At 68.9% G+C, this 57,671-nt stretch carries 44 protein-coding genes and 4 pseudogenes (2 of these 48 only partly in view); 26 read left to right on the forward strand and 22 right to left on the reverse strand.

What is annotated here, in order from left to right; genetic code table 11:
- On the forward strand, window positions 1-31 hold the end of the coding sequence (locus tag ABZV38_RS05365; RefSeq protein ID WP_356324765.1) for a MarR family transcriptional regulator. 425 nt of this gene lie to the left of the window's left edge; the window shows 31 of its 456 coding nt (coding positions 426-456); its start codon lies off the left edge, out of view; it ends in the stop codon at window positions 29-31.
- A 106-nt stretch (window positions 32-137) separates the two neighbouring features.
- Here ABZV38_RS05365 and ABZV38_RS05370 read toward each other — a convergent pair whose 3' ends face one another.
- The gene (locus tag ABZV38_RS05370) at window positions 138-1,370 is read right to left on the reverse strand and encodes an FAD-dependent oxidoreductase (RefSeq protein WP_356324767.1); all 1,233 of its coding nucleotides are present in this window, start codon (window positions 1,368-1,370) and stop codon (window positions 138-140) included.
- 107 nt (window positions 1,371-1,477) lie between these two features.
- Between ABZV38_RS05370 and ABZV38_RS05375 the strand changes: the two genes are divergently transcribed.
- The gene (locus ABZV38_RS05375; RefSeq protein WP_356324769.1) at window positions 1,478-2,704 is read left to right on the forward strand and encodes a cytochrome P450; all 1,227 of its coding nucleotides are present in this window, start codon (window positions 1,478-1,480) and stop codon (window positions 2,702-2,704) included.
- Window positions 2,705-2,889: 185 nt separating this feature from the next.
- Here the strand turns inward: ABZV38_RS05375 and ABZV38_RS05380 are convergent, their stop codons facing one another.
- Both ABZV38_RS05380 and ABZV38_RS05385 read right to left on the reverse strand, forming a co-directional pair.
- Window positions 2,890-3,156: an FxLYD domain-containing protein gene (locus tag ABZV38_RS05380; protein WP_356324771.1), complete on the reverse strand. Its 267-nt coding sequence runs from the start codon at window positions 3,154-3,156 to the stop codon at window positions 2,890-2,892.
- Between the two features lie 110 nt (window positions 3,157-3,266).
- Window positions 3,267-3,749 (reverse strand): annotated as a pseudogene (locus tag ABZV38_RS05385) (S8 family serine peptidase); the annotation flags it as partial.
- Between the two features lie 584 nt (window positions 3,750-4,333).
- Between ABZV38_RS05385 and ABZV38_RS05390 the strand changes: the two are divergent.
- Both ABZV38_RS05390 and ABZV38_RS05395 read left to right on the forward strand, forming a co-directional pair.
- Window positions 4,334-4,918, forward strand: a complete 585-nt coding sequence (locus ABZV38_RS05390) for a proprotein convertase P-domain-containing protein (RefSeq protein WP_356324773.1) — start codon at window positions 4,334-4,336, stop codon at window positions 4,916-4,918.
- 380 nt (window positions 4,919-5,298) lie between these two features.
- A complete protein-coding gene (locus ABZV38_RS05395) occupies window positions 5,299-6,132 on the forward strand; it encodes an NPP1 family protein (protein WP_356324775.1) in 834 nt (277 codons plus the stop codon).
- Window positions 6,133-6,222: 90 nt separating this feature from the next.
- Here ABZV38_RS05395 and ABZV38_RS05400 read toward each other — a convergent pair whose 3' ends face one another.
- Entirely contained in the window at window positions 6,223-6,795 is a 573-nt protein-coding gene (locus ABZV38_RS05400) for a HAMP domain-containing sensor histidine kinase (protein ID WP_356324777.1), read from the reverse strand.
- Between the two features lie 403 nt (window positions 6,796-7,198).
- Entirely contained in the window at window positions 7,199-9,280 is a 2,082-nt protein-coding gene (locus ABZV38_RS05405; protein ID WP_356324779.1) for a SpoIIE family protein phosphatase, read from the reverse strand.
- 272 nt (window positions 9,281-9,552) lie between these two features.
- On the opposite strand from ABZV38_RS05405, the gene ABZV38_RS05410 reads away from it, so the two are divergent.
- Window positions 9,553-12,207, forward strand: a complete 2,655-nt coding sequence (locus tag ABZV38_RS05410; RefSeq protein WP_356324781.1) for an amino acid permease — start codon at window positions 9,553-9,555, stop codon at window positions 12,205-12,207.
- 33 nt (window positions 12,208-12,240) lie between these two features.
- Here the strand turns inward: ABZV38_RS05410 and ABZV38_RS05415 are convergent, their stop codons facing one another.
- Window positions 12,241-13,521 carry a bifunctional GNAT family N-acetyltransferase/ATP-binding protein gene (locus tag ABZV38_RS05415; RefSeq protein ID WP_356324783.1) on the reverse strand — a complete coding sequence of 427 codons (1,281 nt, stop codon included), beginning with the start codon at window positions 13,519-13,521 and terminating at the stop codon, window positions 12,241-12,243.
- 378 nt (window positions 13,522-13,899) lie between these two features.
- Here ABZV38_RS05415 and ABZV38_RS05420 point away from each other — a divergent pair, with 378 nt between their 5' ends.
- From ABZV38_RS05420 to ABZV38_RS05470, 11 genes and pseudogenes are all read left to right on the forward strand, one after another.
- Window positions 13,900-14,172, forward strand: a complete 273-nt coding sequence (locus ABZV38_RS05420; protein ID WP_356324785.1) for a DUF6225 family protein — start codon at window positions 13,900-13,902, stop codon at window positions 14,170-14,172.
- Window positions 14,173-14,309: 137 nt separating this feature from the next.
- Window positions 14,310-14,786, forward strand: coding sequence for a helix-turn-helix transcriptional regulator (locus ABZV38_RS05425; RefSeq protein ID WP_356324787.1), 477 nt, complete (start codon window positions 14,310-14,312; stop codon window positions 14,784-14,786).
- A complete protein-coding gene (locus tag ABZV38_RS05430) occupies window positions 14,668-15,642 on the forward strand; it encodes an amidohydrolase family protein (RefSeq protein WP_356324790.1) in 975 nt (324 codons plus the stop codon). Before ABZV38_RS05425 ends, ABZV38_RS05430 begins: the two co-directional genes overlap by 119 nt.
- Window positions 15,643-15,961: 319 nt before the next feature.
- The gene (locus tag ABZV38_RS05435) at window positions 15,962-16,957 is read left to right on the forward strand and encodes an AfsA-related hotdog domain-containing protein (RefSeq protein ID WP_356324792.1); all 996 of its coding nucleotides are present in this window, start codon (window positions 15,962-15,964) and stop codon (window positions 16,955-16,957) included.
- Complete coding sequence (locus ABZV38_RS05440) at window positions 16,954-18,000, forward strand: beta-ketoacyl-ACP synthase III (protein ID WP_356324794.1); 1,047 nt, start codon at window positions 16,954-16,956, stop codon at window positions 17,998-18,000. Before ABZV38_RS05435 ends, ABZV38_RS05440 begins: the two co-directional genes overlap by 4 nt.
- A 10-nt stretch (window positions 18,001-18,010) precedes the next feature.
- On the forward strand, window positions 18,011-18,250 hold the full coding sequence (locus tag ABZV38_RS05445; RefSeq protein ID WP_356324796.1) for a phosphopantetheine-binding protein: 240 nt from the start codon (window positions 18,011-18,013) through the stop codon (window positions 18,248-18,250).
- Between the two features lie 32 nt (window positions 18,251-18,282).
- A pseudogene (locus ABZV38_RS05450) lies at window positions 18,283-19,480 on the forward strand (beta-ketoacyl-[acyl-carrier-protein] synthase family protein).
- Window positions 19,481-19,534: 54 nt separating this feature from the next.
- Window positions 19,535-20,497, forward strand: coding sequence for an aldo/keto reductase (locus tag ABZV38_RS05455; protein WP_356324798.1), 963 nt, complete (start codon window positions 19,535-19,537; stop codon window positions 20,495-20,497).
- 4 nt (window positions 20,498-20,501) lie between these two features.
- On the forward strand, window positions 20,502-21,197 hold the full coding sequence (locus ABZV38_RS05460) for an HAD-IB family hydrolase (protein ID WP_356324800.1): 696 nt from the start codon (window positions 20,502-20,504) through the stop codon (window positions 21,195-21,197).
- 60 nt (window positions 21,198-21,257) lie between these two features.
- Window positions 21,258-22,136, forward strand: coding sequence for an alpha/beta hydrolase (locus tag ABZV38_RS05465; protein ID WP_356324802.1), 879 nt, complete (start codon window positions 21,258-21,260; stop codon window positions 22,134-22,136).
- Complete coding sequence (locus tag ABZV38_RS05470) at window positions 22,136-22,375, forward strand: hypothetical protein (RefSeq protein ID WP_356324804.1); 240 nt, start codon at window positions 22,136-22,138, stop codon at window positions 22,373-22,375. The genes ABZV38_RS05465 and ABZV38_RS05470 overlap by 1 nt, the downstream gene beginning before the upstream one ends.
- Here the strand turns inward: ABZV38_RS05470 and ABZV38_RS05475 are convergent.
- Window positions 22,364-23,095: a 4'-phosphopantetheinyl transferase superfamily protein gene (locus ABZV38_RS05475; RefSeq protein ID WP_356324806.1), complete on the reverse strand. Its 732-nt coding sequence runs from the start codon at window positions 23,093-23,095 to the stop codon at window positions 22,364-22,366. The genes ABZV38_RS05470 and ABZV38_RS05475 overlap by 12 nt on opposite strands.
- Before the next feature lie 556 nt (window positions 23,096-23,651).
- Between ABZV38_RS05475 and ABZV38_RS05480 the strand changes: the two are divergent.
- A pseudogene (locus ABZV38_RS05480) lies at window positions 23,652-24,719 on the forward strand (BTAD domain-containing putative transcriptional regulator); the annotation flags it as partial.
- Window positions 24,720-24,960: 241 nt separating this feature from the next.
- Window positions 24,961-26,112: an MFS transporter gene (locus ABZV38_RS05485; protein ID WP_356324808.1), complete on the forward strand. Its 1,152-nt coding sequence runs from the start codon at window positions 24,961-24,963 to the stop codon at window positions 26,110-26,112.
- Window positions 26,113-26,193: 81 nt separating this feature from the next.
- Here the strand turns inward: ABZV38_RS05485 and ABZV38_RS05490 are convergent, their stop codons facing one another.
- From ABZV38_RS05490 to ABZV38_RS05500, 3 genes are all read right to left on the reverse strand, one after another.
- Window positions 26,194-27,270: a glycerophosphodiester phosphodiesterase family protein gene (locus ABZV38_RS05490; RefSeq protein ID WP_356324810.1), complete on the reverse strand. Its 1,077-nt coding sequence runs from the start codon at window positions 27,268-27,270 to the stop codon at window positions 26,194-26,196.
- Window positions 27,271-27,549: 279 nt separating this feature from the next.
- The gene (locus ABZV38_RS05495; RefSeq protein ID WP_356324812.1) at window positions 27,550-28,257 is read right to left on the reverse strand and encodes a response regulator; all 708 of its coding nucleotides are present in this window, start codon (window positions 28,255-28,257) and stop codon (window positions 27,550-27,552) included.
- Window positions 28,254-32,510 carry a HAMP domain-containing protein gene (locus ABZV38_RS05500; protein WP_356324813.1) on the reverse strand — a complete coding sequence of 1,419 codons (4,257 nt, stop codon included), beginning with the start codon at window positions 32,508-32,510 and terminating at the stop codon, window positions 28,254-28,256. Before ABZV38_RS05500 ends, ABZV38_RS05495 begins: the two co-directional genes overlap by 4 nt.
- Before the next feature lie 55 nt (window positions 32,511-32,565).
- Between ABZV38_RS05500 and ABZV38_RS05505 the strand changes: the two genes are divergently transcribed.
- The gene (locus ABZV38_RS05505; RefSeq protein ID WP_356324816.1) at window positions 32,566-34,473 is read left to right on the forward strand and encodes a SpoIIE family protein phosphatase; all 1,908 of its coding nucleotides are present in this window, start codon (window positions 32,566-32,568) and stop codon (window positions 34,471-34,473) included.
- Window positions 34,474-34,618: 145 nt separating this feature from the next.
- The gene (locus ABZV38_RS05510; protein ID WP_356324818.1) at window positions 34,619-35,335 is read left to right on the forward strand and encodes a hypothetical protein; all 717 of its coding nucleotides are present in this window, start codon (window positions 34,619-34,621) and stop codon (window positions 35,333-35,335) included.
- A gap of 51 nt (window positions 35,336-35,386) precedes the next feature.
- Here the strand turns inward: ABZV38_RS05510 and ABZV38_RS05515 are convergent, their stop codons facing one another.
- The 3 genes from ABZV38_RS05515 to ABZV38_RS05525 all read right to left on the reverse strand — a co-directional run bounded on the left by ABZV38_RS05515 (window position 35,387) and on the right by ABZV38_RS05525 (window position 40,212).
- Window positions 35,387-36,493: an AI-2E family transporter gene (locus ABZV38_RS05515; protein ID WP_356324819.1), complete on the reverse strand. Its 1,107-nt coding sequence runs from the start codon at window positions 36,491-36,493 to the stop codon at window positions 35,387-35,389.
- A gap of 457 nt (window positions 36,494-36,950) precedes the next feature.
- Window positions 36,951-38,780, reverse strand: a complete 1,830-nt coding sequence (locus tag ABZV38_RS05520) for a glycoside hydrolase family 15 protein (RefSeq protein ID WP_356324821.1) — start codon at window positions 38,778-38,780, stop codon at window positions 36,951-36,953.
- A 178-nt stretch (window positions 38,781-38,958) separates the two neighbouring features.
- Complete coding sequence (locus ABZV38_RS05525; RefSeq protein ID WP_356324823.1) at window positions 38,959-40,212, reverse strand: SpoIIE family protein phosphatase; 1,254 nt, start codon at window positions 40,210-40,212, stop codon at window positions 38,959-38,961.
- Window positions 40,213-40,580: 368 nt separating this feature from the next.
- Here ABZV38_RS05525 and ABZV38_RS05530 point away from each other — a divergent pair, with 368 nt between their 5' ends.
- A complete protein-coding gene (locus tag ABZV38_RS05530; protein ID WP_356324987.1) occupies window positions 40,581-41,243 on the forward strand; it encodes a response regulator transcription factor in 663 nt (220 codons plus the stop codon).
- Window positions 41,240-42,610 carry a HAMP domain-containing sensor histidine kinase gene (locus tag ABZV38_RS05535; protein WP_356324825.1) on the forward strand — a complete coding sequence of 457 codons (1,371 nt, stop codon included), beginning with the start codon at window positions 41,240-41,242 and terminating at the stop codon, window positions 42,608-42,610. Before ABZV38_RS05530 ends, ABZV38_RS05535 begins: the two co-directional genes overlap by 4 nt.
- Here the strand turns inward: ABZV38_RS05535 and ABZV38_RS05540 are convergent.
- A complete protein-coding gene (locus tag ABZV38_RS05540; protein ID WP_356324827.1) occupies window positions 42,591-43,400 on the reverse strand; it encodes a hypothetical protein in 810 nt (269 codons plus the stop codon). The two genes, ABZV38_RS05535 and ABZV38_RS05540, sit on opposite strands and share 20 nt — an antisense overlap.
- Window positions 43,401-43,527: 127 nt before the next feature.
- Between ABZV38_RS05540 and ABZV38_RS05545 the strand changes: the two genes are divergently transcribed.
- Window positions 43,528-43,683: a hypothetical protein gene (locus tag ABZV38_RS05545; protein WP_356324829.1), complete on the forward strand. Its 156-nt coding sequence runs from the start codon at window positions 43,528-43,530 to the stop codon at window positions 43,681-43,683.
- A 191-nt stretch (window positions 43,684-43,874) separates the two neighbouring features.
- Window positions 43,875-46,760 carry a SpoIIE family protein phosphatase gene (locus ABZV38_RS05550; protein WP_356324831.1) on the forward strand — a complete coding sequence of 962 codons (2,886 nt, stop codon included), beginning with the start codon at window positions 43,875-43,877 and terminating at the stop codon, window positions 46,758-46,760.
- A gap of 80 nt (window positions 46,761-46,840) precedes the next feature.
- Here ABZV38_RS05550 and ABZV38_RS05555 read toward each other — a convergent pair whose 3' ends face one another.
- The 4 genes from ABZV38_RS05555 to ABZV38_RS05570 all read right to left on the reverse strand — a co-directional run bounded on the left by ABZV38_RS05555 (window position 46,841) and on the right by ABZV38_RS05570 (window position 52,940).
- Window positions 46,841-48,685, reverse strand: coding sequence for a glycoside hydrolase family 15 protein (locus ABZV38_RS05555; RefSeq protein ID WP_356324833.1), 1,845 nt, complete (start codon window positions 48,683-48,685; stop codon window positions 46,841-46,843).
- A 187-nt stretch (window positions 48,686-48,872) separates the two neighbouring features.
- Complete coding sequence (locus tag ABZV38_RS05560) at window positions 48,873-49,931, reverse strand: NAD(+)/NADH kinase (protein ID WP_356324835.1); 1,059 nt, start codon at window positions 49,929-49,931, stop codon at window positions 48,873-48,875.
- 302 nt (window positions 49,932-50,233) lie between these two features.
- Window positions 50,234-52,144 carry a Na+/H+ antiporter NhaA gene (nhaA, locus tag ABZV38_RS05565; protein WP_356324837.1) on the reverse strand — a complete coding sequence of 637 codons (1,911 nt, stop codon included), beginning with the start codon at window positions 52,142-52,144 and terminating at the stop codon, window positions 50,234-50,236.
- 367 nt (window positions 52,145-52,511) lie between these two features.
- Window positions 52,512-52,940 (reverse strand): VOC family protein, encoded by a 429-nt coding sequence (locus ABZV38_RS05570; protein ID WP_356324839.1) that lies wholly within the window; start codon window positions 52,938-52,940, stop codon window positions 52,512-52,514.
- Between the two features lie 247 nt (window positions 52,941-53,187).
- Here ABZV38_RS05570 and ABZV38_RS05575 point away from each other — a divergent pair.
- A pseudogene (locus ABZV38_RS05575) lies at window positions 53,188-53,489 on the forward strand (SAM-dependent methyltransferase); the annotation flags it as partial.
- Between the two features lie 148 nt (window positions 53,490-53,637).
- Here ABZV38_RS05575 and ABZV38_RS05580 read toward each other — a convergent pair.
- Window positions 53,638-54,645, reverse strand: coding sequence for a PHP domain-containing protein (locus ABZV38_RS05580; RefSeq protein ID WP_356324841.1), 1,008 nt, complete (start codon window positions 54,643-54,645; stop codon window positions 53,638-53,640).
- Between the two features lie 179 nt (window positions 54,646-54,824).
- Window positions 54,825-55,271 (reverse strand): nitroreductase family deazaflavin-dependent oxidoreductase, encoded by a 447-nt coding sequence (locus tag ABZV38_RS05585; RefSeq protein WP_356324844.1) that lies wholly within the window; start codon window positions 55,269-55,271, stop codon window positions 54,825-54,827.
- A gap of 331 nt (window positions 55,272-55,602) precedes the next feature.
- Between ABZV38_RS05585 and ABZV38_RS05590 the strand changes: the two genes are divergently transcribed.
- Window positions 55,603-56,565, forward strand: a complete 963-nt coding sequence (locus ABZV38_RS05590; protein WP_356324845.1) for a DUF5996 family protein — start codon at window positions 55,603-55,605, stop codon at window positions 56,563-56,565.
- A 41-nt stretch (window positions 56,566-56,606) separates the two neighbouring features.
- Here the strand turns inward: ABZV38_RS05590 and ABZV38_RS05595 are convergent, their stop codons facing one another.
- Together ABZV38_RS05595 and ABZV38_RS05600 are read right to left on the reverse strand one after the other, a co-directional pair.
- Window positions 56,607-56,966 carry a UBP-type zinc finger domain-containing protein gene (locus ABZV38_RS05595; RefSeq protein WP_356324847.1) on the reverse strand — a complete coding sequence of 120 codons (360 nt, stop codon included), beginning with the start codon at window positions 56,964-56,966 and terminating at the stop codon, window positions 56,607-56,609.
- Window positions 56,967-57,095: 129 nt separating this feature from the next.
- A protein-coding gene (locus ABZV38_RS05600; protein ID WP_356324849.1) for an aromatic acid exporter family protein crosses the window boundary here: on the reverse strand, window positions 57,096-57,671 show its 3' portion. 654 nt of this gene lie beyond the right edge of the window; only the last 576 of its 1,230 coding nucleotides appear in the window; its start codon lies beyond the right edge, outside the window — the gene reads right to left on this strand; it ends in the stop codon at window positions 57,096-57,098.

Raw genomic sequence — 57,671 nt, forward strand, 5'->3', positions numbered from 1 at the left:
CCTGGACGGAAGGCCCTGGCCGCGGCCGTGAGACGGCAGCGCGGGTGCCCTCCGGGAACGCCCGCTCCGCCGGCCGGGCGGCGGGCGTGTTGAGGAGTCCTTCGGTCAGCGGCGAGGGCCGGGCCGGGAGCCGGGCCTCACCGCTTGGACGCGGTGGGCGGACGCTCGCGTACCGCGCCGTAGGCGATGAAGTACGCCGGCACTCGCTTGAGCCACCGCGAGGTGGTGAGCAGTTCGGTCATTCGCTGTGCCCGCTCGGGATTTCCGAAGGGCGGGCGTCCCGCCAGCACGGGCGCGATGACTCGCGCGTGAGCGAATCGCTGCAGCGCCTGCGTCGCGGCCGTGGTCGGCCACCGGCGGCGCTGTACGGCGCGTACGTCTCCCAGGCCGACCGCACCCCTGCGCAGCGGCCCGACGAGATACCGGGCGGTGGCGACAGCGTCTTCGACAGCAAGGTTGATGCCGATACCGAAGACCGGCGACATCGCGTGTGCCGCGTCACCGATGCACAGCAGTCCCGGACGGTGCCAGCGCCGGAGGCGGTCCAGCCGTACGTCGAGCATCTTCACCTCGTCCCACGACCGCAGCGCATGCGCCCGGTCCGCGAGCCAGGGGACGGCGGCCGAGAATTCGGCCATGAACCGCTCAAGACCGGCGGCACGGCGCGCGGCGTCGGTCCCCTTGGGGATCAGCGCCGCGCACTGCCAGTAGTCCCCGCGGTCGATCATCGCAGTGAGGAACCGGTCGCCGACTCCTCCCACGAGCCCGTGCGGATCGCCCTCCCGCCGCGGCAGCCGGAACCACCAGGCGTCCATGGGGCAGTCGAATCTGCGCAGTGCCAGTTCGGGCCGCGACCGGGCCAGTGAGCCCCGGCCGTCGCAGGCCACGGTGAGGGTGGCCCGCAGTTCACCGGCGCGGCCGTCGGGTGTGCGGTACCGCACCCCCGTGACCCGTCCGCCCTCCACCAGGAAGGAAGTCACCTCGGTGCTCATCCGTACGGAGAAGGACGGCTCGCGCCGGGCCTCGTCCGCGAGCAGGTCGAGCAGGTCCCACTGCGGCACCATCGCCACGTAGTTGTACGGGCCCCGCAGCGCGCCGATGTCTCCGACGGTGACCAGCGAACCGTCAGGGCCGAGCGGCAACTGGACCGTTGTCACCCGCCGCTGCGGCAGACGGGCGAACCGTTCGGCCAGGCCGAGGTCGTCCAGCAGCGCCAGGGTGGACGGATGCACCGTGTCGCCGCGGAAGTCGCGCAGGAAGTCGCCGTGCTTCTCCAGGACCGTGACCGCCACGCCGGCGCGGGCCAGCAGCAGGCCGAGAACCATTCCGGCGGGGCCGCCGCCCACCACACAGCACGTAGTCCGTTCCATGGCAGCCCCTGCCCTCGGTGAAATCCCGGGATCCATCACGCTGGGACATATACCATCAAAACCTGCAAATCTGCCGTGGAGATGCGCGGCTCCTTCTGGGAGGCACGATGAGCCAGCAACCGGTCCTTCTGCCCTACGCCGACCCGGCCTTCGTGGCGGACCCCTTCCCGCTCTACCGACAGCTGCGCGATGACGGCCCGGTACGGCGCGCCGTCATCGCCGGCGGTCTGGAAGTCTGGCTGGTCACGCGCTACGAAGACGGCATCGCGGCCCTGTCCGACCCACGGTTGAGCAGCGACGTCCGTGACGCTTCGGATCCGCGGCTCATGCAGCAGCTGCCCACTACGGAACGCGAGTCCGTGCTGCGCAACATGCTCCGCGCCGACCCGCCCGACCACACCCGCCTGCGCCGCCTGGTCTCCAAGGCGTTCACAGCGCGCAGGGTGGCCGAGCTGCGGCCTCGCGTCCAGGCGATCACCGACCGGCTGCTCGACGCGATCGTGCCGGTCGGCCGCGCCGACCTCGTCGAGGACTTCGCGCTGCCGGTTCCGGTCACGGTGATCAGCGAACTGCTCGGGGTGCCCGTGGCCGACCGGCACGACTTCCAGCGGTGGACCGACGACATGATCCTCCGTGGGGCGGAACCGCCGGATCCGGCTCGGGTGGACGCGGCGTGGCGGCAGATGCGCTCGTACCTGACCAGGCTTCTGGAGGCCAAACGAGCCCGGCCCGGAGACGACCTGCTCAGCGAGCTGATCACCACTCGGGACGAGGAGCACCGGCTGGACGAGGACGAGCTGATCGCCATGGCCTTCCTGCTGCTGGCGGCCGGCTACATCACCACGGTCAACCTGATCGGCAGTGGCATCGCCGCGCTGCTCGCCCACCCCGACCAGCTTCAGATGCTGCAGGAAGATCCGGCGCTTCTGCCGGGCGCAATCGAGGAGTTCCTCCGCTACGACGGACCGGTCAGCCCCGGGATCGCCCGGTTCGCGCGCGAGGACGTCTCCATCGCGGGCGTGGCCATCCCGCGCGGCGCGACCGTGCTGGTCGCCTCCGCCATCGCCGACCGCGACCCGGCACGGTTCTCCGAACCCGATCGCCTGGACGTCACCCGCCAGGACAACGCTCACCTCGCGTTCGGGCACGGCATCCACTACTGCCTGGGGGCGCCGCTGGCCCGGCTCGAGGGCCAGGTCGCCATCGGAACCGCCCTGCGCCGCCTTCCCCACCTCGCTCTGGCCGTGCCGCCCGGCGAGCTGCAGTGGCGGCCGGGCGGGCTGCGCGGCCCCGAGCGGCTGCCCGTCACCTTCACATCCGGCGGCCCGAACTGATCAAGTGAACCGCCGGCCTGGCGTGCCCAGGAACGCCGTGTACACCCTCGCCAGGAGCCGCCTCGGTGCTTGACCGCGGCTTCGAGGCCGGCGGGGAGGGCCGCAACTGCGAGTGACTGCAGGCTGGGCTCCGCCCTCGCAGTGCTTTCCTCCGCTCCTCCGGCAGAGCGGCTTCAGTCATGCCGTCAGCTCGCCGGGAACCGCGTCACCTTCGACACTTTGCACGTCACCTTGCCCGGCACCTTCACGAGTCCCTGCGCCTTCTCCCTGGCCTTCTGCCCCACGGCCAGGTTGCTGGTTGCGGCCATGCCCTCGCCGAGGCGCGTACCGGACCCGTCCACGAACTCCACGCTGACGATGCAATTCGCCTTGGAGTCGCTGTGGTTCACGATCTCCACATCAGCGGCCGGCCACGTCGTCAGCGAATCCACCACGCACTTGGTGAGCTTCACATCCGCCTCGGGGCTCTCGTCCTCAACGGCGGGTTCTTCGGTAGGTGCGTGAATCCCCGGTGGCTTGCCTTGCGGCGCGTCGGTCGTCGGCAGCGTCCGCGGCTTCGGTGCGAGGTTCCGCACAGCGTCTGGTAGCTGCCTTCGCCTTCGGGGGCGTACTGGGAGCGTGCCGCCAGCACGTCGACGCCGGGGGCGGTGATCTCCGGCTTGAGCCCGCCGTCGCCGACCCGCGGACCTTGGCTGGAGAACCAGGCGACGTCGTCGGTGGAGTCCACCGCTCCCACCGTGAGGGCGGTGTCGGCGGCGCCGGGGCCGCCGATGCTGTTCGCCGCCCCGGAGTCATCGGCGGCGACCACGAACAGCGCGCCCGTCTCGGCGCTCAGGCGGTCGACGGCCTCGCTCAGGGGGTCCGTGCCGTCCGACGGGGTTCCGGAGCCCAGGCTCATGCTGATGATCTTCGCGTGCTGGTCGACGGCGGCCCACTCCATTCCGGCCAGCACCCAGGAGTCCTGGCCGTAGCCGTCGTCGGAGAGCACCTTGCCGATGTGCAGGTCGGCACCCGGCGCGACGCCCTTCTCCGCTCCGCCGGACGCCCTCCCGCCCTCGCCGTGCTCAGCCGACCGTCACTTCAGGCCGAAGGCCCTGGTGATGTCCTGCGCGCAGGTTGACAAGAGATCGCCTTCCGAACGCTACGGAATGGCCCGCCTCGCAGACCACACGGCAGTGACGCATATGAGCCATGTCCCAACAGCGACAACCCACGGCCTCAGACGTGCAAGCCACAGCCGGGTGAAGGACGGAGCAGCAACAGCAAGCAGCGTGGCTGGAATTGATCGGCCTGGCCGAGATGCGTCGTGTTGCCGACGGGTAAACACGCACGTGATCGACTACGCGCACCAGCTGGTCGCCATGAACATTGCACCGACTTTCGGATAATGATCACCGCAGTAGTGACAGTGGAACGCTTCACTGACACGATCCCCCTCGTCACACGGCCACCACCGCATGCCGTGTCACCGAAGGCACTTCATTCCGGTCTTCCCTCTCCCGTCCCCGCCGCCCGTCAACAGACGTGTGGACAGAAGGAGTTCCCGAACGTGACGACGAACACCCCTTCCACCAGATCCGCTTCACCTCAGCCCCACCCGCCCGCCGCGCCCATTCCCCCCGTGGACGGGTGGCTGCCACTGCTGCCCTGGCCATGACCGCGCTCCTCGCGACGACGCTTCCCGCCTCCGGCGCCTCCTTCGATAACGTTGTCAGAGAGCAGTCCGGCCGGCAGATCACCGCGGAGCCCCGGTCCGGCGCCCGGTCCGTCACGCTCTCCACCGCGCAGCGCAGGAAGCTGCTCGAGGCCGCGACCGACGCACGCGCCACCACCGCCCGTTCGCTGAAGCTGAGCGATCGGGAGGAGCTGATACCCAAGGACGTCGTCAAGGACGCCGACGGCACCGTGCACACCCGCTACGAGCGCACCTACGCCGTTCTGCCCGTCGTCGGCGGCGACCTGGTGGTCCACGAGCAGGGCGCGGCCCGTACCGTCACCAAGGCCGTGGTCACCCTGGTCAGCGAGAACGGCACGGAGATCCCGGTCAAGAACTGGTACTGGGACATCGGCGAGGGAGAGCTGCACACCACCTACACGGTCGACGCGTCGGCGGTCCCCGCCAACGGCACCTGGAAGCTCCGGGTCCAGGACAACACCCCCGGCATCTTCACCGTCGACCCCGGCTACCTCGACAGCTGGAGCCTCACCTTCTGACAGTGAGGATGAACCAGAGCATCGCCCGCAGGTCCGGCTCTCCGCCTGACCGACAAGCCGGTTGCCCTCATGGGGAATCGTCGGCCTGCCGGGCGATGCCACTGGCGCATGACCGGTCGGGCGTCTATGAAGGAGCAATGCCGGCGCAACGGATCCGCACGGAAGTTCTCTGACGATCGAGGCCACTGATGACGCAGACCTCACCAGGCTTGGGGACTTGTGCGGACATGGATCCCCGTGACATCTCGTCAGTTGCGAGGTGTGCTCCACACCAGCGCGGAGAACTGCACCGATATTCAACCTCTCAGCCATCTTTCGCACGAAATCAACTCATGGAATGAGGACTTCAAAAAATGCGAAAAATGAGATGCCTGTCAGCAATGAAGTCGATCGCAAAGACGTCAAAGTCCGCGGCCGTTCCGGAAGGGAGAGGTGCATCCCTCTTCACGCACAGCCGCTCCCGCCTGGGGACCGTGCTCGGCGCGACCGCTCTGGCCGTGCTGCTCCCCACGTCAGCGGCTCACTCCGAGCCACCGGGTAACCTGCCCCAGAACGCCGGAGGGTGGGAGGCGTCCTTCTCACCGGCCTTCGACTACGACGGGGACGGCTGTTACGCCACCCCCGCCATAGGTCCGGACGGGACCCTCTCCCCCGGACTGAACACGACGGGTGCCGTCAACGGTAGTTGCCATGACCAGTGGGATCTTGACAACTCTCAAACCTACGCCCGCTCGAAGTGCAACAACGGCTGGTGTGCCGTCGTGTACGCCAGCTACTTCGAGAAGGACCAGGCCGTGAACGGCAGCGGCCTCGGTGGCCATCGTCACGACTTCGAGCACGTCATATCGTGGATCGACGTGGCGTCCAACCAGGTCGAGTACCTGACGACGACGCAACACAACTACCAGGTGACGTATCCGCGTTCACAAGTACGCTTCGACGGAACGCACCCCAAGGTCGTTTACCACAAGGACGGCGCCGGCACCCACTTCTTCCGGCTCGCCAACGGAAATGACGAGCCGCCGGAGAACCATTACCACAGCTGGCGCCAGCCCCCCATCGTCGACTGGAACGGCTGGCCCAGCACTTGGCTGCGTGACAGGCTGATGAACGCGGACTTCGGCTCCGCGACCATCAAGATCACGGACTCGCGGTTCGAGAACCTCCTCAACGCGTCCAAGCCCAGCGGTATCCCCTTCGACCCCTGGGCGTGACGGCACCCGTCATCACGCCCGTATCGCGCTCAAGGCCCGCGAGACGCTCCCGGACCGCAACGGTGCCGTGGCAACACCCTGCTCGGAGGTTCATGGGCGGGAAGCGGCAGGCAGTGTGAGTCGCGCGACGGCTCCGCCCTCCGGGGCGTTCGCGAAGTCCAGCCGGGCGCCGATCACCTGGGCCTGGCCCAGGGCGATGGTCAGCCCCAGCCCGTGGCCCTGGCCTCGCTCGGCGGCACCTGTACGGAATCGCTGCGGTCCGTGCGCGATCAGGTCCGACGGGAATCCAGGGCCATGATCGCGCACGGTCACGCTCGCGCCCGAGACATCGACGACGACCGGTGGCTGCCCGTGCCGGTGTGCGTTGACGATCAGATTGACCAGGATCCGGTCCAGGCGGCGCGGATCGGCCTCTGCCCAGTCGGCATCGGACGTGTGCACGCTCGCGGCAAGGCCGGCGCGCTGCACGGAGTCCTGTACCACCTCCCCCAGTGGCACGGGCATCGACTCGGCCCGCTCGGCACCCGCATCCAGTCGGGACACTTCCAGCAGGTCCTCCACCAGCCGGCGGAGGACCTGTACCCGGTCCTGGACCAGTTCCGTCGCCTCTCCCGGCGGCAGCAGCCCGGCTGACGTGACCAGCCCCATCAAGGGTGTCCGCAAAGCGCTGTTCGTTGACCAGCCGTTCGTGGAGCGATCCCGCCATCCGGGGGAATCCGGACGGCCGTCCAACTGCCGTGCGACTCTGCCGCGGCCATCCACGGGCGTACCGGCCGCCGGTTGTCGTACCAGGTCTGCGGACTGCCTCCCGCCGCACGGACCTTCTCGGCAAGGGGATCCGGCACGGCGTCCGGGTCGCGGAAGTAGCCGTCGTCCGCCGGTCCGTCCGGCGGCGGAGCCACGCTGAGCCCGGGAGCCGACCGGGCGGTGCTCGACGGGACGACCGCGCTCGCCCTGACCGGTGCTGGTCCGGCGACGTCGCAGGCTCAGCGGAACCGCCTGCTCGACGGGGTGAGGAAGCGGTGTTTCCCTCGGGGCGGTGCCGGTCACGGCGGTGGCGGAGGCTTCAGCGGGACCGTGTCCGAGGACGCGCGATGAGCAGAGCCACGTCATCGTGGTGCTCCGGGTCGCGCAGTGCGCTGAGGAGCCGGTCGCATGTCTCTTCCACGGGGCGCCGGGGGCCGTCCAGCAACTGGAGGAGTCTGTTCAGGCGCTCGTCGATGGGGTGTTCGCGGGTTTCGACCAGGCCGTCGGTATAGAGGACGAGCAGATCGCCCTGCCCCAATCCGATGGTGCCGGCTTCGAAGGTAACACCGCCGACGCCGAGCGGGACGCCGGTGGGCAGGTCGAGCAGTTCCGGGGGATGGCCGGTGCGTACGAGGACGGGAGGCATGTGTCCTGCTGTGGCGATGCGGCACTCCGCGCGGCGAGGGTCGTAGACGGCGTAGACGCAGGTTGCGATGTAGTGCTCCAGGCGTGTGGTGGTCTTGTCGAGCTGTCGGAGCACCTGTGCCGGATCCAGGTCGAGATCGGCCAGCGTGCACGTCGCGGTGCGCAGTCGGCCCATGGTCGCGGCGGCGTCGATGCCGCTGCCCATCACGTCGCCCACCACCAGGGCGGTCTTGCCGTCGTCCAGGGCGATGACGTCGAACCAGTCCCCGCCGACCTCACTGGCAGCTCCTGCGGGTTCATAGCGGGAGGCGACGTCCAGGCCCTCATGGTGCGGGGGGTGGTCCGGGAGCAAGCTGCGTTGGAGGGTGACCGCGATGTTGCGCACGCTCTGGAACCAACGCGCGTTGTCGATGCACACCGCGGCGCGGGCGGCGAGCTCACCGGCCAGGGTGGCGTCGTCCTCGTCGAAGGGCAGCGGGTTACGGGCACGTATGAGGTCCACGGCGCCGAGGACCTCGCCGCGGGCGATCAGGGGGACCGCAAGATACGAATGGACGCCGGCCTCGGCCAGCAGGGCGGCGGCCGCCGGGTCACGAGCGATGCGGGGCAGATCCTGCTCGGCCACGTGCGGCACCAGCACCGGGCGACCCGTGTGTACGCACTGCGTGACCAGGCGGTCAGCGCCATACGTGGCCAGGTCTCCGGGTCTGTCGGCGGCGCTGACGACCGCGGTGGGATAGGCGGCGAGGACGGCGAGGGCGCGGAAGAGTTCCGGGCCGGTCGCGGGCGCGGCCGAGCGGCGCAGGGCCAGGATGGAGTCGAGCACGTCCACCGCGACCACGTCGGCGAGGTCCGGCACCGCGGCCTCGGCCAGCTCCCGCGCGGTCCGGTCCACCTCCAGGGTGGTGCCGACGCGAGCGGAAGCGTTGGCGATGAGGGCAAGGCGCTGCCGAGCGCGTGCGGCCTGGGTGGCCGCACGGTGCCGCTCGGTGATGTCCACGACCGAGGCAGCCACGCCGAGCACCCGCCCGGCGCGGTCCTCCAGCCGGAAATACGAGGTGGACCACGCGTGCTCGGTCATGGGTTCGGCGGGGGTGCGGCCGACGACGTACCGGTCCAGGACTGGCTTGCCGGTGGCCAGCACCTGGCGCATCACGGACTCGATCGCTTTGGTGTCCAGGAAGGGCAGGGCTTCATGAACGTTCCGGCCGATGTGGTCGGCGGCGGGCAGGCCGTTGATGTGGGCCAAGGCCGGGTTGACGGTCACGTACCGCAGGTCGGTGTCCATGACTTTGAGCCCGATCGGGGACTGGGAGACCAGCCGCTCGGACAGCGCGAGCTCGGTCTCGAACTGCTGGAGGGTGGTGTGGTCGGTCGCGATGCCCAGGGCGTATACGTCGCCGAGGCCGTCCAGCAGCCGCATGTTGCGGAACTCGACCAGCCGGGTGCTGCCGTCCTTGTGCCGGATGGGGAAGGCACCGGCCCAGCTCTCGCCCGTTTCCATCACCTCGGCGAACAGGTTGATCACCAGTTCCAGGTGCTCCTCGTCGACCATCAGTTGCGCCGCGTACTGACCCAGAGCCTCCTGGGCGGTGTAGCCGAACAGCTCCTCGGCCTGCGGGCTCCAGAACACGACCCGTCCGTCGGTGTCCAGCACCACTGCGGCGACGGTCAGCAGATCCAGCAGCCCACCCGGGCGTGAACGCGTGGGGCGCAGTCGGCCGATGTCGGACCGGAAGGATTCGACGCTGTTCATGCAAGGCACTCCCTCCGCCTGCCAACCGACGCGGGACCTCCTGTCAGCCTTCGGTTGCGCCGGTCTCCTTGCAGCTCCGGATAACCCCATACTCCTCCCCGCCCCGTCGGTATCCCAGCGCAAGACGGTTCGCTGGCCGGAGCGGGCTCGCCCGACGGACGGCCGGTCCTGCTGACAGCGGCGTGGATCATCCAGCCGGTTTCCCGTGGCAGGCCTTCTCGCCTGCGGCGAAAATGGTGATCTGAAGGCAAATGAGGAGGTTGGCATCCGGTGTGAAGCTCTCCCGTACCCCCGCTGCGTCCGACGCGCGGCTCGCGCTCGGCTCAGGCGCGGGTAGGAAAGGGCTCAAATCCGGCGCCCTGGGACTGTGCTCCTCCGTTGCCATCGGCCTGGCGTCCACGGCCCCGGCGTACAGCCTCGCGGCTACGCTCGGACTCATCGTGGCGGGCGTCGGCCTGCAGGCCCCGGTCATCACGATGCTGGCCTTCATCCCGATGCTGCTGATCGCGTACGCCTACAAGGAACTCAACGCGAGCAACGCCGACTGCGGGACCACCTTCACCTGGGCGTCCCGTGCCTTCGGTCCGCGCACCGGCTGGATGGGCGGCTGGGGCATCATCGTCGCCGACGTCATCGTCATGGCGAACCTCGCCGAGATCGCCGGCGTCTACGGCTTCCGGCTCCTGGGCTATGACTCACTCACGGAGAACAGGGTGTGGACCACCCTCGCGGGCGTCGTCTGGATCATCGTGATGACCGCGATCTGCTACGTCGGCATCGAGATCTCGGCTGCCGTCCAGCGCTGGCTCCTGTTCATCGAAGTCGCCGTACTGGTGCTGTTCGCCGTCACCGCCCTGATCAAGGTCTATACCAGCAGCCCCGAGACGGCGATCCATGTCTCCGCCTCCTGGTTCAACCCCCTCCACGTGCCATCGGCCGAAGCGCTGACCTCGGGCATCCTCGCCGCCGTCTTCATCTACTGGGGCTGGGACACCGCCGTCACGGTCAACGAGGAGACCGTGGACAGCACGCGTATCCCCGGGCGCGCCGCCGTCATTTCCGTTGTGCTGCTGCTGGTCATCTACGCCCTGGTCACCACCTCGGCGCAGGCTTTCGCCGGAGTCGGCTCCGCCGGACTCGGGCTGGGCAACAGGGACAACGCGGACGACGTGCTCTCGGGCCTGGGCAACGCCGTCTTCGGCGACCACGGTCCGGGGCTCTTCCTCTCCAAGCTACTCATCCTCATGGTGCTGACCTCCGCGGTGGCCTCCACCCAGACCACCATCCTCCCTATGGCCCGGACCGTCTTCTCCATGGCCGCGCACAAGGCCGTCCCCTCCCGATTCGCCCGCGTGCACCGCAAATTCCTCACCCCGACCTGGTCGACCATCGGCTTGGGCCTGGTCTCCATCGGCTTCTTCGTCCTCCTGACGGCGATCAGCCGCAACGTCCTGGCCGACTCCATCGAGTCGGTCGGCCTCGCGATCGCGTTCTACTACGGCCTCACCGGCTTCGCCTGTGTCTGGTACTTCCGCAGGGTGCTCACCCGCAGCCGCAAAGACTTCCTGTTCAAGGGCCTGCTGCCAGGTCTGGGCGGGCTGACGATGCTCTTCCTCTTCTGCTACGCCGCTTTCGGCGTGTACGCCAACCCCGGCTACGGTGAGACCTCCATCGATCTGCCGTTCATCGGACGGACGGGCGGGGTGACCGTCGTGGGCCTCGGAGCCCTGCTGCTCGGCGTCGTGCTGATGCTGGTTGTCACGCGCGAGCACACCGCGGCCCTCAGGCTTCAGCGCAGCATGCTGCCTCACCGGCTGCCGCAGCAGACCGCTGTCGAGATGGCGAGCCGCTATGTGCCCGCCGACAGCCGGTCCGGGGTGGGTGGTGACTGGTTCGACGTCATCCCACTGTCGGGAACACGTGTCGGCCTTGTCGTCGGGGAGGTGACCGGCCACGGACTGCTGGCCGCCGCCACCATGGGGCGCCTGTGCACCGGCGTACGCGTCCTCGCCCGCCTGGACCTCGCCCCGGACGAGCTGCTCTCGCGCCTGGACGACCTGGTCGGGCTGACCGCCAAGGAAAGGGCGGGCTTTCAAGGTGCAGGCGGCTCCCGGCTCGGGGAGGACGAAGCCCTGGAGGTGACGTGCCTGTACGCGGTGTACGACCCGGTGTCGGGAAAGTGCAGCATGGTGCGTGCCGGCCATTCGCTGGCTGCGCTCGTCCTGCCGGACAGCGGCGCAACCACCTACCCGGAGCTCCCGCCGGGCCCTCCGCTGGGCATGGGCGGTCTGCCCTACGAGAGCAGGGAATTCCAGCTGCCGCAGGACAGCCTCGTCGCCCTCTTCACCGACGGCCTCGTCCAGACGGCCGCCGACGACCTCGACGTCGGACTCGGCCTGCTCGCCGAAACCCTCGCCCAGGACCGGCGTCCCCTGGAAGAACTCTGTGACCGCGCAGTCGCGACCCTGGTGCCGGGGCCGGCGAACGACGACGCGGTCCTGCTCCTCGTACGCACACGAATGCTCGGCGAGGACCAGGTGGCTGGGTGGGAACTGACCGCGGAGCCGGCGATGGTCGGCAAGGCCCGCGCCCTGGCCACGAAGCAACTCGAAGCGTGGGGACTGGACGAGCTGTCGTTCACCACCGAACTCATCGTCAGTGAGCTGGTCACCAATGCCATGCGCTACGCCGCCGGACCGATCCACGTCCGGCTCATCCGCGACCAGACCCTCACCTGCGAGGTCGCCGACACCGGGCACACCTCACCCCATCTGCGCCACGCCGCCACGGACGACGAGAGCGGCCGCGGCCTGTTCATCGTCGCCCAGGTCGCACAGCAGTGGGGCACGCGCTACACGCCCACCGGCAAGACCATCTGGGTGGAGCAGCCCCTCCCGACCGCCCCTGCCGTCGGTGAAGCGCCATGAAACGGCGTTCCGTCCTGGGGAGCGGTGCGCGGATCACATACGCACGTAGTGCTCGATGTCCTCGCTGAATTCGGTGAGGGCCTGATCGGTGAGTGTGGGACGCGTGTCGGCGATGGCGGCGAGGTAGTCCTCGGTGCTGGGCTGCGCGCCGTTGCGGTCGGCCACTTCGCGTTCGAACGCGGCGTGGGCGCCCTTGCGGGCCGCGAACTCGATGTCGGCCGGAGTGAACATCTCGCTGGCCTCGACCAGTGAGGACGGCTCGATGCTGTCGGCAGCGGGGCCGAGATAGCGCTGCCAGATGGCCGACCGGGCGACGGGGTCGGGGGGACCGACCGGAAGGACGTAGTCGAAGCGGCCGGGGCGCAGGAACGCCGGATCGATGGAGCGGATGGAGTTGGTCGCGCAGATCAGCAGGCGGTCGTCGTGGTCGCGGAAGCCGGGGATCAGCTTGAGCAGTTCGTTGGTGACTCCGTGGCCGGGGCCTGCGGCCGAGCCGGAGCGGACGCCGGCGATTTCCTCGACTTCGTCGAGGAACAGCACGACGGTCTCCAGATCGGCCAGCTCGGCGAACGTGTCCCGTAGCGCGGTGGCCAGGCCTCCGGGGCCTTCTGCGGCGAGCCGGGAGGGGAAGAGCTCCACGAAGGGCCACTCCAGCCGGGAGGCGACGGCTTTGGCGAAGCTGGTCTTGCCGGTACCCGGCGGGCCGAAGAGGATGACCGCCTTGGGCGGCGTCACTCCGTACCGGTCGGCCAGTACGGGCTCGGACAGGGGCAGCACGATGCGCCGCTCGATGGCGTCCTTTTCCTTCTCCATGCCCGCCAGGGCATCCCACAGTCCCGGCGGCAGCAGCCTGCCGCCGAGCTCCGCGAGCAGACCCGCATTGCTCGCGCCGAAATGCTCCACCTTCTCGTAAAGGATCAATCCGGTGCGCGTGCGGTAGCCAGAGTTTTCCAGGGCTGTGGATCCGGTGGCCCCCGGTGCGAGCAGCGCACTGATGCGGCGTACGCCCTGCGGCCGCAGGCGCCGCTCGAGTTCGGCGATCAGGGCGCTGCCGATCCCGCGGTTGCGCCACGCCCCGCCCAGGGCCACCAGCGTGATCCAGGCCCGATCGCCCTGGCACTGAGCCACGGCCATGCCCACCATGTCATCGCCGACCATGGCGACCACGGCAGGCTCACCCGTGCGGGCCGCGGCCATCACTTCGGAGACGGAGAACGCAGGGGGTGAATCGTCCGCCTGCCGGTCCTGGTCCCAGATCTGAATGGCACGGTCCAGATCGTCGTCGCGGAAGTCCCGCAATCGCCACGTCGGCATCGTCACCACCTTGCCGGCGGGTCACCACCGCCTCACCGACGCCCGGCCGCTCACTGCCGGGGCATCCTGTTCACTCATTCTCCGCGCCGATCCCACGCCCGTCGAACGGGCGCCGTTCACCTGAGTCAGCCTCGACGGCACCGGCCATGCCGGCCACACGGAGCGGGGCAGCATGATCCACCGCTACACCATCCGGCGATACAACCACACCGCCGATATGTGGTTACGCACCGTCGTCACTCGGGTCGACGTCGCCTCACACCTCACGAAGGCAGAGTGGTCCGGTCCTTGCCCCACCGTTGCACCGGATCAGCGCTTTAGCCGGGGAAGCAGCCGTGTCTCCGCCGGCAGGACAGCCCCTTCCGGCAACCTGTGCGCATGACCGACACCTTCGAGCACGCGCCTCACATCTGGAATGCCGCCCAGCTGCGCGACGCCCTCAAAGATCTGCCCGATGACGCACCCATCCATATCGGTGTGGCAAGTGACCCCGGTGACTTCGACGGGTACCGCGGCTTCGTCCTCGTGGACGCCCATCAGGTGGAGAACTGGTGGCCGGCCACGTCCACCACACCGGAACGCACCGAGACGGAGAAGGCGCTGACACTGTTCGCCGACTGGGAGCCCGACAGGTACGACCATCTCGACTGAACCGGGTCGGGCTCACGGGCGCCGACGCGATCGTCGCGCCCGGCACCGCCAACCCCGCCGCCCCGCTCACCCCCGCTGTCCGTGACGCGCTGCGCGCCGTGGCGTAGGACGCACCCGTATCGTCTCGATCTGCAGGGGTGCCTTCCCGCCGGCCGCCACCCACCTCGCACGGCTCCGCGCTCGAGGCCCTGCTCACCTGGCTCCAGGACAATCCGAGCCGCGATCTGACCCTCGCCGACATCGTCGCTCAGGCCGGAATCAGCATCCGGACCCTGATCCGGCGCTTCCGCGAACAGACCGAGGTCACCTCGCTCCAGCGGCTCCACCGGGCCCGTATCCGCCCGACCCGACCTTCAGCTGACTCGACCGCCTCGCAGGATCGGCGAAATCGTCCAACGGATAGGTTCGAGGGGACGGTTGCCGGTGGTACTGCAGGTGCGAGGTGTCGTGTTGCCGGAGCGGGAGGAGCGGTCCTTCTGGATCGATGGAGACCGTTTGCGCAGCGAACCGGTCCCGGGCGCGGAACTCGTCGTCGATGGGGGTTGGCTGCTGCCCGGCCTGGTCGACGTGCACACCCATCCGGGCACCGAAGACCTCGATGTCCCGTTCAGTGACGAGGTGCTCCGCCGGCACCTGACGGACCACCGCGACGCCGGCGTGTTGCTGGTCCGGACACCGGGGACTGCCGCGCCCATCCCGGGCTGGGTGGACGAGGATCCGGACCTGCCGCGGGTCCACTCGGCCGGACGCTGGCTGGCCACTCCCGGCCGCTTCTTTCCCGGGGTCGGGAGTGACGTCAGCGAGGGCGGTCTGGTGGATGCCGCTGTCGAGGAAGCCAAGGCGTCCTCGGGGTGGTGCAAAGTCATCGCCGACTGGAAGTACGACGCGCCGCCGTTGCCTCAGGAGATCCTCACCGCCGTCGTGCAGGCCGTGCACGCCATCGGCGGCCGGGTGGCCGCTCACTGCGAGACCGCTGACGGCAGTCGGAATGCCGTTCAAGCCGGTGTCGACAGCCTGGAGCACGGCCTGCACCTGGATCCAGGCCTGATCGACCTGATGGTCGCCCAAGGCACCGCATTCGTCCCGACACTGAGCGTCTTCGGCGCCGGGGCCGGTCGATGGCGCGCCGCAGAGCCGAGCGCCCGCCGGGACTGGTGGCTGGCCGGATGGGAAGGGTTGCTGCCCAACATCAGGGCCGCACACGAAGCCGGCGTCACCGTACTGGCAGGCACCGACAGCTTCCCGTGCGGCACAGTCACGTCAGAGGTCGAATGGCTGGTCCGCGCCGGGCTGTCGGCCGAAGCGGCTCTGGGCGCGGCTTCGTGGACGGCCCGATCCTGGCTCGGTCTGCCCGGACTGGTCGACGGAGGCCCCGCCGACCTCGTCGCCTATGACACCGACCCGACCCTCAACGCTTCAGTGCTGCCCCACCCCAGCCGCATCATCCTGCGCGGCCGTGTCGTCGCCTGACACTCCGCGCAGACTCGTCCTCAGCATCGGACGGTCTCCACGCGTGACCACGGCGACTGCTTCCTCGACCTGTGTCCCGGCCTTCGGGACAGCCCCGCAACGAGGTCCGTCCGTGCTCCCGTCGATGCTGGCCTTCGCGTCTCTCCGGGTCCGCCCAACCACTGACAGTGGCTTGCTCCTGCTGTCAGTGAGATGAAAGAACCCGTCGATAACTTCTCCTCCCGTCAGTCGCGAACGCTTCCGTACACCGGTGCACCACGAGAAATCCGTGAGCACCGGAGGGGAAGCACCGCGCATTTCGGAGAGGGGGAATCCGTCGATGACGGTGTCCACAAGTGCCATCGATCCCGGCGTACGGGAGCTCCAGTTCGTCCGGTCCGTCGACCGGCGTCTGGTCCACCGTCGGGCGCTGTCGGAAGTGTTTCTCACCGACACCGCCGCGGTGGGCGGGAAGAGCTTCAAGGCAGGGGCTCAGCTCCCCTCCTCGCACGCCTACTTCACGGATCACGTCGGACACACCGTGATCGACCCGATTCTGCTCCTGGAGTGTGCGCGGCAGGCCGAGACGTACGGCGCGCACGTCCACGTCGGCGTGGACGACGACACCAAGTTCGTCCTGCAGTCGTGGTCGATGCGGCTGCCCGGCCTGTTCGCCGCGCATGCCGGCGCGTCTGCCGAGCTGACCATGGAGATGACGACCGATCGGGCCTTCGGATCGTCGGCACCCGCCCGTTCCGTCGCGTACGACGTGGGTCTCCTGGTCGGCGGTGAGCCGGTCGGGGACATCCACATGGAGGTGGGCTACCTCTCCTCCGCGACGTATTCCTACATACGGTCGGCGCGGCGGGGCAGCGCGCCCATCTCATCGGACGATATGCCGGTCACGCCGGCGACCGTCGACCCGCGGAACGTCGGGAGGGCAAACGGCGTCAATGCCCTGCTGGTTGATCCTGCGCGCGACGAGAAGGGCATCACGGCCGGTGTCCGTGTCCCGAACGACAACGTGAGCATGTTCGACCACGCGCAGGACCATGTGCCCGGCATGGTCCTCACGGAGGCCGCTCGTCAGGTGTGCCTGCTGGCCGGGGCGGAGTTCCTCGGACGGACCGCGGCAGAGACCTCGGTGGTCGGCTTCGATCTCGGTTTCTCCAAGTTCGCCGAGCTCGACGCGCAGACGTCCGTGAGCGCTGTCCCCGAAGGCCGGAACGAGGGGATCCAGACCTTCAGGATCTCGGTTCGTCAGAACGGCGAGGAGATCGCCGCCGGAACCATGGACACCTCCGCGGCCCCGGCATCCCACCGGAGTGCGCGGTGACCGGACGGGCAGCGGTGGTGGCCGGGCTGGGGGGCTGGCTGCCGCCGGTCAGGGTGACCAATGACGACCTCGCCGTGCAGCTCGACACCACTGATGAGTGGATCACCACCCGGACGGGGATACGTCAGCGGTTCGTGGTCCCTCCCGGACTCTCCACCTCGGGCATCGCGGTCGAGGCCGGCGCGCGCGCCCTCGCTTCGGCGGGGAGGTCCTCGGTCGGTCTCCTGGTGCTCGCGACGAGCACCCCGGATCACCCGTGCCCGGCCACGGCGCCCGAAGTCGCCAGCCGACTGGGACTCGGTGAGATACCCGCGTTCGACGTGGCCGCCGTCTGCACCGGCTTCGTGTACGCGCTGGCCGGTGCGTCGAGCATGATCAGTGCGGGGATCGCCGACAGCGCACTGGTGATCGGCGCGGACACCTTCTCCACCATTCTGAACCCGGAAGACCGTACGACCAGGGCGATCTTCGGCGACGGGGCCGGGGCGGTGGCGCTGCGCGCGGGAACCGCCGATGAGCCGGGGGCGCTGCTCGGATTCGACCTGGGCAGCGACGGCTCCCAGGCCGACATGATCACCGTGCCGGGCGGTGGGTCCGAGCACCGCTCACGAGGCGTCGTCGAAGCTGATGACCTGTACTTCACCATGCAGGGCCGCTCGGTGTTCCGTAACGCGGTGACGCGGATGAGCGAGTCCTCCCGGAGGCTGGCCCACCGCATCGGCTGGCCCGTCGACACCGTCGACCGGCTCGTCGCCCACCAGGCGAATGTGCGCATCCTGTCGGCCGTGGGGGCCGAACTCGGCTTGCCCGACGACCGGCTGGTGGTCAACCTCGACCGGGTCGGCAACACCGTTGCCGCCTCGATCCCGCTGGCGTTGGTCGACGGCGTGCACGCAGGAGAGATCACACCGGGTGACCGGGTGCTGCTCTGTGGGTTCGGCGGCGGGCTCACCTGGGGAGCGGCCGCCCTGGAGTTTCCCCGGCTGTCCGTCGAGCCGCTGCCGGGACTCCCGGCGAAATCTCTGTCCACACACGCGAACTGAAGGAAGAACCATGAGTGCAGTGCAGGAAAAGCTCGCCGAACTGCTCGTCACGCAGCTCGGGGTGCCCGCCGAGAAAATCGCGCCGGAGATGACGTACAAGGATCTCGCGCTGGACTCTCTCGCCCTGATAGAGCTGACGATGATCCTCAACAAGGAGCTGGGAGCCGACCTGGGCGACGATGCCCTTCAGGGCGAGACGACCCTCGCCGGCACCGTCGAACTGATCGAGTCCCAGGGCGTGCGGGCGTGACGCTCCCATCGAAGCGGCCCTTCGGCGTGGCGATCACCGGTCTCGGTCTCGTCACCGCCGCCGGCATCGACACGGAGACGGGCTGGGAAAGGGTGTGTTCCGGGCAGGCGACCGCCTCCCGTGATCCGGAACTCGCCGGTCTTCCCGTCGACTTCTCGTGCCGTGTCCCGGGCTTCGACGCCGGATCTCTGCTGGGGCCGGGCAGTGCATGGCGACTCGACCGGTTCACCCAGCTGGCGATCGTGGCAGCCCGCCAGGCCGTGGCCGACGCCGGACTGGACCCGGACACCTGGGACGGCGCCCGCGTCGGAGTCGTCGTGGGCAACTCACTGGGCGGCAGCGCGACTTGGGAGCTGCAGCACCGCAGGTTCCTTGAGGACACGCCGAAGAGCGTCTCTCCCCTGATGATCCCCATGGCGATGTCGAACATGGTCGCCGGCTATCTGGCCATCGACGTCAAGGCCTTCGGCCCCAGCATGGTCACGGCCACTGCCTGCGCGTCGGGCACCACCGCCATCGGACTGGCCAGGGACCTTCTGAGGTCCGGCACGTGTGATGTGGTGCTGGCCGGTGGCACCGAGTCCGCGCTGACCCGGGCAACCATCACCGGACTGCAGCGGATGGGCGGGCTGTCCGGGCGCGGCGAGGACCCGGCCGGGGCATCCCGGCCGTTCGACGCGGCGCGTGATGGCTTCGTCGCGGCGGACGGCGCCGGCATCCTCGTGCTGGAACGCCCGGAGGACGCCTGTGCCCGTGGTGCCTCGGTCTATGCCCACGTGGTCGGTTTCGGATCCTCGTCGGACGCCTACCACGCCACCGGACCCGAGCGGAGCGGGGATGGAACGCGCCCTGCGCACCGCCCTCGCCGACGCCGGGATCGGACCCGACGAGGTGGACCACGTGAACGCACACGGAACGTCCACTCCCCTGAACGACGTCACCGAAGGCCGGGTACTGCGCCGGGTTCTGGGCGGGCGCCCCCTGGTCACCTCGACCAAGGGGGTCACCGGACACCCGCTCGCCGCAGCGGGGGCGGTGGAGGCGGGGTTCACGGCGCTGGCGCTGCACCACGGAATGGTTCCGCCGACGGCCAACCTCGAGCAGCTCGATCCGGAGATCGACATCGACGTGGTGACGGGAGCGGCGGCACCGGCGGCCATGGAGATCGCCGTGAGCACGTCACTCGGATTCGGCGGACACAACGCCGCACTCGTGCTCTCGGCCGCGTAACCCACGCAACCGCGTCACCGCGAAATCGCGCAATCACGAAAGGAGGCACACACGATGCGCCTGAGGAAACTGGGCAACACAGGACTCGAAATCGGCGGCGTCGGCCTCGGGTGCATGGGCATGAGCTGGCTCTACCAGGAGTCCGCCCGGGACGACGACCGCTCCCTCCGGGTCATCAACGAGGCGCTGGATCTCGGGGTCAATCTCCTGGACACGGCCGATCTCTACGGCGGCGGCCACAACGAGACGCTGTTGGGCAGGGCGATCGCCGGCCGGCGGGACGAGGTCGTCCTTGCGACGAAGTTCGGGATCGTGCTCGACGACGTCGACGCCCGGTCGGCCCATCGCGACAACTCGCCCGCCTACCTGCGCAGTGCGGCCGAGGCCAGTCTGCGACGGCTGAACGTCGACGTCATCGACCTCTACGTCCATCGGATCGACCCCGCAGTGCCGCTGGCCGAGACCTGGGGTGCGATGGCCGAGCTGGTGACGAAGGGAAAGGTGCGTTTTCTCGGGCTGTCCGAGGCCACTGTGGAGCAGGCCGTGGAAGCTCATGGGATCCATCCGGTGACCGCCGTGCAGTCCGAGCTCTCCCTGTGGACGCGCGATTCCCTCGAAGGACCTGCCGGCGGCATGGTGGGATGGTGCGACAGCGTGGGGGCGAGCTTCATTCCCTTCGCGCCTCTCGGCCGCGGCTTTCTCACCGGCACCCTGCACACCGGCCAGTTCGAGGCGTCCGACTTCTGGGCGGGCAATCCCCGCTTCCACCGCTCCGCGATGGAAGCGAACCAGCGGATCGTGGACGTGATCCGGGAAGTCGCCGACCGGCGGTCGGTGACGCCCGCTCAGGTCGCCATCGCCTGGACCCTCGCGCAGGGAGACCGGGTCGTCCCGATTCCCGGCACGAAGAACTCCCGCTACTTGCGGGAGAACGTGGCGGCGGCGGACCTCGTGCTCACCGAGCAGGACCTCGCCGATCTCGGCTCCCTTCCCGCCGCGCTGGGAAGCAGGTACTGACCGTATGAGCGGAACGAAAGTTGCATTCTTCGACGTCGACGAAACACTCATCGACATCAAGAGCATGTTCTCCTTCCTCGCATTCCACCTGGCCGATCCGGAGCGTTATCGCGCGGCGGAAACCGAGCTGACGAGCAGGGCGCAGGCCGGCGTACCCCGGGAGGAGACCAACCGCATCTACTACCGCAACTTTGCGGGGATGACGGAGGCCTCGGTGGCCGACAACGGGCGGAAATGGTTCGCCCGGCAGGTGGCACGCGACGGCTTCTTCCACGCCGAGGTGGTGCGGGAACTCCGGAGGCATCAGGCGGAAGGAACCCGGATCGCCCTGGTTTCGGGCTCGTTCCGGGCCTGTCTCGACCCCGTCGCCGACCGTGTCGGCGCGGATCACGTGCTGTGTACGGAGCCCGAGATCGTCGCGGGCCGCTACACCGGCGAGGTCCTCACCACAGTGATCGGCAAGGGAAAGGCAACGGCCGCCCGTGCCCTGATGAGGAGGACGGGCGCCCGGCCCGACGAGTGCTTCGCCTACGGCGATCACGCCTCGGACCTTCCCCTGCTGCTCGCCGTGGGCAACGCGGGGGTCGTCGGCAACGACCCGGTACTCAGCGATCACGCATCCCGTTCCGGATGGACCCGGCTGCTCCCTTCCGCTCCATCCGGACAGAGCACGGAGGAAATCACGCATGCGACTCGGTAACGGACTGGGGCTCCGGGCGGTCAGGACCTGGCTGCCGAAGAGCGTCGCGACCGCAGCCCGGTGAAGAGGTCAATCACGACAAGGGACGGGTCAAGGCTGTGGACGGAGACGTTCGGCCACCCCGCCGATCCCGCGATTCTGCTGGTGATGGGCGGTACGGCCCAAGGCATCGTCTGGCCGGAGGTGTTGTGCGAACTGCTGGCCGCCGACGGGTTTTTCGTGGTGCGTTACGACCACCGTGACACCGGGAAGTCATCGAAGTCCGACGGCGACTACGACCTGTCCGTGCTGGCGGCGGACGCCGCCGACGTCGTCGGCGGACTCGGCCTGGCCGCGGCGCACGTGGTGGGCCAGTCCGTCGGGGGCATGGTGGCCCAGTTGCTCGCCCTGCACCGGCCCGAGCTCGTCCGGTCCCTTGTCCTACTTTCCAGTTCGCCGGATGCGAACGGCGATGTACGGGTGCCTCCGCGGACGGGACTGCCCGGTCCGCGTCAGCCGATGCTCGACCGGGCGGCCCGGCTCGCGGCGTCTCCGCCGGCCGGAGCCCGGGAACAGTTCACCGCGGCGGTCGACGGCTGGCAGGTGCTGCTGGGCCCGACCGTGGCGTTCGACCGGCCCTACTGGGAGGCCCTGGTGCAGCGGATGATGCGCCGGAGCGTGGCACCGGACACCGCCGGCCACCACTTGGGAGCACTGGACCGGACGCCCCCGCTCACGGCGCGGATCGGAGCCCTCGACGTACCGACGCTCGTGGTCCACGGGGAACAGGACCCGGTGTTTCCTCTGGAGCACGGCCGGCAGCTGTACCGGGCGATCCTGCGCGCACGCCTGTGGAGCATCGCCGGCATGGGACACATCTTTCCCCCGCACTGGTCGTCGACGATCAGGTCGCTGATCGTCGACCATGTCCGGGCTGCCCGCCTTCGCAGGAGTCGGTGATGGAACCGACGAGCGCCGCCCGGCCGGCCAGCGCCGCTACGCCGGCCCCGGGAGAAAGTGGCAGGCAGAGCGAGGAGAAGGACCGTTTCCTGCGGACGCTGCGGAGTATGCACGGCACCTACCGGCTCGACGACACGTACGCCTCGGCACCGCTGTGGACAGCGATCGGCTGGTTCATCGGCTCGGCGGGACCGCTGGATGCCGAAATCCTGGCCGCCGGCCCGGCTTCAGACGTCTGAAAAGGCCCGCCGGGCCGGCCTCCGTATCCGCGCCACGGCCGTCATGATGAAGGATTCCCGTACGGACCAGCGGCCCTGGAACACCTCGAGCGGCGCGTGCGGCGGTGTGATGTCCTGGGCAAGCAGCCGGGCCCGGAAGGTCCCGGCCGCCACGTCGCCGGAACCGCCACGCCGGCCGTCGCAGGCCCGTCCGGACAGGATGAGTTCCGCGTCCTTGAACCCGAGCCGGACCCCGTGGAGCGGGAACCACGCTTTGTAGGCTGCCTCCTTGGCACTGAAAAGCACGCGGTCCAGGTGGACTTCGGGCATCCGGCGGGAGAGATCCCGCAACCGCGCCTGCTCCTCGGGGGACGCGACGAGCGGCAGCACTCCCTCCCGCAGCGGAAGGTTCGGATCGGCGTCGATGCCGAGTGTCACGAGGTCGCCGCTCCGCCCGAGCGCTGCGGCCCGGTATCCCCGGCAGTGCGTGATGCTTCCGACCAGACCGGCGGGCCACTTCGGTGCGCCCGTCGCGTCGGCGGGGACCGGCCGGGAAGGCTCCCCCAACCGCTCCATCGCCTGGCGCGCGCAGGCACGGGCAGCGGCGAATTGGTGCCGCCGCTCGCTCAACGCCGTGGAAATGAGGGCTTCTTCCTCGGGAAACAACCCGGTGATATCCCCCGGGGCGTCGCTGACATCCTCGACGACCGCCACGCCCTTCGGCAGAATTCCTTCGATCACCGGCCGGAACCTCTCCTTCAGATGCTGGGCATCATCTCGGAGAGCACGCTCTTCGCGCCGTGACGATACCGTGTGATGAATCGGACAACCCCTTGCCCCCGGCTCGCGCCGAAGCTCGGCTTTCCTGCCGAACGGGCTTCCGCACAAGCCCTTCGCTCGTGCGTCATGGACCGTACGGCATGAACGACTGGGGGAGTCGAGAACGGTATGACGGGGGCGACAACGAATGTCGACGCATGCTCCGGTGAGAGCGACTTCAGGATTCTGGGCCCGCTCACCATTTCCATGGCGGGTAAAGACTTAGCAATTGATTCGGGGAAACTGCGCGTTCTGCTGGCGGCATTGCTGCTTCGGACCGGATCGGTCGTCGAGAACGACCGCTTGGCGGACTGGTTGTGGGACGAGAAGAAGCCGTCGAATCCGCGAGGGGCACTGCATACGTATGTCAGACGACTGCGCGTGCTGCTCGGTGATCCCGCTCTTGTGGTGACAGCCCCCCAACGGCTACCGGATCGAGCTGGCCGAGGGGGACTTCGACCTGAGTCGCTTCCGCCGTCTGGTCCGGGCCGCGGGCCAGGCCGACGCCCCGGCCGAGCGAGCACGCTTACTGGCCGAGGCGCTGGATGCATGGCGTGGGACACCCTTGTCGGACATTCCCTCGGACACCTTGCGGCAGGACGAGCTCCCCGCGTTGATGGACGAGCGACTCACCGCCCTGGAGGCGTACTTCGAGACCGAACTCGGCCTCGGCCGGCATGCGCAGCTGGTGAAGGAGCTGCGTACGGCAGCCATGGACAACCCGTTGCGCGAACACTTCTGGGGCCTGCTGATGCTGGCCCTGTACCGGGCCGGGCGGCAGGCAGAAGCGCTGGACGTCTATCAGCAGGCCCGCCGCGAACTGGTGGAGCAGCTGGGCATCGAGCCCGGCGAGAAACTGCGGGCCCTGCACTCCGGCATCCTCGAATCGGACCCGAGTCTGGCAGTACCTGGAGGCCTCCGGCCCGAGACCGCCGAGGCCGCCACCGCTCCGGCCCAACTGCCGCCCCTGGCGCTGGGATTCGTGGGGAGGAACGAACTCGTCGACCGGATCGAGACACAGCTGCCGCCGGCGTCCGGCCGCACCGGGGTTCCTGTCGTCGTACTCTCGGGTCCGCCCGGTGTGGGGAAGACCGCACTCGCGGTATGTCTCGGCCGCCGGGTCCAGGCGGATTTTCCGCACGGGCAGTTGTACGTCAATCTCCGCGGCTACGAGCGGGTCGACGAGCATACGCCGCTCAACCCGGAACAGGTGCTCTCGCAGTTTCTCCGCAGTCTCGGCGTGCCGGCCGGTCAGATCCCCGTCTACCTGACGGAGCAGGTCAATCTCTACCGATCGAAACTGACCGGCAAGAACGTACTGGTGGTACTGGACAACGCGTCGAGCATCGACCAAGTGCTGCCGCTCATCCCCGGCGACGCGGGTTGTTCGGTGCTGATCACCAGTCGACGGCAGTTCCGGGCCCTTGCCGTCAGCCACGGGGCGCAGGTGATCCAGGTCAGCACCCTCAGTCCGGAGGAGTCGCGAGAGCTCGTCAGCGGCATGCTGCGGCAGTCCGCAGTGGCGGTCGAACCGCACGTGGTGCACGAGGTGGCGTCCCTGTGCGCGTACCTGCCGCTGGCGCTGCGTATCGCCGCGGCCAACCTGATCAATGCTCCGGGTGGCCGGATCGACGCCTACCTGGAGCGCCTACGGCAGGGAAACCGGCTCGCGGCGCTGTCCGTCGACGGCGACACCACATCCGCCGTGTCCGCGGCGATTTCCCTGTCCTACGACGCCATGGGGGCGGAGGACCGTGTGGTGTTCCGGCTTGCCGGTATCTTCCCCGGTGCAGACTTCTCCCCTTTCGACAGCGGCTGTTCTGCAGGCCCTGGCGATTTTCGCGGTCGGGTTCCTCTTCCGTCCGCTGGGCGGGGCGCTGATCGGGGCCTACAGCGACCGTCGCGGCCGTTCCGCAGCTCTGCGGCTCTCCCTGATGCTGATGGCCGGCGGCAGCCTCCTGATCGCGATCGCGCCGCCCTACCAGGAGGTGGGTGTGCTGGCGCCGGTGCTGCTCGTGCTGGCCAGGGCCGTTCAAGGACTGTCCGCGGGCGGCGAGATCACGGTGATGAGCACATACGTGAACGGGATCTCGCCGAAGGGGCGTCGCGGTCTGTACTCCAGCGCCATCTACATCAGCACGACCCTCGGCACGCTGGCGGCCACGCTCCTCTCGCTGATCCTGCACACCGCGCTCCCGGCTGCCGACCTGAGCAGCTGGGGATGGCGCGTCCCCTTCGCCTTCGGCGCCCTGCTCGGCGTGTACGGCTGGTACCTGCGCGGGCGCGTCGATGAGACAGACGTCTTCAGCGCTGCAAGCTCGCGGCTCAGGAATCCGGCGTGGCAGGTCTTGCGCGATCATCCCGGAGCCACGGCCCGGGTGGTCGGGTTCACCGTGGGGACGACCGTGGTCTATTACACCTTCGCTTCGTACCTGCCTCTGTACGCCCAGCATGTTTTCAAGGTTCCGGCGAATGCCGCTCTGTGGGCCTCCATGGGCGCCCAGGTGGTTTTCGTGGTCGCGCTTCCCTTGCTCGGCATGCTCTCCGACCGGTTCGGACGTCGTCCTCTGCTGTTGGCGTTCGGCGCCGGCTTCACCTGCCTCACACCGCTGTTCTTCAGCCTGATCACGGGCTCGGCGCTCTGGCTCTTCGTGGTGATGACGGCGGCGCTGCTGCTGTTCGGCTGCTGTGCGGCGGCAGCTCCGTCAGCGATGCTGGAGATGTTCCCCACGAGGCTCCGGTCGAGCGGGATCGGGCTGCCCTATTCGCTGACGGTCGCTCTGTTCGGCGGAACCGCGCCCTATCTGATCGAGTATCTCTCCGCCCACGGTCACGGCCACTGGTACCCGTGGTACGTCGTGGCGCTCTGCCTGATCAGTACCGTCACGTTCTTCCTCTACCGGGAGACGAAGGACGTCGAGCTGGCCGAGGTCGGATAACCCGAGCTGCCCTGTCGCGGCGTACGTCCCCGGAGCAACGGTGCTCCGGGGACGTGCGCGTGTGTGGCGTGCTGTGCCTCGTCAGTGGTGGTGCGGCGCGCGGTAGGCCTTGGGCAGGCGCATGCCGCGCTCGGCCATGATCTCCCGTACGTGGTTGGGGTAGTTGGTGATGATGCCGTCGACGCCCATGTCCATCAGCGCCTCGATGGTGGCGTTGTCGTCACAGGTCCACGGGATGACCTTCAGGCCGCGGGCGTGGGCCTCGGAGATCATCTTCTCGTCGGGGTAGAAACGGAAGTTCGGGTCCGCGACGGTGCCGTTCTGCGGGAAGCCGTAGTTGGGGGAGAGCGCGGTGACACCGGGGACAGCGGAGGCGGCCTTGACGAAGTCGCCGTCGTAGTCGTCGGCGTCGATGCCACCCAGCCACGGGGAGGCGCCGGGCTTGCCGACCTGGAGGAAGTCGTAGTTGGTCAGCGCCACCAGCGGGTAGGACGGCGCGAGCTTGTGCATCTCCTTCAGCGCGCCCCAGTCGAAGGACTGGATGGTGACCTGCCGCTCGATCCCCGAGCGGTGGATCTCCTCGTGGACGCGGCGGACGAACAGCTCGCGCGGCGCGGTCTGCTCGGGCGCGCCCGCCTCGACCTTGGTCTCGATGTTGAGCTTGACCTGCTTGGCGTTGTAACTCTTGACCAGATTGAGGACGTCCTTGAGCTCCACCATCCGGAAGCCCTTGACCTGCTCCTGGTCGGGGAAGCCGGGCAGCTGCTGGTAGCCGCAGTCCATTGTCTTGATCTGGGCCAGTGTCAGATCCTTGATGTACTTCCCGACGTACGGGTACATCGGGTCGCCCGGCGTCACCGGCCCGGTGTCCTTGCACTTCTGGGCGCTGATCTGCCGGTCGTGGTTGACGACGACCTTCTGGTCCTTGGTGATCTGGGTGTCCAACTCCAAGGTGGTCACTCCGAGGCGCAGGGCCTTGCCGAAGCCCTCGAGGGACTCCTCGGTGGTCATGCCGATGCCACCGCGGTGGGCCTGGAGGTCGAAGTGGGTCTGCTGAGGTGGAACGTGGCCGTTGTGAGCCGTGGCCGCCTGGGCCGTCGTGGGGATCACGAGCGCGGGTACGACGGCCAGCGCGGCAACTGCATGCCGGAGGGACATTTAAGCCTCATGTACATCGGACGAACTGGACACTGTGACGCTAAGCCGTAGTTCCGGCTCGTACGAAGCCCAATCATGAGGGCATCGTGAACGCCCGGGGAACTGTTGTTCACAGGGCGACGGAGTCAAAACGGGCAAACCGTCGTTCCGGCAGCGCAGCGAAGCCGTAGCTGTCGCCGTGCGACCGCCAGGGATGACGGGACAGCCCTTAGGGCCTCTCGTTTGGATCATGCTGGGCTCGCGGGGCTCCCTGATCCAGCCTGATCCAAACGAAAGACCCTAGGCGTCTCGACCCACGCGCAGGCTGCGGACGGCACGTTCGAGGTCGGCGATGCGGTCGGCGAGACCGGGGGTCTCGTTGTCTCCGGCGTCGCGCAGTTGCAGCTCGATCTGGGCGAGCCGCTCGGTGATCTCCGCCAGCTGCTCGCCACTGCGCGCCGCGCCCGTGCCTGCGGCCCGTCCCCGCGACAGCCTGTCCCGGGCACCCTCGATGCGTTCCACGGATCCTGCCGGCCCCATCGGTGCGGCGGGAGTAGGCGTCCCGACCAGCAGCCGCCGCAGCTGCTCGGCCTGTGCGGCGAGCTGGCGGTTCTTGCGGTACAGGTCCAGGAAGACATTGACCTTGGTACGCAGCAGCCACGGGGCGAAGGGTTTGGTCAGGAAGTCGGCGGCGCCGAGCGCATACCCCCGGTACAGGTAGTCCGTGTCGGCCTCGGTCCCGGTCAGCAAGATGATGGGCACGTCCTTGGTCTGATCCAGGCGCTTGATGTTGGCGGCGGTCTCGAAACCGTCCATGCCAGGCATCAGGACATCGAGCAGCACGACCGCGAAATCCTGGCGCAGCATCGCTTTGAGGGCCTCCTCCCCGGAGTGGGCACGCACCAGCTGCTGGTCGAGCGAGCCGAGTACAGCCTCCAGCGCGACCAGGTTCTCCTCCATGTCGTCGACGATCAGGATGCTGGCCTTCTCCGGAGTGGCAATGCTCATGTCGTCCGCCTCGGCGGGTCTGTGCCGTCTTCCTCGGCCGGATGTTCTTCGCCCGTTCCTGACTCCGGCGCCGGGGTGGCGCCTTGCGGGTCGAGCAGGTCGCAGATGGCCGTCAGCAGACGGTCCACGTCCACGGGCTTGGGAACGTAGTCGGAGGCGCCGCTTTCGATCGCCTTCTCGCGGTCGCCCGGCATGGCCTTGGCAGTGAGCGCGATGATGGGCAGTCCGGCGAGACGGGGCGTTTGCCGGATAGTCCGGATCGTCTCGTATCCATCCATTTCGGGCATCATGATGTCCATCAGCACCAGCGACACGTCGGGAGACCGGTCGAGGACCTCGATGCCTTCGCGACCGTTCTCTGCGTACTTCACGGTGATGCCGACGCGGCCCAGCATATGCGTGAGGGCGAAGACGTTCCGGATGTCGTCGTCGACGATGAGGATGCGGCGCCCTGCCAGCACGTGGCCGGGGCGCCCGCTCAGCCACTCCTTGAGCCGTGTCGTCTCCGGCCAGGTGTCGTCCCGGACGTCGGCGGCCTCGAGGGTTCCCCTGCCGATCAGGCTGTCCGCGTTACCGAAGACGCCGCTCGGCGCATAGGCGGCAGCGTGCGACGACGGAGCGACCTGGCCAGGGAGCGCAGCGGGCGCGGCCGGCGGTGCCACCGGCTCGGGCTCGGGGAAGACGCCGGGGTAACGCGAGGGAACGTAGAGAGTGAAGCAGGATCCGACGCCCAGTTCGCTCTCGGCGACGATCCGGCCACCGAGCAGTCCGGCAATCTCGCGGCTGATGGACAGCCCGAGCCCGGTGCCTCCGTACTTGCGACTGGTGGTGCCGTCGGTCTGCTGGAACGCGTCGAAGATCACCGACAACTTCTCGGGCGGGATCCCGGTGCCGGTGTCCTTGACCGAGAACGCGATGACGGTCTCGGCGTTCCGCAGCGGCCGGTCCTCGAACTTCGACCCGGGCACGCACTCCACGCGCAGCTCCACGCCGCCGGAGGAGGTGAACTTCACGGCGTTGGACAGCAGATTGCGCAAAATCTGCTGGAGGCGCTGCTCGTCCGAGACCAGCTCGCTCGGCACGTTCTCGCCGACCGTGACTTCGAAGGCGAGCCCACGGTCGAGGGTCAGCGGGCGGAACGTGGCCTGGACGTAGTCCAGCAGCTTGGCCAGGGGCAAAGCCCTCGGGCGCACATCCATCCGGCCTGCCTCGATCTTCGACAGGTCGAGGATGTCGTTGATCAGCTGCAGCAGATCCGAGCCCGAGCGGTGGATGGTGGCCGCGAATTGCACCTCCTGCTCGGACAGCGTGCCATCCGGGTTGTCGGCAAGCAGACCGGCCAGGATCAGCAGCGAGTTGAGCGGGGTGCGCAGCTCGTGCGACATGTTCGCCAGAAACTCGGACTTGTACTGCGAGGACGTGGCGAGCAGGGCGGCCTTCTCCTCCAGCGCGGCGTTGGACCGCTGGAGTTCGTCGGAGCGATTGCGCAGCTCGGAGGTGAGGCGCTGCGACTCCGAGAGCAGGGACTCGGTGCGGGAGTTGGCGATGATTGTGTTGATGGAGACGCCGATGGTGGTGACGAACTGGTCGATGAAGGCCAGGTGTACGTCACTGAACTTGCTGAACGAGGCCAGCTCGATCACTCCGAGTACCTGGTCCTCGAAGAGGATCGGCAGGATGACGACGCTGGCCGGAAGTGCGGCGCCGAGCCCGGAGTTGATGGTGATGTAGTCCGGTGGGACGTCGGAGATGAGGATGCGCTTCTTCTCCATGGCGGCCTGGGTGATGAGCCCGCGGCCCGGCGTCCCGGATTCGGGCAGCGGACCACTCCCTCTGACCGCGTCGGTGCCGTAGCCGGCGATGAACTGAAGCTCCTCCCCCGGCTTGGCCGCCGCCTCGGTCAGGAAGAACGCCCCGAACTGCGCGTTCACCAGCGGCGTCAGCTCGCGCAGGATCAGGTCGGCGACCTCGACGAGGTCTCGGTGGCCCTGCATGAGGCCGGCGATGCGCGTGAGGTTGGATTCCAGCCAGTCCTTGGCGCGGGTGGTCTCACGGAGATTGGCCACCATGAGGTTGACGTTGTTCTTCAGCTCGGCGACCTCGCCCTGTGCCTCGACCGAGATGGCGCGGGACATGTCGCCCTGGGTAACGGCGCTGGCGACCTCGGCGATCGCCCGGACCTGGGTGGTGAGGTTCGAGGCGAGTTCATTGACGCTGGTGGTGAGCCGCTTCCACGTTCCATAGACACCCTCGACGCGGGCCTGGCCGCCCAACTGCCCCTCGCTGCCCACCTCGCGGGCGACTCGGGTGACCTCGGAGGAGAACGAGGAGAGTGTGTCGACCATTGTGTTGATGGTGGTCTTGAGCTCCAGGATCTCGCCGCGCGCGTCCACGTCGATCTTCTTCGACAGGTCGCCCTGCGCGACGGCGGTGGCGACCTGGGCGATGTTGCGGACCTGGGAAGTCAGGTTGTCCGCCATGAAGTTGACGTTGTCGGTGAGGTCCTTCCACACCCCGGAGACCCCGCGGACCTGAGCACGCCCGCCCAGGTCCCCCTCGGTGCCGACCTCGCGGGCAACACGGGTGACCTCGTCCGCGAACGCCCGCAGTTGCTGGACCATCGTGTTGACGGTGTCCTTCAGCTCCAGGATCTCGCCGCGCGCGTCCACGTCGATCTTCTTCGACAGGTCGCCGTTGGCGACGGCCGTGGTCACCTGGGCGATGTTGCGGACCTGCGAAGTCAGGTTCAGCGCCATGAAGTTGACGTTGTCGGTGAGGTCCTTCCAGACGCCGGAAACGCCTCGGACCTGCGCCTGCCCGCCCAGGTTCCCCTCGGTGCCGACCTCGCGGGCGACGCGCGTCACCTCGTCCGCGAACGCCGAGAGCTGGTCGACCATCGTGTTGATCGTCGACTTCAGCTCCAGGATCTCGCCCTTTGCTTCCACCGTGATCGTCTTGCCGAGGTCACCCTGCGCGACGGCAGTGGCGACCTGGGCGATGTTGCGGACCTGCGAGGTCAGGTTGTCCGCCATGAAGTTGACGTTGTCGGTGAGGTCCTTCCACACCCCGGAGACCCCGCGGACCTGAGCACGCCCGCCCAATCGCCCCTCGGTGCCGACCTCGCGGGCGACGCGCGTCACCTCGTCCGCGAACGCCAACAGCTGGTCGACCATGGTGTTCACGGTGCTCTTGAGCTGGAGAATTTCGCCCTGTGCGTCCACAGTGATCTTCTGGCTGAGATCGCCGTTGGCGACGGCGGTGGTCACCTGGGCGATGTTGCGGACCTGCGAGGTGAGGTTGGAAGCCATGAGGTTGACGTTGTCGGTGAGGTCCTTCCACACGCCGGAGACCCCGGGCACCTGAGCACGCCCGCCCAGCTGCCCTTCCGTGCCGACCTCGCGGGCGACGCGCGTCACCTCGTCCGCGAACGCGCGAAGCTGGTCCACCATGGTGTTCACGGTGAGCTTCAGTTCCAACAGCTCGCCGGTCGCCTCGACCGTCACCTGCTGGGTCAGGTCGCCGCGTGCCACCGCCGTCGTCACCACGGCGATGTCGCGTACCTGCGCCGTCAACCGTGCCGCCATGGTGTTGACGGCCTCGGTCACGTAACGCCAGTCGCCCGACAGGCCCTGCACCTTGGCCCGCCCGCCGAGTCGCCCTTCCGTACCGACCTCCCGTGCGACACGGGTCACCTCACCCGTGAACAGGGACAGTTGGTCGACCATCCGGTTCACCACGAGTCCCAGGCGCCGCAAGTCACCTCGGAGTTGACGGTTGCCGTCGTGCATGTCCACCCGCTGCGTCAGATCACCGGCAGCAACCGCGTCCAGCACCCGCGTCGCGTTCGCCACCGGTGCCACCAGCGCCTCCACGAGCTGGTTCGCCGCATCCACGCTCGTCGCCCATGCCCCTTGCCCGGGGCTCGCCGCGATCCGCTCGTCCAGCCTGCCCTGCCGCACGACCTCGCGGCGCACCCGCTGGATTTCCGCGGCCAGATGCGCGTTCCGCGCGCTGATCTGGTTGAACACCCCCGCCATCTCGGCCAGGACACCTTCGTCCGCACCCTGCACACGCACGGTGAAGTCACCGTCGCACAAAGAATTCAACGCCGCGAGCAGCGGACGCAACTCAGCTGTTCGCACCCACTGCCCGTCCGGGGTGGAGCCCGGTCGGGCCGGACGTTCCGGGGAATCAAGGGATTCCGGGGAATGAGTGGCGGGGGAAGCGGCATCGGACGAGGGGTCGAGTGCCATGGCAGCTCACACTCAGAATCGGGGCATATCGGTACTTTGTCGTAAAATACGTTACATGATTCGGTCAATCGTCGGAAACTCCAAGGAGTCGCCCGCAGGGTCGTTGTCCCCCCACCGTGAGTTCGTCTCGCGGACGACTCTGCCCGCAGACGACTGCGCGGCATCCGCGGCGCGCACCTTTGTGCGCGCCGCGCTCGGCGAATGGACCGATCCTGCGATTCCTGCCTCACCGAAGATCACCGACCGGCTCGTCGACGACGCCATGCTCCTGGTCAGCGAACTGGTCACCAACGCCGTCGTGCACGCCGGGACCACGGTCGAGGTCGTCTGCCGCCTGGAGGCGGGGCACGCCTCACCCGCCTCGCCCTGCTTCGACGTGAACGGACCCCTCAACGCGGACGGACCTGTCGACGTCGTCATCGAGGTGGCGGACCGCCACCCTTCCCGCACCGTGCTCGGCAGGAAGGACGCCCGGCGCGCGTGGTACGGCCGTGGCCTCCAGCTCGTCCGTGCACGGGCAGAATCGTGGGGCGTGACGTACCGGCGCACCCAGAAGACGGTGTGGTTCCGGTTGGAGACCACGGCCGAGGAACCCGAGACGGTCGGCAGCCCTCTTGACGAGGCCCCCGACAGCGAACCGAGCACCGCAGAAAGCCTCGCGACCGACTCGCTGCACACCCGCCGCGACGACACCGCCGAGTGGGTCGACCGCGGAGGCCCTTCGTTCCTCGCCGAGGCGAGCGAGCTCCTCGCCGGCCAGCTCGACGAGGACATGGTCGCCGCCCTGGCCGGGCAGCTGCTCGTACCCAGGCTCGCGGACTGGTGCGGCGTGTGGCTGAGCACCGAGAACGGCGGTCTGCGGCTCTCCCGCGTCTGGCACGCGGACGAACGGTGCATCGACGCGCTACGCCGCGTGCTGGAGAAGGACCCGCCGCCCGCCAGGCTCGCCACGACGGGTATCCCCTGGCCCTGGCCGGAGAGCGCGAACACGGGCGGATCCGCGATCGCCTTCCCCCTCGTCACGGGCGGTCGCTGCCACGGTGTGCTGCTGCTCGGCCGGGCGGGCCTGCTGCAGATGACCGACGCTGTCGTGCGGCTCGCGGAAGACCTGGTACGGCGTGTCGCCCAGGCGGTGGTCACGGCCCGCCAGTACACCGAGCAGACAACCATCAGCCGGGCGCTCCAGCGCAGGCAACTGCCCGCTTCCCTCGCCGACATCCCAGGCGTGGACACCGCGATCGTCTATGAGCCGCGCGGTCACGGCCAGACCGTCGGCGGCGACTTCTACGACCTGTTCCCGATGGCGGGCCGGCGCTGGGGCTTCCTGCTCGGTGACGTGTGCGGCCACGACCCGGAGGCGATGTCCGTCACCGGCCTGGCCCGGCACCTGGTACGGCTGCTGGCACGCGAGGGGCACGGCGTCGAGTCGGTGCTCACCAAACTGAACTGCGCAATGGCGGAGGAGAGCGCCGAGGCCGCGGCGCTTGGCGGCGAGCAGGCCCGGCCCCAGTTCCTGAGCCTGCTCTACGGGGAGCTGGAGCCCGACCCGGTCACAGGAGGCGCGCACTGCAAGATCGCCAGCGCCGGGCACCCACTGCCGCTGCGGCTGTCCGCCGATGGCTCGGTGGCGCCCATGACGGACCCGCAGATGCTGCTCGGAATCGACGACCACGCGAAGTTCCACTCCAACACCTTCGACCTCGCACCGAGTGAGACTCTGCTGTGCGTGACCGACGGCGTGACCGAACGCCGGAGCGGAAATCGGCAGTTGGACGATGACGACGGACTTTCCGAGTTGCTGCGGGGGTGCGTGGGGCTGGGCGCCACAGCCGTCGCGGAACGCGTGCGGCAGGCGGTGCACGCATTCGACACCGGACCGGTCGAAGACGACCTCGCGGTGCTGGTGATAGGGGCGTTGCCGGTGCATGTGGCACGGGCTGAGCAGGTGCGGGACGAGGCGTGAGACCGAACGCCGCCCCACCCGCATCGCCACCGAAGTCGGCACCCCCTGGAGCCGGTACGCCCCCGGAGACCACTGACGACAACCGATCCGGCCAAGCGGGGAAACGGACGTGCGATCGGACCTCAGGAGTGTCACCCTGTCCCAGGTGACCTCAACCGAGACGACCGCCATCCGTGCCGCCGCAGCTCGGAACAACGCCGATTGGTGTGCCGCGCTCTGCCGGTCCCACGGCATACCAGGGACCTTCGGCGAGACGGCCTGGTGGAGTTCCCGCCGCACGCCGCCGTACTACCCCGACGCCATCACTCTGCACCATGACGCGGTGCCGACCGACTTCCTCGATGAGATCGACACCGCGTCACCCGGGTGCTCGGTCAAGGACAGTTTCGGCACGCTCGACCTCAGCTCCAGCGGCTTCGTCGAGCTCTTCCGTGCCCAGTGGATCCACCGCCCGGCGGGACTCCCCGCACCAGCAACGCCGGCCCTGCGCACGGAGCGGGTCTCCACAGCCGACCGGCTTCGCGAGTGGCAGGCCGCTTGGCACGGCGGTGACGGAGCCCCGGACGTCTTCCGGCCGGCGCTGCTGGACGACCCGTCCGTGCTGGTGCTCGCCGTTCACGACGACGAAGACCTCTCCGGCGGTGTCATCCTGAACCGGAGCACGGGGCTGATCGGTCTCTCCAACCTCTTCGCCGTCAACAGCAGCGACGTTGCCGCCATCTGGTCATCAGCGATCGCAGCAGTCGCCACTCATTTCCCCGGGCTTCCCCTCGTCGGTTACGAACACGGCGACGACCTCGTGCACGCACATGCCAGTGGATTCGCCGCACTCGGCACACTCCGCGTCTGGCTGCACGACTGATGAGCGCCCGCCGGGTGCTCCCGGCCCCGGGGCCGTCCCCTCCCGGGTTCGCTACGTGCCGGTACGGTCCGACCCACGTCCTCTGCGGATGCCCGTCGCCGGCCGTGTACGGGTGGCCTTCGCCTCCGTGGATCTCCGCGCCCGCTGCAGCGCCTGATGCACCGACCAGATGACGGACACGAGCGGCACTGTCACCACCGCTCCCAGCACTCCCGCCGCGATCGCGCCGGCGATCACGGAGAGCGCGATCACCACTGGATGCAGGCGGACGGCCCAGCTCATCACGATCGGGTGCAGCAGGTGCCCCTCGATCTGACCGATGATGACGATCAGCGCGATGACAACGACCGCTACGATCGGGCCCTTTGACGCCAGAGCCACAACGGCAGCGACTCCAAGGGCGATGGGTGAACCGATCAGTGGCACGAAGGCTGCGAAGAACTCCAGCAGCGCCAGCGGAAGCGCCAGCGGCACTCCGAGTGCGAACAGTGCGAGTCCGACGAGTACGGAGTTGGTGGCGGCCACCACGATGATGCCGTGCGTGTACCCCGTGAAGGTCCGCCACGCCGCTCGGCCCGCGATCTCCACCCGCTCCCGCGCGGTCGCCGGAAGCTGTTCGCGCAACCAGTCCCACTGCCGGTCGCCCGAGTAGATGAAGAAGACCGAGCAGAACAGCGCGAGAACGAACACGGTCATCACCTCCACCAGTCGGCCCACGCCACTGAGCGCCGAGCTGATCAGGGTGGACCGATGAGTGGACAGAAATCGCCCGATCCGGGCCTGCAAGTCGGTCAGCGCCCCGGGGTTCAGCCGGAACGGTGGACCCTCCAGCCATCGCTCGATCCTGAGGAGGCCGTCGCTGAACTGCCGCTCCAGCCCGGCGCTTTCTCCGGCTACTGCCTCACCGACAAGGGACAGCACGCCCAGGACCAGGACGATACTGCCGAGGAACGCCACTGCCACCGCGAGCGGCCGCGGCATCACGCGAGCCAGGAAGTCCGCCGCCGGGCGCAGGATCGCGGTGACGACCAGGCCGAGGAAGACTGCTGCCGCGACCTCGTGGAATCGTCCCAGCACTGAGAAGCCGGCGTAGACGACAGCTCCCACGACGAGAATCCGCCAGGCGTAGCCAGCGGTCGTCTGCAGCGCGGAGGGCACACGCAGTTCTTGCGTCGGGTCGGTCGGCGCATGCTGCGATCCCGGGCGGCGGGAAGCACGGCCGTTGATGCCGCGCAGCGCCTGGCGCGACGCGGCACGCGTCCGGTGCCTCCGCCTTTCAGACAGGAAGCCGGGGTCCGGGTTGTCGGGCTGCAGATGCGATCGCCTGGGCATTCCTCGCTGGTATCAGTCGGCGACGCATCATCCCAGCTCCCGCGGCTGCATACACGCGAAGTCACCCAGCAGGCGCAGGAGAAATCTGCGGTGGGTGGACGACGCTGCGCCCCGCGGCCCATGGCGGCGTCACCGGCGTCGATGCCTGGACACCACTCGGGCGCACCGGCAGGCTGACCACGGCAGCGGGCCTACGGCCGTTGCGGCGATCGTGTGCGGAGCCGGCCCTCCTTCCCGTGCGAGAGTCTCGTCCCGGACGATCTCCGCCTTGCGAGCCGGTTGATCACCCCTGAGCGCCTGCCTTCGCTCGGGCGAGGTTGACGCCGCTGGCGATGATCCCGATGTGGCTGAATGCCTGAGGAAAGTTGCCCATGAGCTCTCCTGTGGACGGGTTGATCTGTTCCGACAGCAGCCCCAGCGGGCTCACCCGGGCACACAACGAGGCATACAGTTCGTCGGCCTCTTCGATCCGGCCTTGGCCGATCAGGTTGTCGACCAGCCAGAAACTGCACAGCACGAAGGCACCCTCGTCGCCGGCCAGGCCATCGGGGGACTCCTTGTGCAGGTAGCGGTAGAGCAGCCCGTTGCCGGCCGACAGGCGCTCGGCGATGGCCGTGGTGGTCGCCACCATCCGCGGGTGATCAGCCGGCACGATGTGGCGCAGGGGAAGCGCGAGCAGGCTCGCGTCCACGGTGCCGCCACCGTCCAGGTGCGCACTCAGGGTCTGTGCGTCCTCGTCCCAGGACTCGTCCAGGATGCGCCGGCGCAGCTGGTCGGCCGAGGCTCGCCACTCGGCGATCGGCCCGGGCAGGTTGAGCCGCTCGCCGATCGTCGCAGCCCGGTCCAGGGCCACCTGGCACATCCCGGCCGAGTACGTGAACACCCGGCCCTCGCTGCGCACCTCCCAGATTCCCTGATCCGGCTGCCGCCAGGCCCGCCCTGCGGCGTCGGCCAGCTCGGCCAGGCTGGTCCACAGCACGGGCTGGATCTCACCTCCGGAGAGCAGCCACTGGTCGGCGCAGTCGAGGATCTCGCCGTAGACGTCGTGCTGGCGCTGGTCAGCCGCGCCGTTGCCCCATCGCACCGGGGCAGAGCGCCGGTAGCCTTCCAACTCGCTGTCCTCGGCCTCGTCCGGCACCGGACTGCCATGGAGGCCGTACATGATCCGGGGTCGTCCGCTGTACTCGAAGGCGTCAAGAACCCAGCCGAGGAAGGCGTCGGCCTCGCCACGGAAGCCGATGCGGCGCAGGGCGAACACGGCGAAGGCCGCGTCGCGGATCCAGGCATAGCGGTAATCCCAGTTGCGGATCCCGCCGATCGGTGCAGGCAAGGAGGACGTAGGGGCTGCGACCAGCGAGCCATTGGCCCAGTCATCGCACATTTTCAGCGTGATCGCGGCGCGCCTGACCAAGGGTTCCTCAGGGCCGGCGTAGTCCACATGCTTCATCCAGCGGCGCCATGCGTCAGCGGTTCCCCGTAGCATCGCGTCGGCGTCGAACCGGTGGTGGCGATGGAAGCGCCCCCAGGACAACACGAGATCGAGGCGATCACCTTGTCGCAGGTCATGTGTGCTGTGCAGGCCGCTCAGGGGACGGTTGGACCGTAGGTGGAGCCGCAGGTCCGGCCGCCGGGGCGACCGCACTTCCAGTCCGCTGAACAATGCCCGCGCCTGCCCACCACCGCGGGGCTCCAGGTCCGCTCGCAGGCGGACGTTTCCGGCCAGCACCACCGCCGAACGCACGAGTTCGGCCCGGTCAGCCGGTGCGTCGTCGGTGAGATCAGCGCCAGAGCGCAGGGTCAGCGCATCGGTGACGCGAACCAGGCCGGTGGGACTGCGCATTTCGGTTGTCAACACGCCGGTGTCAGGTTCATAGCGCTGTCGCGCCTCCACCAGGTCCTCCGGCGCCAGGGTGAAATGCCCGCCTCGTGCTTGATCGAGCAAGCCACAGAACAGGGGGGCGGCATCGAACCGGGGAAGGCACATCCATGAGATGGAGCCGTCCAGGCCGACCAGCGCGGCCGTCGCACCGTCCCCGATAAGGCCGAGATCCTCCAGCGGAAGGTAGCCCTCCCGCCTGCGGACCGGCCGGAACGGTGGATCGGGATCGTGCATGCCGCCTCGCTCCCTACGGCGTCCACGACGCCGACCGCTTCATGTCCGTTTTGCTGTCACGCTCTCAGGGACCGAGTGGGATCGCGACCCGGCCGCTCCGGCAGTGATGCTTTCCAGTGATGTGGATCTGTCGGCGGGGCTGCGGGTTCCGCTCGCCAGCCGGGGCGAGCCCCGGAACCTACAGGCGCACGACGATCAGGGCGATGTCATCGCGGGCGCCGGCGCTGACTCCGAGGCGGTCGAGCAGGGCGTCAGCGAGGCGTTCGGGGCTGAGGCGGGCCAAGCGGGCCAGTGCGTCGGTGAGGCGGTGCAGACCGGCGTCGACGTCCTCACCGCGGCGTTCGACGAGGCCGTCGGTGTAGAGCACGAGGGTGTCGCCAGGGGTGTATGGCAGCTCGGTCTGGGGGCGGGCAACGTGTTGGGGGCGGGCTCCCAGCGGCGGGTCGGTGGCCTGGTCGAGCAGGTCGAAGGTGCCGTCGTGGTGGACCAGGACCGGCGGGAGGTGGCCGGCGCTGCTGTAGGTGATGCGGTGGCTGCCGGGGGTGATGACCACTTGGACCGCGGTGGTGGCCAGCGCACCTTCCACCGAGCGCGCGTACAGGCCCAGCACCTCCAGCGCCTTGGCGGGCTCGTTGCGGGCCCGGACGGCGGCGGACAGCGCGCTGCGGAGCATTCCCATGACGGCAGCGGCCTCCAGGCCGTGGCCGACAACGTCACCGACCGCTACGGCGCAGCCGTCGTCGGGCAGGTCGACCAGGTCGTACCAGTCGCCGCACACGTTCAGAGATCCGGCGGCGGGCAGGTAGCGCACCGCGACATCCCGATGCCGGGCCAGGTCGGGCGAGTACAGCATGGCCTCCTGGAGCCTGACGGCGACCTGGCGTTCGCGGGCGTGGGCTTGGCGCAGTTCCTCGTTCAACCCCTGGAGCTCACGCGCCCGCTCGTACAGTTCGGCTTCCATCGCCGCCCACTTGCTGAGCTCCCCGCCTTCTAGCGGGCGGGAGGGATGGGACACCACGAACGCGGTCACGTCCTCCACCCGGTGGATGATCCACGCCACCTGCCCGTCCGGCCCGAGCACCGGAGTGTTGATCGGGGACCACCACCGCTCCTCGAACACGCCGGGCTTGTCCGCGACCGGGATGTCGTACTTCTGGACCGCCATCGTGTCCGGCTCCTTGGAGCGCAGCGCCCGGCGCAGGGAGGCGCCCAGATTCCGCACCCCGTCGGCGCCCGGATCCGCAGGGTTGTCAGGGAAGGCCTCGAAGAGGTACTGCCCGACCAGATCGTCCCGAGTGCGGCCGGTCGCTGTGAGATACGCCCGGTTGACGTCGATGATCACCAGGTCGGGACCGAGCACCAGATAGGGGCTGGGCGTGGCGGCGAACAACGCCTGGTAGTCGATCCGTGGTGTCGTCACAGGCTCTTCCATTCCGTCTTGTGGCCGCCACGACCGAACGTCGTCCCAACTATGAGTCCTGCGCCCCCCGACACCCGTCCTCCCTGGGACGCGGGAGTGTCGGGAACGCAATCTGCGCCGCACCGGTTCAGCGCCGCCACGACCTTGGACGTAACGATGGCCCCGCTGCGCAGCCGTCACGTGGCCGCCGACGCTGCGGCGGCGCCGGCGCCGCGTGCAGCTGCCGCAGATCACCACACTGCGCGGACACGGCTACCGGCTGCAGCCCGATGGTCACTGCGGAACATGAGGCCAGCCGCTTCGTCTACAGTCCTGTAGACGATGGTGATGCCGCCGGACTGCGGCCCCGTGGGAAGGACTCGACTGCAGTGACGGACCTTGTGCAACGCTGCGTCCTGGTCGTCGAGGACGACCATGGACTGCGCAACGTGCTGGCCCGCGGATTGCGCGAGGAGAACTTCTCCGTCGTGACCGCCGCCAGTGGAGCCGGCGCCCTGCGCACCCTCGACGACCGGGTGGATGCCGTCGTCCTCGACATCGGACTGCCCGACTCGGACGGCCGGGACGTGTGCCAGGCCATGCGCGCTACGGGGCTGAGGGCCCCGGTGGTCTTCCTCACTGCGCACGACACGCTCACCGACCGGCTCTCGGGCTTCTCCGCGGGCGGCGACGACTACCTCGCCAAGCCCTTTCACCTTGCCGAACTCGCCGCCCGGATCCGCGCGGCGCTGCGCCGCACCGGGCCGGACCCCGTGGTCGAGCTGGCGGGGCTCCGGCTCGATCCCGTACGCCACCTCCTGGACGTGCACGGCAAGCCGGTGGCGCTCACCCCCACCGAGTTCCGCCTGCTGGCGGCGCTGATGACGGTGCCCGGAACCACCGTGCGCAGACGGGAACTGCTGCGCGCGGCCTGGCCCGACGGGGCTCAGGTCAGCGACAACACGCTCGACCAGTACCTGACCCGGCTGCGCCGGAAGCTGCGCGAGGCGGACAGCCGACAGGCGATCAGTACGGTGCGAGGCGTCGGGTACCGCCTGATATGAGGCGGCTCCGCGTCATCGGACGGCTCCGCACCACGCTGCCCCGCACGCTGCGGGGCCGCCTCGCCCTGCTCGCCCTGGCCTCCGCCACGGCCTGGGTCGCCGCGCTCACCGTCGCGTTCAACATCGTCCTCGCCGGACGGCTGAACAGCCAGGCTGCCGACCTGTTGCAGACCCGTGCCGCGGCGGTGGCCGCCACCGTCGAGGCACGCCCGGACGGCACGATCGTCGTCCACGAGCCGGCCGACGACCGTGCACTGGATGTCGGCACATGGGTCTACCGCGGCACCACGGCCGTCGAGCGGCCGAGCGCGCCCGCCGCCCTCCAGCGGCAGGCGGACGGGCTCATCGGCCGGGGCAGCAGATACCAGGAGGCCGGCGGGAGGAATGCCTCCCGTCTGTACGCCCTGCCGGTGCGCGCCGGCCGCCGCCAGACCGGCACCGTCGTCGTCGCCGTCTCCCTCGACCCGTACCGCAGCACCGCCCGCGCGGCCCTCGCCGGTTCGGCGGTCCTCGGGCTGCTGCTCCTAACCGGGGTGTACCTGCTCACCCGCACCATCGTCGGGCGGGCCCTGCGCCCGGTCGCCGAGATGAGCACCCGGGCGGCCCACTGGAGTGAACCGGGCGCCGCCGAACGCTTCGGCACCGGCCACCGGCCGGACGAGCTCGCCTCGCTCGCCACCAGCCTCGACGAACTCCTGGACCGGCTGGCCGCCGTACTGCGCCATGAACAGCTGCAGACCGCCGAGCTCTCGCACGAGCTGCGCACCCCGCTGGCCCGCATTGTCGCCGAGACCGACTGGCTCACCGCCCGGCCACGGGACGCAGCCGGGCAGCACGCCTCCCACCAGGCGATCGCTGCCGCCGCCACCACGATGCGGCACATCTGCGACACCCTGCTGTCCGAGGCCCGCGCCCGCACCGGGCGGTCCCCCGGCCGCTGCCGACTGCCCGCAATGGCCGATCACTTGGCCGAGCAGTACGGGCAACAGCACCCCGACGCCCCGCCGCTGTCCGTACGGGGCGGGGCCGCCGTCACCGCAGGTGTCTCCCCCGCGCTCGTGGAACGCATGCTCACGCCGCTGCTCGACAACGCCCGCCGCTATGCCGCCACCACTGTCACCCTGACGTACGCACAGACCCGGTCCGGTGTGGAGCTCGCCGTCACCGACGACGGCCCGGGTGTGCCCGCGGAGACCGGCCCGGCCGTCTTCGAGCCGGGCCGCCGGGCCGACCCTGACGACGGTCATGACGGGGCCGGTCTCGGGCTCGCCCTGGCGCGGCGGCTGGCCCGCGCGTCCGGCGGCGACATCGAGTGGGACCCGGCCGCCGCGGGGGCGCGGTTCGTGCTCAGCCTTCCGGCAGGCTGACCGAAGCGGTGGCCGCGTCCCGCCGGGTCACCGTCAGATAGCTGACCAGGGCCAGAATCAGGACGAGGAAGATCGCGCTGGTGCCGACCGTACCGAGGCCGAGACCACCGTCACCGCGTGCCTGGGAGAGATAGTCGCCGAACGAGGCGCCCAGCGGGCGGGTGAGGACGTACGCGATCCAGAACGCCGGGACGGCGGCGAGGCCGAGCCCGTAGTGGGCGGCGGCCACAGCGGCGATGAGCACAGCGAACAGCACCGCGGACACCCAGTACCCCAGGTCCATCCGCTCGGCCGTGAGGTCACCCGCCGAGGTGCCGAGAGCGAACGTGACAAGAATTGCCGCCCAGTAGAACGCCTCGCGGCGGACCGTGTGAATGGAGTGGATGGAGAGCGTCCGCTCGCTCCCGTACCAGGCGGCGAAGACCGCGACGAGCAGCACGGCGAAGATGGCCGTCGTCGTCTCCAGCGCTACCCCGAAGTTGTCCGTGAGATTGTCGCTCACCAGCGTGCCGACCACACTGATCAGCACCACGGCAAGCCAGTAGAGCGCGGGAACGTACTTCTCGGCCCGGAACTGGAACCAGAGCGTGCCGATCAGCAGCACGGCCATGACCAGCGAGGTGTTCGTCAGGCCCAGACCGAGGTTGTCGTTCAGGAGATCGGCCGCGGTCTCGCCCACCGTCGTGCACAGCACCTTGATCACCCAGAAGTACACCGTGACTTCGGGGACCTTGTTCAGCATCTGCCGCGCCCCGGCGCGTGCCGGATACGCAGCTGTTTCATTCGTCATGAACGGTGAGGCTGGCACGGCGGACCTGAACACATCCTGACTGCTTTTCCACGGCCGGCGGATGGTGCCCGTCACCCGCGGCGTTAGGATCGATTTGTATGCATTCATTCCGAGTATGGAGGAAGCCATGCGCCCCACCGACGAGTACCCGACTCCGTCGCAGGCCGAGGGCGAGAGGCTGGAAGAGGATATGAATCCGGCCGAGGAGCGGCATCCCGCCACGACACGCACCCAGCCGTCCCAGGCTGAGGGCGAGCGCCGAGCGGAGGATGACGAAAGCTGAAGCCGAGGCGGCGACAGCATGCACGTGTGACCGAAGTCGTCGCGATGGCGCCCGGATGCGCGGCAGACCGGCGGTTGCGGGCGCGGGGACAGTGGGAGCCGTCCATCCAGTGGCCGATCGCCTCACCGGCGGCAAGCCACTGCGTAGCGCCACTCCCTACCGACTTCGCGCCCGAAATATACAGTTGATTCATGAATGCTCGGTTGGCCCTGCTTGACAGCGTGGAACGGGGCGCCACGCAGGGCGAGGTGTTGCGGCTCGCGCTTCAGCACGCCGTCGCCGAGCTGAGCGGCCTGGGCGGGACAGTGCACCTGCGTGGTCCCATGTCGGCCCTGCGTCTGGTGTCAGTGGCCGGACTGCCTCCGGACCTCGTCCGACCGTGGGAGATCATCGACCAGGAGGACACCGCGGCCCCGGCTCGCGCCGTGCGCCAAGGCACCGCCGTCTGGATGCTGCACGCCCCCTCAGGCACGGCCCCGCCCGCGTCGTCCGACGGTTGGCCCGGTACGGGTCTGGCGGCCGTACCGGTGTTCGGGGCCGAACGGGCGGAGCGGCCGGTCGGCGCCCTCACCGTCGTGACAGGTGCCACGGGAGAGCCCACGAGGAAGCAGTGGGAGTTCCTCGCAGCAGTGGCCGCCTGGGCAGAGGAGCGGGTGGTCCAGGCCTCGCCACCCACTCGCCCCGCCCCGGAGGAGCCGAGCGGCACATTCCTGCGGCAGGCGCTCAAGGCCGTACAGGTGGGCACCTGGGACTGGAACATCCGCACCGGCGCACTGGCCTGGGACGATGCCGCCATGGCCGTCTACGGCACCGCGCCTGAAGACTTCACGCCCCAGGTCGAGAGCTGGATGAAGGTGGTCCACCCCGACGACGTGCCGTGGACGCTCGCCGCCGTCGAGAAGGCCATTCGCAACCGCAGCGTGTTCAATGCCGAATACCGAGTACGACGCCTCGACGGCAGTTACGGCTGGACCCAGGCGCGCGCAAGGGTGGTGCTCGATGACACGGGCGAGCCCTACCGGATGATCGGGACGGCGTGGGACAGCAACGAGTCCCGGTCCGCCCGTGACGCACTCAGCCACGCCCTGCACCATATGAGCGACGGCTTCCTCTCGGCGGACGACGACTGGCGGATCACCTTCGTCAATCTGGAGGCGGAGCGCATGCTGGGCTCCTCCGAGGAGGAGCTGTTCGGCCGCGTGCTGTGGACACTGCCCGCCGTTCAACAGGTCACCGACATGGAGGCCCGGTGCCGCCAGGCCGCCGCCGCGGTCACGCCCGCAAGCTTCGACGTGCAGATGGCGGAAACCGAACGCTGCTACCACCTGCGACTCGTCCCGGTGCCCGATGGGGTCACCCTGTACTTCACCGACGTCACCGAGATGCGCAGGCACGAGGCCGAACGGGCCGCCGCCGACGGGGCCGCCGCCGAGCGCGCCTCCAGGATCACGGAGCTCACCGCGGCACTCGCCACGGCGACGACCTCACGGGACGTGGTGGACGCGGTAGCCCAGCGGGTGCTGCCGCCGTTTCGCGCCACCGGGCTGCTCGTGCAAGCCGTCGAGGGCAACCAGGCCCACAACGTCGGAGCCGTCGGCTATCCCCGCGCCTTCCTCGAACGCATCGACGGCCGCTCACGCATTGCGGCAGACCCCGTCTGGGACGCCATCTCCACTCAGGGGCCGCTGTTCGTCTCCTCGGCCCAGGAGTATGCGGCACGCTATCCCGCCCTGGCCGACAATCCGCAGGAGATCGGCAAGCAGTCCTGGGCGTTCCTGCCGCTGGCCGCCTCCGGGCACACCTTCGGCATCTGTGTGATCGCGTTCGACCAGCCGCGCCGCCTGGCCGATGAAGAGCGCACCCTGCTGACCGCCATCAGCGCGCTGGTCGCGCACGCCCTGGAACGCGCGCGGCTGTACGACGCCGAGCACACCCGGTCCCAGGAGCTGCAGCACGCCTTGCTTCCCCAGAAACTGCCCGACCTGCCCGCGTGCACCACCGCTGCCCGTTACCTCCCCGCCGGACAGGGCATGGACGTCGGCGGCGACTGGTACGACGTCATCCCGCTCTCCGCCGGACGGGTCGCGCTCGTCATCGGCGACGTGATGGGCCACGGCCTCTCCGAGGCCGTCACCATGGGACGGCTGCGCACGGCCGTCCACACCCTGGCCGGCTTCGAGCTGCCACCCGACGAGATCATGAGCCACCTCAACGACATCGTCAGCGACCTCGGGGAGGACTCGTACGCCACCTGCCTCTACGCGCTGTACGACTCCACCACCCGGACGTGCTCCCTCACGCGCGCCGGCCACCCACCGCCGGCAGTGGTCCACCCCGACGGCACCGTGCACTTCCCGCATCCAGTCCCGGATCCGCCCCTGGGCGTGGCAGAGCCGCCGTTCGAGACGGTGGAGCTGACGATGCCCCAGGGAAGCCTCCTCGTGCTGTACACCGACGGCCTGGTCGAATCGTCCGAGCGCGAGATCGACCAGGGCATGACCGAGCTGGCACAGCTCCTGCGCACCGGGGGCAGCGAAGACCTGGACCGGCTCTGCGAAACCCTCGTCGTCGGCCTGCTCCCCGCCGGACAGCGCACCAGTGACGACGCCGCTCTCCTGGTCGCCCGTGTGCACGCGCTCAGCGCCGACCAGATGGCCTCCTGGCCACTCCCGGAGGACCCCCGGGCAGCGGGTCTGGCCCGCGAGCACGTCCGGGAGCAGCTGTCCACGTGGGGGCTGGACGACATGGCGACGACCACGGAGCTGCTGGCCAGCGAGCTGGTCGGGAATGTCGTGCGCCACGGGCGGGGACCGATGCAACTTCGGCTGCTGCGGGGCGCCGACCTGGTCTGCGAGGTCACCGACGGCAGTCTGACCATGCCCAGGGTCCGCCACGCGTCCGAGACGGACGAGGGAGGCCGGGGACTGCAGCTCGTCGCCGCGCTCTCCCAGCGGTGGGGCACTCGCTACACCGCGACCGGCAAGTGCATCTGGACCGCGCAGCCGATGCACGGATCCGACATCCCGGATCCGCTCCTGCAGGGGCTCGGCACGCATGCCGTCGTGTCCCCCGAATGACCGGCCGACAGTCCGCGGGGCCGGCGGCCCCATAACACCCCCGCCATCGGGATCGACGCCGACCACGGCCTGATCGGGGTTCAACCGAGGACGCGGTCGAGGTTGAATGCGGCGCTGATGAGGGAAAGGTGGGTGAAGGCCTGCGGGAAGTTGCCGAGTTGTTCTCCCGTCGGTCCGATTTCCTCTGCATACAGGCCGAGATGGTTGGAGTAGGTGAGCATTTTTTCGAAGGCCAGGCGGGCCTCCTCCAGGCGGCCGGCTCGGGTGAGGGCTTCGATGTACCAGAACGAGCAGATCGAAAAAGTGCCCTCCGTGCCCAGGAGGCCATCCGGGCTGGCTCCCGCGTCGTAGCGGTGGACGAGCGAGTCGGAGACCAGGTTGGCGCCAAGGGCGTCCAGCGTGGAGAGCCACTTCGGGTCGACCGGGGAGACGAATTTGACCAGGGGCATCATCAGCACGGAGGCGTCCAGGACATCGCCGTCCAGCTGCTGGACGAAGGCGCCGACCTCGGCCGACCAGCCCCGGCTCATGATCTGCCGGTAGATCGCGTCACGGCTCCGCCCCCACCGGACAAGGTCGGCAGGCAAGCCACGCCGGGTCGCCATGCGCATGGCCCGCTCGATCGCCACCCAGCACATCAGGCGCGAGTACAAGAAGTCCCGTCGTCCCCCGCGGATCTCCCAGACGCCTTCGTCCGGCTGGTCCCAGTGGTCGCAGACCCAGTCCACCACGGTGCCGACCTCGTCCCAGCGGTGGCTGCTGATGGGCTGCCCCCACTTGTCGTACAGGTAGATGGAGTCGATGAGCGCTCCGTAGATGTCCAGCTGGAGCTGGGTCGCGGCGGCATTTCCCACCCGCACCGGGGACGACCCCATGTACCCCTCGAAATGCGTCAGTTCGCGCTCGGGCAGCTCGCGGCGTCCGTCGATGCCGTACATGATCTGCAGCGGCCCGGTGGCATCGTCCTCGCACATGATGCAGGAGGACAGGAAGCCCATGAACGCTTCGGCCTCCGATGTGAAGCCCAGCCTGAGCATGGCGTAGATACAGAAGGCGGCGTCCCTGACCCATGTGTACCGGTAGTCCCAGTTGCGCTCGCATCCGATCTGTTCGGGCAGGCTCATCGTCGGCGCAGCCACGATCGCTCCGGTCGGCTCGTAGACGAGCAGCTTCAGGGTCAGCGCGGAGCGGTGCACCATCTCCCGCCACCGTCCGTGATAGCGCGATGCGCTCAGCCAGTGCCGCCAGAAGCGGACCGTAGCCTGGAACTCCTCCTCCGCCTCACGCCTGGCACACCCCCGCGGAGCGACCTCTCCCCCGATCCGGTCGAGGGCGAAGACCGCGGACTCGCCTTCCAGCAACTTGAAGTGTGACCAGGCATCCGTGCCGTCGCATTCGAGCGGGACGGTGGCCGTCAGCGCCAGGGACAGGTTCTTGGATTCGAAGTGCGCCCTGTCGCCCTCCAGGCGCGCGGTGTGCGGCTCGGTCCCGTAACCGAAGCGGGGAGCCACTCGCGCGGTGAACGGAAGCGAGCCCCGGACGCACAGCAGGCGTCTGATCAGCCGGTGCCGGTGGGCCTCGCCTGATTCGTCACCGATGGGCATGAAGTCCTGGATCTCGCCGACCCCGTCCGCGGCGAAGAACCGCGTGATCAGCACATTGGTGTCGGGAAAGTAGAACTGCCGAGTCCGCGCAGGCACGTCGGCAGACAGCTCGAACGATCCGCCCCGGTCCGCGTCCAGGATGGAGCCGAACACGCTGGGCGCGTCGAATCGCGGGCAGCAGTACCAGTCGATCGTGCCGTCGGTGCCCACGAGCGCGACGGTGCGAAGGTCGCCAATCAGGCCGTGTTCGGCAATCGGCAGATAGCGCGACGAGCCCGCCCCCTGCCCGTGTCCACCGTAGCCCGCACTCTCGAACGCCATCCCAGGCCTCCCTGCCACCGCGGCACCATCGCCGTGAAGCCGAAAACAACCTTGATACGAGTCTAAATCGCCACACAGTAGGACTTGGCTCTGTTTCCTCAGCTGCGACCACCGTCGGGTGCCGCGCAGTAACAAGACGGCGGGTTCATCGGCCTCACAGAGACCTGCGGAATCCTCAGCCGTGCGTTTACGCGACAGGCGGTGTAGCCCGGCGCAGGTGGGCCAGATCGTCGGGTGGTGGGGTGTCGGGCCGGTGGAAAAGTGGGGTCTGGTCGACGGCTGCCGCGGGGGCGTCGGCCAGCTGGAAACGCTCGCGCAGCCGGTGGTAGAACTCCAGCGGCGCCATACGGGCCAGGCGCAGCCGGTACGGCGCCCGGTAGGCCGCAACCCAGTCGCCCGGGTCCAGCACTCCGCGCGTCTGCCCGTCGATGCTCACGGCCACCCGGCCGGAATGCGGCAGCACGCGTATCGCGACCGCTTCGTCGGCGGCGGCCACCACCGTGCGGCCGAAGGCCATGTGCGGAGCGACCGGGGTGAAAACGATGGCGTCGGCGGCAGGGTCCAGAACCGGCCCTCCCGCGGCGAAGTTGTAAGCGGTCGAGCCAGTGGGGGTAGCCACGATCACCGCGTCGGCCGAGTAGGAGGCGAGCAGCTGGCCGGCCAGGTACACAGCCACGCTCGCCTGCCGGTCCCGGGCGAGCTTCTCCAGGACCACGTCATTGACGGCGGTGACGTCCAGGGCGACACCCCAGCCGACCGCCTCCGCCCCGGCGGGACGCACGGCCGGCGCAGGCAGCGCGGGGCCACGCCCGTAACACAGCACCGTGTCCAGGCCGACCGGTGTCCGAAGCGGGCGCGACGCGCGCAGCGTGAGCACCATCCGCTCCTCGATCACCGCCTGATCCCGGTGGAGAACGTCCAGAGCCTCCTCCACCTGGTCGGTGGTGATCTCGGTCAGGAAACCGACCCGGCCCACGTTCACGCCCAGCACCGACGCCCCGTCCTTGGCGGCGATCCGCGCCCCGCGGAGAAACGTGCCGTCACCGCCGAACGTGATGATCAACCCCGGATGACCCGCTGCCTCGGCCTCCGCCTGGCCTCCGTGCCGCGGCTCCCCGTGCCGCCACACGTCGATATCGGTGCAGGCAATGCCGCGCGCGGCGCACCACAGCCGGGCAGTCCGCGCCGCCGCGACGGCGGCGGGCCGGCCTTGGTGGACAACCAGACCCAGCCGATTGAGAGGCATCACCTCCCACCGTAGACCGCCCCGGCCGGCCGCGCAGATCGCAACAGACCTACCCGGTGGCTCACCGGACCGACCGCACGTGCCAAGGGCTGTCCCGTAATCCCTGGTGGATCAGCGCGCGGCGTCAGATGCGGTGCATCGCAAGGCGGAGGAGCGTCCTCATACTGGGCGTATTCGGGCGTTCCGACAACGCGGCGAGGTGCCGTAGCTGTCGTCGCGCGCCCGCCACGGATTGCGGGACAGCCCTTAGGTGCTGCCACGAGGCCTTTTTCACGCCCAAGTGCCTAGGGAACGCCGTACTGTCACCAACTCCGTCCGGCGGAATTACCGCGCAGTCCTGCGCGAGCCCGGGCTGTTCGCACTGCGGCGGACAATGCGTCGATGTCGTAGGCGCCGCGGTGCAGCAGGCCGTTGATGAAGAAGGTGGGAGTTCCTGACACCCCGCTCAGATCGGCGGACTCCCTGTTCTTGGCGATCCGGCCGGCCCCCGCGTGGGTGCGCAGACTGCGATGGAAGCGCTCGGTGTCCAAGCCCAGTTCGTCCGCGTAACGCATCAGGTCGGGCGGCCGGAGCGCACCTTGGTGCTCCAGGAGGCGGTCGTGCATCTGCCAGAAGGCCCCCTGATCCGCTGCCGCCTCGGCCGCCTCCGCGGCGAGTTGCGCGCTGGGATGGACATCGGTGAGCGGCAGATGCCGCCATACATAGCGCAGATCGCCGAAGTCGGCGAGAAGATCACGGACCACGGATTCGGCCTGGCCGCAGTAGGGGCATTCGAAATCGGCGTACTCGACCAGTGTCACCGGGGCAATCATCGGGCCCCGGACGTGGTCACGATCGGGGTCGACCGGGACCGCGAGATCGATCACCCTCTCGGCCGTGCCGAGCAGTACCCGTGCACGCCGCTGCGGCGGCAGGACCCTGATCACCATTGCCACGGCACAGGTTGCGAGGAAGGAGCAGACCACCGCGGCCAGGATGCCCATCTTCGCCTCTTCGAGCCGGTCTCCGTCGAAGGCGAGCGTGGAGATCAGCAGGGCGACGGTGAACCCGACCCCGGCGATCGTGCCGCCCCCGGCGAGGGCACCCCAGCCGACCGGAGGCCTCAGCCGATTGCGGCTCAGCCGGGCGAGCAGCCAGGAGGCACCGGTAATGGCCACCGGCTTGCCGACCAGGTAGCCGAACAGGATGCCCAGGGTGACCGGGGACGTTGCCGCCCGCGACAGCAACGCTGCGTCGATGGTGATGCCGGCATTGGCGAGGGCGAACAGCGGCACGATCACAAAACTCGTCCACGGGTGGTACAGCCGTTGCAGCCGCTCGTTGGGCGACAGCGCCGATGCCAGTCCCTGGCGTAGCGAACGCTCCAACTCAGGTGTGGGCTGCTCCCGGAATGAGATGAACAGATCGCTCGCGCGCTCCAGGTCGCTGCGCGCCGCCGGGTAGGCATAAGTCAGCAGTCCCATGGCCAGACCCACGACCACCGGATCGACACCGGACTTGAGCAGGGCGACCCAGGTCGCGGCGCCCATCAGCAGGAACATCAGTCCGTGGCGCATGCCCGTCGCCCAGACCAGCAGAACCAGGGCGAACAGGGTCACGGCGGCCAGCAGGGCGGGCACGGTGATGTCGTCGCTGTAGACGAGGGCGATGACCACCAGGGCCAGCAGGTCGTCGACCACGGTCACCGTGAGGATGAACGTGCGCAGTACCTCGGGGAACCGTCGTCCCAGGATCGCCAGCATGCCCAGGGCGAATGCGGTGTCCGTGGACATGGCCGCCCCCCATCCGTGGGCCGAGGCACCGCCCCCGTTGAACGCGAGGTAGATCCCGACGGGGACGATCATTCCGGCGAGCCCTGCGGCCAGTGGCAGCATGACCCGATGCCGCTCCCGTAGCTCGCCCATGTCGAACTCCCGGCGCGCCTCCAGCCCGATGACGAAGAAGAAGAACGTCATCAGCCCGCTGTTCACCCACTCGCGCAGGTCCAGCGATACCCCTGCCGATCCCAGGGTCACCGACAGGTGCGTCTCCCAGAAGGATGTGTACGCCCCGGGAGCCGCGTTCGCCCACACCAGTGCCGCCACCGTGGCGGCCAGCAGCACCGCGGCACTGCCGGACTCGGTCCTGAGGAACGCGCGCAGCGGTGTCCGGCTCCCCGGGTCACTTGTGCTCTGTTCCCGGAAGGGAGGAGGGGAGGAGGGAACATGAGTCACAGGGCCATCACCGCGTGCCGCGGCCCGGTGTGCGGTGCAAGGGCCCACCAGCGGGCCGCACGGCACACCACCGCTTCATGTGCCAACCGGTCCACGCCGACCGGTTCACGCTGTGTCGCCGTCACTGACTGATCATCCACCGATAACTCAACTCGTCGTGTTGGCCGTTGTGAGGGGTTTCTGCTGCAGCCCTCGTGGTGTGACGCACCGCATGAGCGGCCGGGCGGCCCCTCAGCTTCCGGGTTTCTCCCGGGACAGGCTGCGGATGTGGTCCAGCGAGGCGTTGGGCGCCATGGTGAGGGGAGCGGACGAGCGCTGTGACTGAGCCGGCAACAGTCCCCTTCCAATGATGAGCGCCCGGCCGACGTCAGCCGTCGACCGGCTCGCCGATGCCCAGCATGTTCCCCTCGCTGTCACGGAACCAGGCACCGCGTTCTCCCCGTGCGCCCTTGCTCGGGTAGTTCCCTTCGATATCGGCGATCCCGCCCCTCGTTCGCAACCCAGGTACGTCCACGTCTTCGAACACCACGCCACGCCGTTTGAGGTCCGACACGACTGTCTCGATGTCGTCGACCTGCCACGCCATCTGAGTGAAGGTGCCGGGAGAAGTTCCTGTCGAATGGAACAGGACGAACTCCGCGCCTCCGCACCGATACAGCAGCCCACCGGGCCGTTCATCGGCAGGCTCCAGACCGAGCTGCTCGGAGTAGAAACGCCGCGCCCGGTCCAGGTCCTGAGCTGGAAGCCTGGTTGCCACGCGTCCCCGGGCCAGCATGTTCCTGTCGTCTGCGTTCATGCCTCCACTGTGCCGTGAGCACTGTCTGGCGCGGTGGAGGCAACAGGCGCGTGCCACGGCGGTGGCGTCGCCGAAAAGGTGCGGCCCCGGAAGCGTCGAACGCGAGGTCAGATCGTTGACCGTGCCCCTCAATACTGCTGGGCAGCGGCACAACTGAGTGGCCGTTCGGAGTTGGCTCCGCATATCTTCGGCCGCATGGCTGACGAGAGCTTCAGGCATCCGCGGCTCGCGGCGATCTACGACCCACGCCTGGAAGGAGTGGAACCGTGCGGCCTCGTACAGGGTGACGAGATCCCGGGCAGCCGCGCGGTCGAGAGCTGGGTCCGGTTGATCGAGGTGAGCGGGCCACTGGTGACGTTCCGCTGGACCTTTGTGTTCGCTGCGGACGGGCAGGTGCTGACCTCGGATTCGACGTTGCGTTTCCGTGAGCGGCAGGAGGTCGAGACGGAGCTGGTCGCGCAGGGATACGTGGTGGAGGACGTTCGTGACGCGCCCGACCGTCCGGGCCGGGAGTTCGTCTTCCTCGCACGACGTCCAGGAGGCAGCTGAGTCCGCGGTCGAGTGATGTACCGGCGAGGAACCGTGCCGCATCACCGACCCCGACGGCCATGTCCTGCTGCTGCACCGCACCGCCGACAACCACCGTGGGGCACGACCGCCGGACCGAGCGGCACGGTGTCCCCCGGACGGGCCGGGCTCACCGTCCTGACCAGGCCAGCAGTTCGTCCGCCGGCCATGAGGTGATGACCCGTTCCGCCGGCACACCGCACTCCTCGGCCCGGGCGCAGCCGAAGATCTGCCAGTCGAGCTGTCCCGGCGCGTGGGCGTCGCTGTCAATGGCGAACAGCACTCCGGCGTCGACGGCACGACGCAGCAGACGCCGGGGCGGATCGAGCCGCTCGGGTCGGCTGTTGATCTCCAGGGCGGTGCCGGACTCGGCACACGCGGCGAAGACTTCGTCCGCGTCGAACTGCGACTCCGGGCGCCCCCGGCCGGTGGTCAGACGGCCCGTGCAGTGCCCCAGCACGTTCGCCTGCGGATGGCGGACGGCGGTGACCAGTCGGCGGGTCATGGGCCGCGCATCCATCCGCAGTTTGGAGTGCACGGACACGACCACCACGTCGAGCTGTTCCAGCAGTTGCTCCTCCTGGTCGAGGGAGCCGTCCGGGAGAATGTCGCACTCAATGCCGGTGAGCAGCCGGAACGGCGCCCAGCGCTCATTGAGTTCGGCCACGGCCGCCAGCTGGCGGCGCAACCGTTCGGGCGACAGGCCATGTGCCACGGTCAGCCGGGGAGAGTGATCGGTGAGGACCGCCCACTCATGTCCCAGCTCCATGGCCGTACGGCCCATCTCCTCGATCGGGCTTCCACCGTCCGACCAGTCGGAGTGCAGATGGCAGTCGCCGCGCAGCACGGCGCGCAGCGCGCTGCCGCCTTCGGTGAGCGGGGCGGCGGCGTCCTCCTCCAGCCGCCGGAGGTAGCCGGGGACTTCCCCGGCCAGCGCTTCCCGTACGACCCGTGCCGTCTTCGGCCCGATGCCTCTGACCGACTCCAGCGTCCCCGCCGCCACGCGTTCCGCGATCTCGTCGCCCGTCATCGCCCCGACCGCACCGGCGGCTGTACGGAACGCCTGTACGCGGTACGTGGCTGCCCGGTCGCGTTCCAGCAGGAAGGCGATCCGGCGCAGCGCGTCGACCGGATCCATCGGCACCTCCCGTCCCGCCACGACACGGCGGGGCTGCGCACCGGGCTCTTCCACGTTGGCACACCCACGAGGCGGGCGGCATCTCGTACGCCCCCGCTCAGCCGCTGACGTACACCGCCGGGCGGCGCGCCGGAGGAGACGGCGGCGCGAACCGGGCCGACGCCTCCCCCGGGCCGTGGTCAGTGGCTCTCGGCTGCCGGTTCGAGGACGAAGACAGGAATCTGCCGGTCCGTCTTCTTCTGGTAGTCGGCGTAGTCGGGGAAGGCCTCGATCGCGCGTTCCCACCACACGCGCTTCTCGTCGCCGGTGACCTCACGGGCGTTCATGTCCTGGCGGACCGGGCCGTCCTGCAACCCCACCCGACGGTCCGCGGTGATGTTGTGATACCAGACGGGGTGCCGGGGAGCGCCGCCCTGCGAGGCGACCACGGCGTATGAGCCGTGGTGCTCGACCCGCATCAGCGGTGTCTTGCGGATCTTGCCGCTCTTGGCTCCGCGCGTGGTCAGGATGATGACCGGCATGCCCCGCATCATGGTCCCGTCCGTCCCTCCCGAACTCTCGAACAGTTCGACCTGATCGCGGACCCACTGCTCGGGGCTCGGCTCGTACTCACCCTTGAGAGGCATGGCATCTGTCCCATCGTCGACATCCGGGCAGCACGGACATCGATGTGTCCCGCTGCACCGAGAACTCTTGCATCATCGCGCCGCCCCGGGACCCGGGCGAGTACGCGTGTCACGACGGCAGTCCGGTTCCGCGCGCGTCGGGACGCGGGTGGGACGGTGGTTCCGTCGTTGCGCCGGCAGGAGCGATGCCCCGCTGCAGGCTGCTGTGGTCGGAGGCGAACGCCGACCGCGGGTTCGTGCGAGGTGCCGTGCGCGTCCGGCATGGTCATCATGGGCAGCATGGTCCTGCCACCCGTCGGGACCGCCGGGTGGCACGAGAGGAGTGAGGGCGATGGAGTTGTTCCCTCCCATCCCGCTCGCCGAGTGGCGCGACACCAAGGAAACGCTGCACCGCTTCGCGCAGGTCGTCGGGAAGGTCCGTCTCGCCGCCAGCGTCCGGCGCAACCACTGGTGGAACGTTCCGTATCACCTCACCGGACGCGGTATCACCACCCGTCCGATGGGGCAGATCGACGGCAATCCCATCTTCACGATCGACTTCGACTTCGTCGGCCATCAGCTGATCGTCGCGAGGCTGGACGGCCAAACGGTCTCCTTCCCGCTTTCCGGCCAGTCCGTGGCGTCCTTCCACCGGAGCGTCATGGACGCGCTGGACGCGCTGGGCGTACGGGTGGACATCGAGACCCCCAGGCCGTTCGACCTGCCGGACACCGACCGGCCGTTCTCCGAGGACACCGAGTACGCCGCATACGACCCCGAACACGCCACCCGCTACTGGCAGGTCCTCAGCCAGGTGGCGCTCGTGCTGGAGGAATTCGCGGCGCGCTTCTCGGGAAAAGTCAGTCCGGTGCACCACTTCTGGCACACCTTCGACATTGCCCACACCCGCTTCTCGGAGCGTCAGATCGACCAGCCGCAGCAGATCGACCCCGTGACCCGGGAGGCATACTCCCGGGAGGTGGTCAGCTTCGGCTTCTGGTTCGGGGACGACAGCTTCGCCGAGCCCGCCTTCTACTCCTACACCGCCCCCGAGCCGGCGCAGCTGGCCGAGGAGCCGCTCAGGCCCGAAGCGGCGCACTGGGTCGCTCGTGGCGACAGCCATCTGGCCGTGCTGCTGTACGACGCGGCGCGCACCCGGACCGACCCGCGTGCGTCCGTGCTCGACTTCTACGAAAGCGCCTACCGGGCGGGGGCCGGTCGCGCCGGCTGGGACATCGACCGGCTCGCGTGTCCCGGCGGGATGACGGACCCGCGTCTGCGCTCCCGCTCCACAGCTCCCGCTGCTCGCAAATGAAGATCACGCGTGACGACCACGCGGAGTTGATCCGAGCCACCTCAGTGCAACTGCTGCTCCCAGTCCGCCGGCACCATGCCCTGCGGACCCGGGGTCGGCTGGGCCGGCGGGTGGCAGCTGGGCGGGAGCAGCTCGGGCCCTTCGTAGTACTCCTCGGTCTCGATGTTCCACATCCAGTTCTCGCCGGGCTCGAAGCTGGCCAGAAACGGATGTCCCTCGTCGCGTGCGTGCTTCGTGCCGTGCTGCCCGGGTGAGGTATCGCAGCATCCGATGTGTCCGCACGCGGCGCAGCGGCGCAGGTGGAACCACCACCCAGGACCGTCGCCCGCCAGACAGTCCGCGCATCCCGTGCCACTGGGAGCCGCGGTGAGATCGATACCTGGAATCTGGTCAGGTGCCATGGGACATGCCTCTCCGATCAGGCGTGAGCACACGGATCTCAAGGGTCCGGGCTCGACACGCTAAGGCCTTCGGCTTCCTCTTCTGCATCGTAAGGCCGGGTGGGAGGGTGCGCCTGTGTCGGTCGTTCCTCACCTTTCCGAGGCCGACAGCCGCGTCTCGCGGCTGCCGACCAGCCGCCGCCGGAGCGCGGCAAGGCGGGGATGCCGTTCATGCATTTCAGCCGAGTGGCGGTCGAGTTCCTCACCGAGGCGTTCAGCGCGCTTGTCGATGTCCAGCTCATCCAGAATGCGGTCGACCTCGGCGAGCAGGGCGCCGTGGAGCTGCCACTGCCTGGGATGTTCCTGGACGTCCTCCAACAGGAGATCGGCCACCACGTCCCGGGCGGCGCGGCTGGACGCCAGTGCGGCGAACAGCCGCGACTCGGCCTCTTCTGCATTGGCGGAGACCGGGGTGGTGATCAGTGTGGAGAAGCTTTCGATGGCTTCGGCCATCTGCGCGAAGAGTTCTCGGAGTGAGAGCGCCACGTCCTCGGGAAACAGCGTTTCCTCGGTGCGGGCCTTGGCCAGGTCCGTCAGGGTGCGTGCCAGCACGCGCAGCACGACTGCGCAGATCTCCAGCGTGTCAAGTCCGGTACGCAGGACGATCCGGTAGAGGAGTCCCTGGCGAACCCGGGGGTTGAGCATGAGGCTTTCCTCGGCCTGCCG

Origin of the sequence: Streptomyces sp. NPDC005181, assembly GCF_040608395.1 — a bacterium.
In the GTDB taxonomy this organism is placed as follows: Bacteria; Actinomycetota; Actinomycetes; order Streptomycetales; family Streptomycetaceae; genus Streptomyces.

Excerpts from the sequence above, each read along its gene's own strand:
- ABZV38_RS05435 (WP_356324792.1), top strand. The coding sequence starts at position 15,962 with ATGACGGTGTCCACAAGTGCCATCGATCCCGGCGTACGGGAGCTCCAG.
- ABZV38_RS05415 (WP_356324783.1), bottom strand. The coding sequence starts at position 13,521 with ATGCCGACGTGGCGATTGCGGGACTTCCGCGACGACGATCTGGACCGT.
- ABZV38_RS05375 (WP_356324769.1), top strand. The coding sequence starts at position 1,478 with ATGAGCCAGCAACCGGTCCTTCTGCCCTACGCCGACCCGGCCTTCGTG.
- ABZV38_RS05520 (WP_356324821.1), bottom strand. The coding sequence starts at position 38,780 with ATGCACGATCCCGATCCACCGTTCCGGCCGGTCCGCAGGCGGGAGGGC.
- ABZV38_RS05470 (WP_356324804.1), top strand. The coding sequence starts at position 22,136 with ATGGAACCGACGAGCGCCGCCCGGCCGGCCAGCGCCGCTACGCCGGCC.
- ABZV38_RS05570 (WP_356324839.1), bottom strand. The coding sequence starts at position 52,940 with ATGAACGCAGACGACAGGAACATGCTGGCCCGGGGACGCGTGGCAACC.
- ABZV38_RS05535 (WP_356324825.1), top strand. The coding sequence starts at position 41,240 with ATGAGGCGGCTCCGCGTCATCGGACGGCTCCGCACCACGCTGCCCCGC.
- ABZV38_RS05585 (WP_356324844.1), bottom strand. The coding sequence starts at position 55,271 with ATGCCTCTCAAGGGTGAGTACGAGCCGAGCCCCGAGCAGTGGGTCCGC.
- ABZV38_RS05525 (WP_356324823.1), bottom strand. The coding sequence starts at position 40,212 with ATGGAAGAGCCTGTGACGACACCACGGATCGACTACCAGGCGTTGTTC.
- ABZV38_RS05455 (WP_356324798.1), top strand. The coding sequence starts at position 19,535 with ATGCGCCTGAGGAAACTGGGCAACACAGGACTCGAAATCGGCGGCGTC.
- ABZV38_RS05540 (WP_356324827.1), bottom strand. The coding sequence starts at position 43,400 with ATGACGAATGAAACAGCTGCGTATCCGGCACGCGCCGGGGCGCGGCAG.
- ABZV38_RS05405 (WP_356324779.1), bottom strand. The coding sequence starts at position 9,280 with ATGAACAGCGTCGAATCCTTCCGGTCCGACATCGGCCGACTGCGCCCC.
- ABZV38_RS05545 (WP_356324829.1), top strand. The coding sequence starts at position 43,528 with ATGCGCCCCACCGACGAGTACCCGACTCCGTCGCAGGCCGAGGGCGAG.
- ABZV38_RS05395 (WP_356324775.1), top strand. The coding sequence starts at position 5,299 with ATGAAGTCGATCGCAAAGACGTCAAAGTCCGCGGCCGTTCCGGAAGGG.
- ABZV38_RS05420 (WP_356324785.1), top strand. The coding sequence starts at position 13,900 with ATGACCGACACCTTCGAGCACGCGCCTCACATCTGGAATGCCGCCCAG.
- ABZV38_RS05500 (WP_356324813.1), bottom strand. The coding sequence starts at position 32,510 with ATGGCACTCGACCCCTCGTCCGATGCCGCTTCCCCCGCCACTCATTCC.
- ABZV38_RS05550 (WP_356324831.1), top strand. The coding sequence starts at position 43,875 with ATGAATGCTCGGTTGGCCCTGCTTGACAGCGTGGAACGGGGCGCCACG.
- ABZV38_RS05560 (WP_356324835.1), bottom strand. The coding sequence starts at position 49,931 with ATGCCTCTCAATCGGCTGGGTCTGGTTGTCCACCAAGGCCGGCCCGCC.
- ABZV38_RS05555 (WP_356324833.1), bottom strand. The coding sequence starts at position 48,685 with ATGGCGTTCGAGAGTGCGGGCTACGGTGGACACGGGCAGGGGGCGGGC.
- ABZV38_RS05595 (WP_356324847.1), bottom strand. The coding sequence starts at position 56,966 with ATGGCACCTGACCAGATTCCAGGTATCGATCTCACCGCGGCTCCCAGT.
- ABZV38_RS05590 (WP_356324845.1), top strand. The coding sequence starts at position 55,603 with ATGGAGTTGTTCCCTCCCATCCCGCTCGCCGAGTGGCGCGACACCAAG.
- ABZV38_RS05505 (WP_356324816.1), top strand. The coding sequence starts at position 32,566 with ATGATTCGGTCAATCGTCGGAAACTCCAAGGAGTCGCCCGCAGGGTCG.
- ABZV38_RS05460 (WP_356324800.1), top strand. The coding sequence starts at position 20,502 with ATGAGCGGAACGAAAGTTGCATTCTTCGACGTCGACGAAACACTCATC.
- ABZV38_RS05495 (WP_356324812.1), bottom strand. The coding sequence starts at position 28,257 with ATGAGCATTGCCACTCCGGAGAAGGCCAGCATCCTGATCGTCGACGAC.
- ABZV38_RS05580 (WP_356324841.1), bottom strand. The coding sequence starts at position 54,645 with ATGGATCCGGTCGACGCGCTGCGCCGGATCGCCTTCCTGCTGGAACGC.
- ABZV38_RS05445 (WP_356324796.1), top strand. The coding sequence starts at position 18,011 with ATGAGTGCAGTGCAGGAAAAGCTCGCCGAACTGCTCGTCACGCAGCTC.
- ABZV38_RS05490 (WP_356324810.1), bottom strand. The coding sequence starts at position 27,270 with ATGTCCCTCCGGCATGCAGTTGCCGCGCTGGCCGTCGTACCCGCGCTC.
- ABZV38_RS05370 (WP_356324767.1), bottom strand. The coding sequence starts at position 1,370 with ATGGAACGGACTACGTGCTGTGTGGTGGGCGGCGGCCCCGCCGGAATG.